This is a genomic window from Vibrio sp. 1562, from assembly GCF_033340155.1.
In the GTDB taxonomy this organism is placed as follows: domain Bacteria; phylum Pseudomonadota; class Gammaproteobacteria; order Enterobacterales; family Vibrionaceae; genus Vibrio; species Vibrio alginolyticus.
This window is the reverse complement of sequence record NZ_JAWOVY010000003.1, coordinates 215,212-272,882: the sequence shown is the minus strand read 5'-3', so window position 1 is coordinate 272,882 and position 57,671 is coordinate 215,212. Positions and strand designations below refer to the sequence as shown.

The 57,671-nt window shown below is 43.5% G+C and carries 53 protein-coding genes (2 of these 53 only partly in view); 37 read left to right on the top strand and 16 right to left on the bottom strand.

The genetic code is table 11. From position 1 onward, the window contains the following. On the bottom strand, positions 1-927 hold the 5' portion of the coding sequence (locus tag R7Z49_RS04715) for an alpha-ketoacid dehydrogenase subunit beta (RefSeq protein ID WP_017634235.1). 57 nt of this gene lie to the left of the window's left edge; the window shows 927 of its 984 coding nt (coding positions 1-927); the start codon lies at positions 925-927; the stop codon falls past the left edge of the window. Next, the gene (pdhA, locus tag R7Z49_RS04710; protein ID WP_025998586.1) at positions 920-2,014 is read right to left on the bottom strand and encodes a pyruvate dehydrogenase (acetyl-transferring) E1 component subunit alpha; all 1,095 of its coding nucleotides are present in this window, start codon (positions 2,012-2,014) and stop codon (positions 920-922) included. The genes R7Z49_RS04715 and pdhA overlap by 8 nt, the downstream gene beginning before the upstream one ends. Before the next feature lie 65 nt (positions 2,015-2,079). Here pdhA and R7Z49_RS04705 point away from each other — a divergent pair, with 65 nt between their 5' ends. The 4 genes from R7Z49_RS04705 to yegD all read left to right on the top strand — a co-directional run bounded on the left by R7Z49_RS04705 (position 2,080) and on the right by yegD (position 5,415). Continuing rightward, on the top strand, positions 2,080-2,274 hold the full coding sequence (locus R7Z49_RS04705; protein ID WP_127891143.1) for a hypothetical protein: 195 nt from the start codon (positions 2,080-2,082) through the stop codon (positions 2,272-2,274). A 396-nt stretch (positions 2,275-2,670) separates the two neighbouring features. After that, positions 2,671-2,991, top strand: a complete 321-nt coding sequence (locus R7Z49_RS04700) for a DOPA 4,5-dioxygenase family protein (RefSeq protein WP_005375836.1) — start codon at positions 2,671-2,673, stop codon at positions 2,989-2,991. Between the two features lie 326 nt (positions 2,992-3,317). Further along, positions 3,318-3,941: a hypothetical protein gene (locus tag R7Z49_RS04695; protein WP_086047331.1), complete on the top strand. Its 624-nt coding sequence runs from the start codon at positions 3,318-3,320 to the stop codon at positions 3,939-3,941. A 121-nt stretch (positions 3,942-4,062) separates the two neighbouring features. Further along, positions 4,063-5,415: a molecular chaperone gene (gene yegD, locus R7Z49_RS04690; RefSeq protein WP_025767684.1), complete on the top strand. Its 1,353-nt coding sequence runs from the start codon at positions 4,063-4,065 to the stop codon at positions 5,413-5,415. 339 nt (positions 5,416-5,754) lie between these two features. Here yegD and R7Z49_RS04685 read toward each other — a convergent pair whose 3' ends face one another. Further along, on the bottom strand, positions 5,755-6,228 hold the full coding sequence (locus R7Z49_RS04685; protein ID WP_186585240.1) for a copper chaperone PCu(A)C: 474 nt from the start codon (positions 6,226-6,228) through the stop codon (positions 5,755-5,757). Between the two features lie 93 nt (positions 6,229-6,321). Continuing rightward, the gene (locus tag R7Z49_RS04680; protein ID WP_005388493.1) at positions 6,322-6,783 is read right to left on the bottom strand and encodes a hypothetical protein; all 462 of its coding nucleotides are present in this window, start codon (positions 6,781-6,783) and stop codon (positions 6,322-6,324) included. Positions 6,784-7,222: 439 nt separating this feature from the next. On the opposite strand from R7Z49_RS04680, the gene R7Z49_RS04675 reads away from it, so the two are divergent. Next, the gene (locus R7Z49_RS04675; RefSeq protein ID WP_171345427.1) at positions 7,223-8,272 is read left to right on the top strand and encodes a Preprotein translocase subunit SecY; all 1,050 of its coding nucleotides are present in this window, start codon (positions 7,223-7,225) and stop codon (positions 8,270-8,272) included. 95 nt (positions 8,273-8,367) lie between these two features. Here the strand turns inward: R7Z49_RS04675 and R7Z49_RS04670 are convergent, their stop codons facing one another. After that, complete coding sequence (locus R7Z49_RS04670; protein WP_053307751.1) at positions 8,368-8,664, bottom strand: hypothetical protein; 297 nt, start codon at positions 8,662-8,664, stop codon at positions 8,368-8,370. 149 nt (positions 8,665-8,813) lie between these two features. Continuing rightward, the gene (locus R7Z49_RS04665; protein WP_318111391.1) at positions 8,814-10,013 is read right to left on the bottom strand and encodes a DUF5666 domain-containing protein; all 1,200 of its coding nucleotides are present in this window, start codon (positions 10,011-10,013) and stop codon (positions 8,814-8,816) included. Positions 10,014-10,102: 89 nt separating this feature from the next. Here R7Z49_RS04665 and R7Z49_RS04660 point away from each other — a divergent pair, with 89 nt between their 5' ends. From R7Z49_RS04660 to R7Z49_RS04650, 3 genes are all read left to right on the top strand, one after another. Further along, a complete protein-coding gene (locus tag R7Z49_RS04660) occupies positions 10,103-10,771 on the top strand; it encodes a response regulator transcription factor (RefSeq protein WP_186585244.1) in 669 nt (222 codons plus the stop codon). Next, positions 10,743-11,984 carry a sensor histidine kinase gene (locus R7Z49_RS04655; protein ID WP_186585245.1) on the top strand — a complete coding sequence of 414 codons (1,242 nt, stop codon included), beginning with the start codon at positions 10,743-10,745 and terminating at the stop codon, positions 11,982-11,984. The genes R7Z49_RS04660 and R7Z49_RS04655 overlap by 29 nt, the downstream gene beginning before the upstream one ends. Before the next feature lie 137 nt (positions 11,985-12,121). Then, on the top strand, positions 12,122-13,051 hold the full coding sequence (locus R7Z49_RS04650) for an SRPBCC family protein (protein WP_186585246.1): 930 nt from the start codon (positions 12,122-12,124) through the stop codon (positions 13,049-13,051). A 146-nt stretch (positions 13,052-13,197) separates the two neighbouring features. Here the strand turns inward: R7Z49_RS04650 and R7Z49_RS04645 are convergent, their stop codons facing one another. The 5 genes from R7Z49_RS04645 to R7Z49_RS04625 all read right to left on the bottom strand — a co-directional run bounded on the left by R7Z49_RS04645 (position 13,198) and on the right by R7Z49_RS04625 (position 19,825). Then, the gene (locus tag R7Z49_RS04645) at positions 13,198-13,653 is read right to left on the bottom strand and encodes a hypothetical protein (protein ID WP_025767689.1); all 456 of its coding nucleotides are present in this window, start codon (positions 13,651-13,653) and stop codon (positions 13,198-13,200) included. Between the two features lie 12 nt (positions 13,654-13,665). After that, positions 13,666-15,444 (bottom strand): S8 family peptidase, encoded by a 1,779-nt coding sequence (locus R7Z49_RS04640; protein ID WP_318111388.1) that lies wholly within the window; start codon positions 15,442-15,444, stop codon positions 13,666-13,668. Positions 15,445-15,692: 248 nt separating this feature from the next. Next, positions 15,693-16,034, bottom strand: a complete 342-nt coding sequence (locus R7Z49_RS04635) for a hypothetical protein (RefSeq protein ID WP_186585248.1) — start codon at positions 16,032-16,034, stop codon at positions 15,693-15,695. Between the two features lie 10 nt (positions 16,035-16,044). Continuing rightward, complete coding sequence (locus R7Z49_RS04630; protein WP_186585249.1) at positions 16,045-17,958, bottom strand: tetratricopeptide repeat-containing diguanylate cyclase; 1,914 nt, start codon at positions 17,956-17,958, stop codon at positions 16,045-16,047. 610 nt (positions 17,959-18,568) lie between these two features. After that, a complete protein-coding gene (locus R7Z49_RS04625) occupies positions 18,569-19,825 on the bottom strand; it encodes an aromatic amino acid transport family protein (protein WP_017820237.1) in 1,257 nt (418 codons plus the stop codon). Between the two features lie 379 nt (positions 19,826-20,204). Between R7Z49_RS04625 and R7Z49_RS04620 the strand changes: the two genes are divergently transcribed. From R7Z49_RS04620 to nirD, 11 genes are all read left to right on the top strand, one after another. After that, complete coding sequence (locus R7Z49_RS04620) at positions 20,205-20,639, top strand: GNAT family N-acetyltransferase (RefSeq protein ID WP_017634213.1); 435 nt, start codon at positions 20,205-20,207, stop codon at positions 20,637-20,639. A gap of 292 nt (positions 20,640-20,931) precedes the next feature. Beyond that, a complete protein-coding gene (locus tag R7Z49_RS04615) occupies positions 20,932-23,595 on the top strand; it encodes a nitrate reductase (RefSeq protein ID WP_186585250.1) in 2,664 nt (887 codons plus the stop codon). Between the two features lie 20 nt (positions 23,596-23,615). Next, on the top strand, positions 23,616-24,521 hold the full coding sequence (gene cobA, locus R7Z49_RS04610; RefSeq protein ID WP_017634211.1) for a uroporphyrinogen-III C-methyltransferase: 906 nt from the start codon (positions 23,616-23,618) through the stop codon (positions 24,519-24,521). Further along, complete coding sequence (locus R7Z49_RS04605) at positions 24,518-25,471, top strand: glycosyl transferase family protein (protein ID WP_130545591.1); 954 nt, start codon at positions 24,518-24,520, stop codon at positions 25,469-25,471. Before cobA ends, R7Z49_RS04605 begins: the two co-directional genes overlap by 4 nt. A 229-nt stretch (positions 25,472-25,700) precedes the next feature. Continuing rightward, on the top strand, positions 25,701-26,618 hold the full coding sequence (locus R7Z49_RS04600) for a dienelactone hydrolase family protein (RefSeq protein ID WP_009704599.1): 918 nt from the start codon (positions 25,701-25,703) through the stop codon (positions 26,616-26,618). Positions 26,619-26,691: 73 nt separating this feature from the next. Beyond that, positions 26,692-27,273, top strand: a complete 582-nt coding sequence (locus R7Z49_RS04595; RefSeq protein ID WP_012842515.1) for an ANTAR domain-containing response regulator — start codon at positions 26,692-26,694, stop codon at positions 27,271-27,273. Between the two features lie 265 nt (positions 27,274-27,538). After that, positions 27,539-28,903: a CmpA/NrtA family ABC transporter substrate-binding protein gene (locus tag R7Z49_RS04590; RefSeq protein ID WP_130545592.1), complete on the top strand. Its 1,365-nt coding sequence runs from the start codon at positions 27,539-27,541 to the stop codon at positions 28,901-28,903. A gap of 72 nt (positions 28,904-28,975) precedes the next feature. Next, on the top strand, positions 28,976-29,941 hold the full coding sequence (locus R7Z49_RS04585; RefSeq protein WP_053303689.1) for an ABC transporter permease: 966 nt from the start codon (positions 28,976-28,978) through the stop codon (positions 29,939-29,941). Positions 29,942-29,952: 11 nt separating this feature from the next. Beyond that, positions 29,953-30,789 (top strand): ABC transporter ATP-binding protein, encoded by an 837-nt coding sequence (locus R7Z49_RS04580; protein WP_005450080.1) that lies wholly within the window; start codon positions 29,953-29,955, stop codon positions 30,787-30,789. A 10-nt stretch (positions 30,790-30,799) separates the two neighbouring features. Then, the gene (gene nirB, locus R7Z49_RS04575) at positions 30,800-33,319 is read left to right on the top strand and encodes a nitrite reductase large subunit NirB (protein WP_318111384.1); all 2,520 of its coding nucleotides are present in this window, start codon (positions 30,800-30,802) and stop codon (positions 33,317-33,319) included. Then, on the top strand, positions 33,320-33,655 hold the full coding sequence (nirD, locus tag R7Z49_RS04570; RefSeq protein ID WP_047123394.1) for a nitrite reductase small subunit NirD: 336 nt from the start codon (positions 33,320-33,322) through the stop codon (positions 33,653-33,655). A 98-nt stretch (positions 33,656-33,753) separates the two neighbouring features. On the opposite strand, the gene R7Z49_RS04565 is transcribed toward nirD, so the two are convergent. Both R7Z49_RS04565 and R7Z49_RS04560 read right to left on the bottom strand, forming a co-directional pair. Beyond that, positions 33,754-34,158, bottom strand: a complete 405-nt coding sequence (locus R7Z49_RS04565; protein ID WP_132936412.1) for a PPC domain-containing DNA-binding protein — start codon at positions 34,156-34,158, stop codon at positions 33,754-33,756. 1 nt (position 34,159) lies between these two features. Further along, positions 34,160-34,735: a TetR/AcrR family transcriptional regulator gene (locus tag R7Z49_RS04560; RefSeq protein ID WP_005375904.1), complete on the bottom strand. Its 576-nt coding sequence runs from the start codon at positions 34,733-34,735 to the stop codon at positions 34,160-34,162. Between the two features lie 284 nt (positions 34,736-35,019). Here R7Z49_RS04560 and R7Z49_RS04555 point away from each other — a divergent pair, with 284 nt between their 5' ends. From R7Z49_RS04555 to R7Z49_RS04540, 4 genes are all read left to right on the top strand, one after another. After that, complete coding sequence (locus tag R7Z49_RS04555; RefSeq protein ID WP_005375905.1) at positions 35,020-35,634, top strand: glutathione S-transferase family protein; 615 nt, start codon at positions 35,020-35,022, stop codon at positions 35,632-35,634. Positions 35,635-35,854: 220 nt separating this feature from the next. Beyond that, entirely contained in the window at positions 35,855-36,115 is a 261-nt protein-coding gene (locus R7Z49_RS04550) for a hypothetical protein (RefSeq protein WP_132936413.1), read from the top strand. 29 nt (positions 36,116-36,144) lie between these two features. Next, positions 36,145-37,374, top strand: a complete 1,230-nt coding sequence (locus R7Z49_RS04545; protein WP_318111383.1) for a PP2C family protein-serine/threonine phosphatase — start codon at positions 36,145-36,147, stop codon at positions 37,372-37,374. Beyond that, on the top strand, positions 37,355-37,816 hold the full coding sequence (locus tag R7Z49_RS04540; protein WP_318111382.1) for an ATP-binding protein: 462 nt from the start codon (positions 37,355-37,357) through the stop codon (positions 37,814-37,816). Before R7Z49_RS04545 ends, R7Z49_RS04540 begins: the two co-directional genes overlap by 20 nt. A gap of 70 nt (positions 37,817-37,886) precedes the next feature. Here the strand turns inward: R7Z49_RS04540 and R7Z49_RS04535 are convergent, their stop codons facing one another. The 3 genes from R7Z49_RS04535 to R7Z49_RS04525 all read right to left on the bottom strand — a co-directional run bounded on the left by R7Z49_RS04535 (position 37,887) and on the right by R7Z49_RS04525 (position 41,045). Continuing rightward, the gene (locus R7Z49_RS04535) at positions 37,887-38,078 is read right to left on the bottom strand and encodes a hypothetical protein (RefSeq protein WP_025767706.1); all 192 of its coding nucleotides are present in this window, start codon (positions 38,076-38,078) and stop codon (positions 37,887-37,889) included. A 34-nt stretch (positions 38,079-38,112) separates the two neighbouring features. Next, positions 38,113-38,448 (bottom strand): Hpt domain-containing protein, encoded by a 336-nt coding sequence (locus R7Z49_RS04530; protein ID WP_031781126.1) that lies wholly within the window; start codon positions 38,446-38,448, stop codon positions 38,113-38,115. A gap of 446 nt (positions 38,449-38,894) precedes the next feature. Further along, entirely contained in the window at positions 38,895-41,045 is a 2,151-nt protein-coding gene (locus R7Z49_RS04525; RefSeq protein ID WP_165935321.1) for a serine/threonine-protein kinase, read from the bottom strand. Positions 41,046-41,357: 312 nt separating this feature from the next. Between R7Z49_RS04525 and tagH the strand changes: the two genes are divergently transcribed. The 14 genes in view from tagH to tssF are tightly spaced (at most 52 nt apart) and all read left to right on the top strand, a layout consistent with a single transcriptional unit that may run on beyond the window. Next, entirely contained in the window at positions 41,358-42,551 is a 1,194-nt protein-coding gene (tagH, locus tag R7Z49_RS04520; protein ID WP_005375931.1) for a type VI secretion system-associated FHA domain protein TagH, read from the top strand. A gap of 11 nt (positions 42,552-42,562) precedes the next feature. Then, positions 42,563-43,018 (top strand): type VI secretion system lipoprotein TssJ, encoded by a 456-nt coding sequence (gene tssJ, locus R7Z49_RS04515; protein WP_005375933.1) that lies wholly within the window; start codon positions 42,563-42,565, stop codon positions 43,016-43,018. A gap of 21 nt (positions 43,019-43,039) precedes the next feature. Next, positions 43,040-44,365, top strand: a complete 1,326-nt coding sequence (gene tssK, locus R7Z49_RS04510; RefSeq protein ID WP_080276943.1) for a type VI secretion system baseplate subunit TssK — start codon at positions 43,040-43,042, stop codon at positions 44,363-44,365. Positions 44,366-44,376: 11 nt separating this feature from the next. Continuing rightward, a complete protein-coding gene (tssL, locus tag R7Z49_RS04505; protein ID WP_005375939.1) occupies positions 44,377-45,669 on the top strand; it encodes a type VI secretion system protein TssL, long form in 1,293 nt (430 codons plus the stop codon). Positions 45,670-45,685: 16 nt separating this feature from the next. Continuing rightward, complete coding sequence (gene tssM / locus R7Z49_RS04500; RefSeq protein WP_186585262.1) at positions 45,686-49,204, top strand: type VI secretion system membrane subunit TssM; 3,519 nt, start codon at positions 45,686-45,688, stop codon at positions 49,202-49,204. Beyond that, on the top strand, positions 49,186-49,881 hold the full coding sequence (gene tagF, locus R7Z49_RS04495; protein WP_005375944.1) for a type VI secretion system-associated protein TagF: 696 nt from the start codon (positions 49,186-49,188) through the stop codon (positions 49,879-49,881). The genes tssM and tagF overlap by 19 nt, the downstream gene beginning before the upstream one ends. Before the next feature lie 9 nt (positions 49,882-49,890). Next, positions 49,891-50,685 carry a PP2C family protein-serine/threonine phosphatase gene (locus tag R7Z49_RS04490; RefSeq protein WP_005375947.1) on the top strand — a complete coding sequence of 265 codons (795 nt, stop codon included), beginning with the start codon at positions 49,891-49,893 and terminating at the stop codon, positions 50,683-50,685. Beyond that, positions 50,678-51,793, top strand: coding sequence for a type VI secretion system protein TssA (tssA, locus tag R7Z49_RS04485; protein WP_186585263.1), 1,116 nt, complete (start codon positions 50,678-50,680; stop codon positions 51,791-51,793). Before R7Z49_RS04490 ends, tssA begins: the two co-directional genes overlap by 8 nt. Before the next feature lie 15 nt (positions 51,794-51,808). Then, on the top strand, positions 51,809-52,339 hold the full coding sequence (tssB, locus tag R7Z49_RS04480) for a type VI secretion system contractile sheath small subunit (RefSeq protein ID WP_005375949.1): 531 nt from the start codon (positions 51,809-51,811) through the stop codon (positions 52,337-52,339). Next, positions 52,339-53,832, top strand: coding sequence for a type VI secretion system contractile sheath large subunit (gene tssC, locus R7Z49_RS04475; protein WP_005375950.1), 1,494 nt, complete (start codon positions 52,339-52,341; stop codon positions 53,830-53,832). The genes tssB and tssC (R7Z49_RS04475) overlap by 1 nt, the downstream gene beginning before the upstream one ends. Positions 53,833-53,884: 52 nt before the next feature. After that, a complete protein-coding gene (tssC, locus tag R7Z49_RS04470; RefSeq protein ID WP_132936420.1) occupies positions 53,885-55,396 on the top strand; it encodes a type VI secretion system contractile sheath large subunit in 1,512 nt (503 codons plus the stop codon). Positions 55,397-55,406: 10 nt separating this feature from the next. Continuing rightward, positions 55,407-56,201, top strand: coding sequence for a type VI secretion system accessory protein TagJ (locus R7Z49_RS04465; RefSeq protein ID WP_017820215.1), 795 nt, complete (start codon positions 55,407-55,409; stop codon positions 56,199-56,201). Between the two features lie 7 nt (positions 56,202-56,208). Further along, on the top strand, positions 56,209-56,673 hold the full coding sequence (tssE, locus tag R7Z49_RS04460; protein ID WP_017635621.1) for a type VI secretion system baseplate subunit TssE: 465 nt from the start codon (positions 56,209-56,211) through the stop codon (positions 56,671-56,673). Then, positions 56,670-57,671, top strand: the 5' portion of a protein-coding gene (tssF, locus tag R7Z49_RS04455) for a type VI secretion system baseplate subunit TssF (RefSeq protein ID WP_017820213.1). 822 nt of this gene lie beyond the right edge of the window; the window shows 1,002 of its 1,824 coding nt (coding positions 1-1,002); its start codon is at positions 56,670-56,672; the stop codon falls past the right edge of the window. The genes tssE and tssF overlap by 4 nt, the downstream gene beginning before the upstream one ends.

Sequence of the window (57,671 nt, the reverse complement as noted above, 5' to 3'; positions counted from 1 at the left end):
CATGAAATAATCTTCGTTACGGTAATAAGGCATAATGGTGTCCATTCCAGTTACTCGTTTAGGTGGGGCTTTAAGTAAGCACATGGCATGTTCAGCGGTTCGAGCTAATAGCTCAGAGCCCACACCACAAGTTTTACTCGCTTCATGAACAACGAGTAAACGTCCAGTTTTTTCTAGTGAGCTGAAAATCGTCGCGGTATCAATTGGCTTAATACTCGCCAAATCAATCACCTCGACTTCAATTCCCTGACTAGACAAGGTTTGCGCGGCCTGAAGTGACTCTACGACGCATGCGCCCCAAGTAACGAGCGTGATATCTCGCCCCTTACGCAAGGTGAAGCAGGTGTCGAGTGGGAGTGCTTCGCCGTTATCAACGACTTCAGATTTAACGGTGCGATATATGCGCTTCGGTTCGAAGAACATGACGGGATCATTGCTTCTAATTGCAGCGAGAAGTAAGCCGTATGCGCGTTGTGGAGAAGAAGGAATCACCACTTTAAATCCAGCAGTGTGAGCAAATAGCGCTTCCACGCTTTCTGAGTGGTGTTCCGGAGCGTGGATACCGCCGCCAAATGGCGCACGAAAAACCGCGGGACAAGTGAGCCGACCGCGAGTTCTGTTACGCATTCGAGCCGCGTGGCACATTAAGTGCTCCATCGCAGGAAAAACGAAACCTTGAAACTGAAATTCGGCGACAGGTCGTAATCCTTGCGTTGCCATACCGACCGCAACCCCGCCGATTAAGGCTTCAGCGAGTGGCGTATCGATGACTCGTTTAAGACCAAACTCTTGCTTGAGTCCAACAGTGGCACGAAATACACCACCATTATCGCCCACGTCTTCACCTAGTACGACAACATTGGGGTCTTGTTGCATTTCGTGGTGCAGGGCAAGGTTTACTGCTTCAACCAACGTTAGCTCAGCCATGTCTGCCTCCCTGCATTCTCATTGCCTTGTTGATGAGTTCATCTCTTTGTGCATGAAGCTCTTGAGGTAGCGATTCATACAAGTAATCGAAACCGGTTTCTGGTGCTTGTGGCGGTAAGCTCAGATAGCGTTCAACAGCTAACTCTACTTGCTCTTTACAGTAATCTAGCCATTGCTGTTCTTGTTCGTCGCTCCAAGCGCCTTGATTAAGGAGATACGTTTTAAGGCGTGCGATAGGTTCGTATTGCCATGCAGTTTGAACATCATCTTCTTTACGATAACGAGTCGCATCATCGGCCGTAGTGTGGTCACTCAGTCGGTAACTCACCGCTTCGATGAGTGTTGCGCCTTTCCCTTTTCTTGCTCTCTCAAGGGCGGTTTTAGTTGCATCATAAACGGCGACGACATCGTTACCATCGACAGTAATACCCGGTATACCTGCACCTTGCGCTTTTTCTGATAAGAAATCGGCGGCACATTGGAGACTACGCGGCACTGAAATTGCCCACTGGTTATTGTTTACGACGAAAACAAGTGGAATATTCCAAGTACCTGCGCAGTTTATTGACTCAAGAAAGTCCCCTTTGGATGTACCACCATCGCCGCACATGACTAGCGCAGCTTCATGGTTACCTTGAATTTTTAGCGCGGAAGCCACCCCGACAGCATGCGTACATTGCGTCGCTATGGGTACACAGTAGGGAAGGTCTCGGCTAGGAACCGGACTGCCCTCAGGAGCAAAATCACTCCCGCGCTCATCGCCACCCCAGTATTGAAGGTTCTTTTCCATGCCAATGCCACGACACCACATCGCAGGCATATCGCGGTAGTAAGGGACAAACACATCATCGGCTTTAAGTGCTCTGCCGACCGCAATGCCTATGGCTTCCGCGCCTAAGTGTGAGGGATAGGTCCCTAGCTTACCGGTGCGTTGCAAGGCAACTGCTTTGTTGTCGTAAGTGCGAGTTAATACCATATCTCGGTAAAACCCGACCAATGTTTCAGTGTCAGCCCAGTTGGGTAGTTGGCCGACTAGGTCCCCACGATGGTCGATAAACCGATGCATGGGTAATGCCTGAACGTTCATCTCAAGCTCCTTTTGACGCTGCGGGTCTTTTGGACTGCAGCTGTTCATACAAAACCAGAGTTTGTATGGGTACTCAAACTCTGATATCAGCGCAAAGGCCATACCTAAGGTTGCGTGTGCTTTCGATAGCGGTAGGCATCTGTTCGTCCCTTAAACTATTTGTCGATAACATCGCTGCGACCATTTCACCGCAAGATACAGAGAAAGGCTTTTCTGTATCTAACCCTCTAACTAAATCGTGGTATAGCCAGATACAATAAGTGTAAACAAATTGTTAAATTATGCTTCATTTTGACTTTCGCTCAGTAGTAAAGTTTTGCTTACACCCTGATTTTGCAGAGTAATATGCTGCTATTTTGTTGGTGGTATTTTTAAACTCGAATTTAATTACTGGTTAATGAAACATATTTGCAACAAAATTTGGCTGTAAAATTTGACAAAGTGAGTCATTATTAATGAATCAACTCAAACAGTTGCTATATGATGAATTGCAAATTTTTGTTGTGCTCGAAGCCTCGACCTTATGAGAATGCATAACTTCTTCCCAACTGAGTGGAATCAAGGTAGGGTGACGGCATTACAAATGTATACCCTCGGCAGTCCTTGAGCTTATCCAAAGTAGGTGGTGCTCAAGCGGAAGTGATTATGGAGAAGTTATGTACCACGCTCATGTTTATTTTCCCCTAAGAGAACAAGATAAAGCGCAAGCCTTGAACGAGATCATCCGTCAAGAGCGTCAAGATGTGCTGCGTGTGTTTCCATTAGTTGGAAGGTTAGTTGGCCCACACAAAATGCCGATGTTTGAAATTCACCTAGAATCATTGAGTGAAGAGTTCTTGGCGTGGCTTGATACGATTCGAGGCGATTTTTCTGTGCTCATTCACCCAGTAAGCGAAGAAGAGTTGCTCGATCACACAGAACGCGCGATTTGGTTGGGCAGAGAGATTGGTGTATTTGAAGAAAAATTAGAGAAATAGTTGCTCCTCTTGCCCATGCATGGCCGCTTTGAATCCTTCTCTTCTCATTGCGGTCACAGCTTCTGCTTAACGCCTCATCTTCATTGATGGGTGCGGAATCCCTCTCTTACGCTTTGCTGTAGTTATTTTTGTGCTAAACCTAAAAGTAGGCTTTCGAACTTCACGCACAAAGCGTGAAAATGTTGCTGTTTAGCATGCCATTAAATGAATTTTGGTGGTAATAAAATAATAAGTCTTTGATAAATCAAATAGGTATAGCAGGGAAGTGCAGTTTACGACCCCAACGCCATTGGCAGTGGCGCCGATAATTTATGAGGGGGAAGGGTATGTTTTCAATACTCTTGGTTATACTTGCACTCTATATATTTTGGCTGTTGTTTCGCAACGGGCCTGCGTTTGCCGGGCGTACCGCTCAAAAAAAACGTGACTGGGTTGGGCCTACCGCCAACAAAGAAGAATGGCGAGGATTTTGTAGGGATGTATTTCAGCCGTTCAGTTCTCAAACGACTTTCTACGCTATTGCTTATTTTGCCAATTACGTAGCAGCAGCGAACGCAATATCTTGGTCAACGATATACGAAGGCGATTATCCGGTCATCATAAGCCGATTTGGTAGCTACTTCATTTTAAGTACGCATGATGCACTGGTCGTAGCTGGGTTTATTGCGCTTGCTTTCTTTATCATTAATTGGCAACTTGCCATGCGCTGCTCTGGTATTCTTAGCCAGTATCTAGTGCGGATTCTTATTATTAATCAAAAGCGCTTTGTCGCGATTAGCTTGGTGTTTTGCAGCTACTTTTCGTACCTACTGACGCTTGGTATATTCTGGCTGTTCCATGATGGGTATTCAATCTGGCATGGATTAATGCTTAGCCCTGTGTTCCTGCTGTTAGCTTTACTGGTAGCGGTTGTTGTGCCATCTGCAAAAAGAGAAAGTAGTGTACCTTAGATAGATTTTCCACGTTAAATTACACTTGATTTTGGGATAGTAATTCTTATGCCATTAAGTTAGCATTGCCAGCTTTTTAACGCTCAAAAGGCCACTAATCAGTGGGACAGTGGGAGAAACAATGTTTATCGGCTTTGACTATGGTACTGCAAACTGTTCAGTGGCTAAAATGGAATCGGGTGATCCAGTACTGCTTAATCTGGAAGGAAACAGCCCTTTTATTCCTTCCACCCTTGCTGCACCGACTCGTGAATCGGTATCCGAGCATTTATTTCGCCATCGAGATATTAAACCATTAGATCAAGTTGGTGAGCAGGTTTTACGCCGGGCAATCAATTTAAACCGAGAAGAAAGTATTGACTTAGAATCCGACGACATCGCGTTTGGTCAGGCTGCACTTAATCTCTATTTGGAAGATCCTCGCGATATCTATTATGTGAAATCGCCGAAGTCTTTTCTTGGTGCATCTGGCTTGCGTGATGTGCAATTGGCTTTCTTCGAAGACCTTGTCTGCGCGATGATGGACAATATTAAGTCTCAAGCCGAAAACGATGCGCAGCAAAGTATTACCGATGCTGTGATCGGCAGACCAATTAACTTTCATGGGCGTGGCGGTGAAACGGCTAACATTCAGGCTGAACGCATTTTGTTGCGGGCAGCGAAACGTGCGGGCTTCCAAAATGTGGAGTTTCAGTTTGAGCCTGTCGCGGCGGGCCTAGAGTATGAAGCGACACTCAGCGAAGATAAAATCATTCTAGTAGTCGATATTGGCGGTGGTACAACGGACTGTTCGTTGATCCAAATGGGACCGTCTTGGCGCGGCAAAGCAGATAGGACCGCAAGCTTGTTAGCTCACAGTGGCCAGCGTGTCGGCGGGAATGATCTTGATATCGCGCTAGCATTTAAGCAGCTCATGTTCCCTTTTGGCATGGGAAGTAAAATGGAGTCAGGTATTGTGATGCCGACTACCCAATTCTGGAACCCGATAGCAATCAATAATGTAGAAGCGCAGAGTGACTTCTATTCGCGAGAGAACCTATCAGCGTTAAAGTTGCTTCAAAAGCAGGCTCAAGAGCCAGAAAAACTTGCTCGTTTGCTAGAGGTGTATCATGAGTCTTTAGGCTACAACATTGTTCGCCGTGCCGAAGAGGCAAAAGTGGCACTTTCAGAACAAGCTTCTTACCGAACTGGCATCAACTTACTATCAGAAACGATTGAAGTTGATGTACAACGTGACGAAATGATCGAAGCGATCCAGTCGCCAAAGAATAAAATGACGGCGTTGGTGACAGAAGCGGTAGAGCAAGCTGGAGTTAACCCCGATGCTATCTTTATGACTGGAGGTTCGGCACGCTCGCCAATCTTGCGCGATGCGGTTCAAACCGTACTGCCAAGTATTCCGGTTGTCAGTGGAAACTATTTTGGCTCAGTAACTGCGGGCTTAGCTCGTTGGGCTGAGGTTTGTTTCAAGTAGAAAGAAAACTAATTGCGCTATGGGCATTGTTACCAAATTTATGACTTCGCTTAGGCTTATCAAATGATGGTTGGAAGATTTCGCTGAGAGATTGAGTTTCATGCGAGTAGGAAACCTATTTGGGATTCTTAAATCTTTTAACGTCATTCTGAACAGTGAGGAACGAGCGTGATTTAGAATCTCTTGCCCGAGCACGCTGTTATGATATATGACCCCGTTTCGCCAAGCGTTATTTATCACCATTGTTCTGAAGATCGAGTTAGGACCTATTGGATAATGATTTTGACTAAGCTGAGATAAAAATGCCCGCTAAATCAGCGGGCACTTTTGTTTGCGTCATTAATGATGCATGTGTTTTTCCATGTGGCCTTGTTTCTCAACCGCCATTTCTACTTCCACTTTACCCGCGTTTTTGAATGTTAACGTCATAGGGAAGCGGTCGCCTTCTTTGAGCGCTTGTGTTGGATTGAAAATCATTAAATGGAAGCTGCCTGGTTTAAACAACACAGACTCATTGGCTGGAACGCGCACTTCGTCAATCTTAATCATTTTCATCACACCATCTTCTTTCTTATGCGTGTGAATTTCGACATGTCCTGCGATTGGGCTTTCTGCTGCGATCAATGTATCTTCACTGTCACCGTGGTTGGTTAATTGAAAAAAACCACCGATAACAGGTGCGTTTGGTGGCGCTTCGCGGCTCCATGGATGGTCGATATGAATTTTTCCTGCTTCATAATCGTGCGCTAAACTCAGTGGGCTAGCGATGACAGCAATAAGCGCGATAGCGGCGGTTTTTAATGATTTAAGCATGTGTTTTTCCTTTTGAATGAATAGCTTCTCTGAATGGACAACAAACAGAGTCATCGTTATTTTTGGATAAAGTTGTTAATGATTAGATGCCTGTTAGGCAGGAAAAACACTCGGCGGAGAGTGCTTAGGCGCGATGTGTTTGTAAACGAGCTTATCGCATTTTGAAAAGTGATAAGTCGTCAGTGCATACTTTACTCGGCGCAGCCAATGGATCGTTGTCAGGTAAAGCCCAATCGCAACTAAAAGAAAGAATTGAACAGCTTGAAGAAGCGGGCATTCAAACTGGAAGCCGTCGTGTAAGTTAAGATCTTGGATGAGCTTAGAAGAAGATTGAGCGTTAGCCTCAATCAACGTATTGATATCCACCCATTTGAAACCATCTGCGGTACACAGTAAAACCTTTTCACTTTGGACTTTGTTGAGCCAAGTTGTGCTGTGAACTTGTGTAGGGTTAAGAGCGGCTGTGGATGCTAAATACAACTGAAACAACACCGCGATAATAACCGCAATAGCGTGCAAGCGATGGTGTTTGTGCTGTATTAGAGTGTTTTCCATACAATTGAGTGCTTATCTTCTTCGGCGCGGGATACTAACAAATTAACCAAACAATGTAATTATCAGTTTACTAAAAGGTGATGCAAGTGTGCATTATTTGTTTTATTGCCTATTTTTAACGCTTTAATGTCTTGATTCGGCTGACATTCACAACCTCCAATTCAACTTGTCAGTCTTGCTTAGTCGCTTCTGAAGATACCGAATTAATCTCTCTTATATGTCACTGAAGCTTCGGTTAGTGGGTGTCGTGGTGGTGTTTTTACGTGCTAGATTTGGCTGATATCGATTCAAAATGCACACCGAATCTTCACTTGTTTTCCATTAACGGAATTATGACAGTAATTTAATAAAGGATACGGTATTCTGCGCTCCTTTGTACATGCCAGAAACGTCCGTCCTACTTAGTCGGAGGGGCGATTAATCTTAAGAAATTTCTCAAATGAAATACGAACAACAGATTGGATATCGATACCCTAAAGGTCGATTTGCCATGGTGAGTGTATATGCATTCACCGGTGCTGCGATTTTAGCATCGACTATTTTTTCTCTATTGCTATTTTTGTCTATCGACGAAAACCCGATGATGCAAACCTTATTTGGTGGTTTAGCGATCATTTTTGAAGCGGGTAAATTTTACGCTTGGTATGAATACGGTGAGCGCCGAGCCCATCGCAACTACACAGGAGCAGCAACCGCTCTCGTGTTTTATTTAGTTTTAGCTGCGATTTCCATTGGCGGTAGTATTGGTGGGATTAATAGTGCAACCAATAGTGCACAAAGTCATATTTCGGTAGAGCAGGCGAAAGTGGAAGCGTTTAATCGTCAGATTGCGGCAATCGATAAGCAGATTGAGCTCAACAATATGGCAGCGCAGAAATACATCGAGATGGAGCGTATCGCGACTGGTGTAACTCGCATTCAGGATCAAAACAAAACCTTACGTGAAGAGCAGCAACGCTTGGCTATGGAGCGTGATAGTTTACCGCCGGTTACGCAAGGCTCAGTGATTGGTTTGATTGATAGCCTAGCCAACGCATTTGGTACCACCTCTCAGCAAGCTCAGCTTGGCTTGGTTGTATTTCTTTCGATTCTTTTGGACTTCTTTGCTGCATTTTTTGTTGGCTTGATTGGTGAAGAGCAACGGTTCCGATATTTCTATCGCAGAAATGAGGGCATGATATTGAAAACAGTTCGCGATATAGACCCAGCGCCTGCGGGTTATCTTCCTCATATAAAAGAGGAAGAAGAGCAAGAAATACCAGCTGCGCCGGAGCCAGAAGAACCAAAGGAACCGAAAACCTTGTTAGAGCAAGTTAGCGATGCACTTAAAACGCATCAAATTACGTGCACCAAAAAAGCCGTTGCTAAACAGTTTAGGCTGTCTGCGGAAGAGGTAGACAAGGTATTTGAAGAATTGACAGAGCTCGGTTTAGTGGGGAAAAAAGCCAACCACCATTATCATTGGATAGGTGAAGCAGAGACCGCATAATTGGTTATCTATTAGAGTTCGGAAAGAGCGTCAATCGGCGCTCTTTTTTTGGGAGGGGGGAGTTTCGCTATTAAAGTTAACTACAAGAAAGCGTATCAATCTTTATTGAGCTTTTTGGTTACGTCTTTCATCGTTTTCTTCTCTTTTTCCGGTGTCATTGCATCAACAGCTTTACCCGCCATCCCTTCATCTGGCAATTTGTCTTTTCCTGCATCAACTGCGGTATCTTTCAGTGCCTCTTTAGGCGTACAGCGACCCCCAACACCAACCACGGCTTTTGTCGCAGCGGCTTTAGCTGCCTTTTCTGCATCGCAGTCAGGATCCATAACGCTAGCTAAGCTCGTGGCTGAACCAAAAAACAAGATTAACAAAATGAGGTTGCGTTTTTTCATAGTCGTCACCAATGTTGTGAAACATAGGTAAAGTGTAACGGAGAGAAAAGGCTTTGACTGAGAATTTGTTGGTTTGAGCTTGGGAAGCAAAGTAAGGTGAAAAGAAAAAGTGCCACCGAAGTGACACTTTTTCTTAAGCGTAGAAGGGATTAGTTGTCGTAAACGTCTAACTCCACTTCACGGGCAATATTTTGGTCGTTAATGATCACACCTTCGACTTCGACACGAGCACCATTTAGGTTAAGTTCTTCAATGCCTTGGAAGCGTGTTTGCGCATCAATCACAACGGTGGTGTTACTTAGTACTTGATCAGCATCATTCTCACAATGCTCGATTTTAAATGCTCTTGAATCAGCATCGTAGTTTGATACATAGCCTTCACATTCAAACTCTTTACCTCGCCATTGGTTGTCATTGTCAAACTCCGACCGCTCAAATTCGATGACGGTAGCGGTGCGTTTGCCATTTTTCATCACAGAGGTCACTTCTACTTCTTGACCTTGTTCTAGATTAGCTTTGCTACCATCCTCAAAGCGTGTTGCGTTATCAATGAAGAAGGCTCCTCGGTAGTTTAGAGAGAACTCACTATAATCCTTGGCAACCCAAGTCACGATACCTTCCACATCGCTGTCATTTTTTAGATCGTCGTAGTCTTCAACTTCTACCTCATTTGCCATGAAGATGCCGTTTTGCATTTCACCTTCTACTTCTACCCATTGGCCGATGCTAAGTTGGCTAATGTTGTCGTAAGATACGGTTATATTTGTACCAAGCTCAAACGTGCCAGCATTTTCATCGGTACTAGTAATGTGACCTTCCAGTTCGTAGTAGCTTCCAAGGGCTGGGTAATCGTTATCTACGTCGATTTCGACCACAGACAACACTCGATAGCCCGCATCCGCAGTCGGTAAGGATGACACCATCACCCAGTCGTTGATCTCTATATCATCACTTAAACCGTCAAACTGCAGCTCTATGCCGTTTACCGTGAATTTTTTCTTCACATGATCAATCGCTGTCACACGTCCAGTAATGGTTGGTTCAAGTGTGACTCGGACGCCATTGCCCGAAGCTTGCCGAATATCTGAACCCACGCGAACCACCATTTTGGGTTTTACATCGGCCAATTGCACTTGTGTGTCGTCATAAACCACCTCAGACACACGATACGTATGTCCATTGACGGTTAACGTGCTTTCTTCAGCGTTGACCGCTTCAACAGAGCCAATCGCTACACTTTGTTTCACTGCTGGTTGAGTTTGTGTGCTATCGCTATTGGTGCCACCACCTGAACCACCACAACCAGACAATGCCAAACCTACTACAGAAATAAGAGCGAGTTTTTTCATTGTATTAGCCTCAATTTACGAGCGAGTTTAGGAAATTGCCTGTATCTTATTGGGCATATCGTGAAGAGATCGTGAAGAAATTTGATTTTATGAAAATTTTAATTGTAGATGACAACCATAACGTCTCGGAGACGATTGCAGACTATCTTGAGCTCGAAGGCATGATTATCGATTGTGCGTTTCATGGAGAGGCTGCGATTAAGTTAATCGAGGAAAATCATTACGATGTAATCATCATGGATATCATGATGCCGAAGCTCGATGGCATCAGTACGGTACAGAAGCTTCGACAAGATAAGTTATGTGGAACGCCAATTCTCTTCCTAACGGCAAAAGATACGCTAGATGACAAAATCGCGGCTTTTAAAGCGGGGGGAGATGATTATTTAATGAAGCCATTTGCGATGGAAGAGCTCAGTTTGCGTGTTCATGCTTTGGCTAATCGTGGTCCAAGACAAGATATCGGAACGCTCAAATTTGCAGATATTTGTTTAGATGCACGTACAGGAAAAGTAACGAGAAAAGACAAAGAAATTAAGCTGAGTCGAATTCAAGCTAAAATTTTAAAATTGCTCCTCCAACGTGCGCCAGCAGCGGTCTCGCGCGCAGAAGTGATCGATAGTGTGTGGGGAGACGAACCACCTGGAAGTGATGCACTTCGTAGCCATATTTACGGTTTAAGAACCGCGTTAGACAAAGGTTTTGAAGAATCACGATTAGAGACTATTCATGGACAAGGTTACCGACTTAAAGCATAACGAATATCCAAGCATTTATCGCAAGATCCGTTGGGGTTTTGGGGTCATGACGTTTGTGATGTTTACTCTTTTTTGGTCGCTGATTTATGTGGCAGAAAACAAACTGGAAGTGCTGAGTTTACATCACTGGCTAGATACTGAAGCTGCGCTTTATAGTGAGAATTTCGAGAAACAGGGCTGGGATGCGCCATTGCCAAACGTATTGGAATTCAACTCATATTGGAGTGAAGCACCGACACCGGATTGGTTGCTCTCTTTTACTTCACCTGGTTTTTACGAATACCTGCTTGGTGAAGAAGACAAACACTTTGTTGTATTGAACCATCCCTCAGGGAAGGGGCTTATGTACATTGTATTTCAAGATGACTCAGATGATTACTTGGACGAATACGAAAGCTCGTTGCATCAGTTTACGCTGCTGCTCGGTGGTTTGTTTTCATTTGTCATGGTTGGGTATGGCATTTACATGGTTCGAATATTGTCTCGGCCATTAGCGCAAATTGAAGACAAAATTAGCCAAATGTCACCGGATCAACCCGCTTTCCAAGTTGAAACTAAGTTCAGCGAAACACGCCAGATAGAGCAGACTTTGCTGGATAATAAGAACGATATCGCGGGCTATTTCAAACGAGAACAAGAATTTAGTCGTTTTGCATCACATGAGTTGAGAACGCCAATTATGGTGATAAAAGGCTCAACAGACATTCTGACGCGTATTCCTGATCAACCTCGAATTGCGCAAAAAGCCATCACGAGGATGCAGTCAGCTTGTGACGAGATGCGTGTACTGACAGAAGCGTTTCTCTTACTTGGTAAAGAGAAAATAGAGCCTCAGCATTACGGAGAGCATCAGCTTCTCACTTGTTTACAAAAACAGTTGGAAGAGCTAGCGCCTTTATTTGCCAAGCAAGATTCGAATTACGCTTTGCACGAACAACATAGTGGTGTAGTGAAGGCACCAGAGAGTTTTGTGGCCATTGTTATCAACAATCTGATTAAAAACGCCTTTAGCTATAGTGTGGGAGATATTGAAATTGAGTTGAAAGGTCATGCGCTTAAGATCCTAAATCGTCACGATGGCAACGAGACGTACAACGCTGGTTATGGTTGTGGGCTTGTTATCGTACAACGAATATGTGAACGGATGGGATGGGCGTTAGTACTGGACGATGATGGTGTTCGATTTAGTGCAAAAGTGGAGTTCTGCTCTTAGCTTTGCGCGTATTGATTCAAGTGAGAATTAACGCTCTGGATTTTTCTTGTCATACGCATCTAACCCGCAGTCAAACAAGAAAAAACTGGAATTTGAATTAGACTGAAGTTAGTGAAGCGGAAACTCGAGGAACCGTTATGCTCTCTTATCAGGTCAGCCGAAGTATTGAAATTAATAAGAATCAAAGTGAAATTATTGGCTATCTCAAGAACTTCAATAACTGGCCCAGCTGGTCACCATGGATCATTCTTGAACCAAGCTGCGAGCTGACATTCAGTGATAATCAGGGCCACGTTGGAGCTGGTTATCAATGGAATGGTCAGCGTATTGGGACTGGCGCGATTGTACTGGAAAGTACTCAAGAGCATCGATTAGATATGGAGCTGCATTTCTTTCGCCCAATCAAGAGCCATGGAAAGGTGACTCTAATCGTGACGCCGTCACAAAATGGCTGTTTAGTCGAATGGCAAATGCAATCTCGCGTCCCTTGGTACCTGTTCTTTCTGAAAAGTATGTTTAAGTCGATGATAGAGATGGATTATCAACGTGGGTTACGCATGCTTAAAAGTAAGCTTGAAACCGGAAGAGTGCATTCAGACTTAGTCGAAATTGGTAACCGAACGTTGCCTCAAATTCATTATATTGGGGTCAAGGGTGTGGCTAGCTTGCAGGAATTAGGTTCGGTAATTGAGAAGCATGTTCAGCAACTAGAACAGTTAATTAGTGACGAAACCCTATCCGTGAATGGTGAATTGTTTTGTTATTACGAGTCGATGGATATGCAGAAAGGAACATTCGAGTTTATCACTTGCTTTCCTCTTCATAACTCAGTACCAGCGCCTCAAGGGGCGGTTACCGGTACCATTCCTGAGAGTGAAACATTTGTCGTTGAACACCGAGGTGAATATCAGTTTTTGGGAAATGCATGGGCGTTAGCGATGAACTTGGTTCGTCAGAGTGGTATGAAAGTCAAAACCAGTCCTTTAGGAATCGAACGCTATCTGAATAGCCCGAAGGAAACCACGGAAGAAGAGCTAAGAACGGAAATTATTTTGTTTAAGAAATGACAGGCGCAGGCGAGTAGGGTGTTTAGGTATCATACTAGTTATGCGAAATGTTACTAAAGAATAATAGCGTATCTGTTCCTACCCATAAAAATGCCTCAGCAATCGCTGAGGCATGGTTTTACAGGCCAACTTCTCTTGTTAGAGAATTATTGTGCACGGTATTTACCGCTGTTTAGTTCAATTTTAGACGCTTTTACCCGGCTGTCTGCGTTTAGGTAGTCGCTAATACTTAGCAGATCTTGATCTTGAGATGCTTTTAACACCGCTGATTCCCCCTCTGCGAAGATAACTTCTAATTTTAACTCTTTGGCGACTGCTTTCGCTTCGTTAGGATTGTTTACGGTGATGTAAACCAGTCCAGTGGCTTTGGATACGTTACTAAACGCATTCTTAAACACCTCATCACCCGCTTGAAGTTTTACGTCTTCAGATAGGGTTCTAACAGTGCCAGTTTGCACTTTTCGATAGTCTTGGCCATTAATCTCAACCGCTTCTGATGGCACAAACAGTTCTGGTGCAGGTTGTTGAGAGAGCTGTTGCTCTGCGTATACACTCGACGTCATGATAACGAGAGCCAGCATAGAAAATGATTTGTATTTCATGTTATTGACTCCTTAGTGTCCAAATATGCGCATCGACCAGTTCTTAATAACACCGGGTTGAGCGTTGTTTGCCATCGGAACGTCATGGATGGTGGAAGAGTTGAAATATGCAATGTAAGAATAGACTTCATCGCCGTTCGTATCTATTGCTCGCAACGTCCATTCGCCTTTTGCATCTTCGCCATAAAATTGGTTAGACAACATTAATTGATCTTTGTAGCCTGTAATCGTTGGATCAAGAGATTGACCAACAAGACCATTGCGCGGTGTTTGCAAAACGGAACGAGTCCCTGATGGCGAAATGAGCTCAATAGCTAAGTCGGGCAGACGAGCGTGGTCCAATGTCAATGTCACTTGAACGGATTCTACTGTCAGCTCATCGGCAATGGCGATACTTGAAGAACCACCAACTAGACTTGCATCGGGTACACTTACTTCTGTAGCGTTATTAACCCATGGCGTAATGACTTGAGCTGGTAAAACACGATTCGTCATGCGAGCACGTTGCATCGCTTCATCTAAATCTACAGCGCCGAAGCCATAAAAAGTATGGAAATCTACGCCTGCTGCGTTTTTCTGCCAAGGGGCAATTGCCTCGTAGCTAACCTGTTCACCTTTATGGTTAGTAAATTCAAGCTGTACGCCTGGATGCGCTTTATCCGTTACTTTTGCTGTCTCCGCTAGTAAAGCACGTACATCACGAGCAGAAAGTGCGTGGTTGGTTGACATGATTGCCGCGATGGCACCCGATGTGTTTGGCGCAGCCGATGAGGTTCCGTTCATCGTACTGGTATAGTTACAGTTCGGATCGAGCTCCGTTCCGCCGTGTAACCCATTAATGCCAAGGCCTTCACTGGTATTTTGCCCTTCTTCACAACCCATTAAATCAGTGGTGACCATAGCAGGGAAATCTTGCCCATATTCACCTGCTGGTGCTGCAACCCACACGTTCGAACCCACCGATGAGTAACTCGCTCGCGTACCATCCGCTCGTAGTGCACTAGTGACTAAATTGAAGTAATTGGCGTTATCATAAGACTGAGCAGAGTTGTGCATCGGTAAGCCTTGATTGTCTCCACCAGCAAAGAAGTTACTTGGCAATACGAAGAATCGCCCTGCATTGAAATAGCGGTAACCATTACCTGCTGACTTTACAAATACAGCACCTCGACCCCAGGCGTTACTCTCGCTGACGTTTTTCATCACGTCCATTTCAAGTTTTAGTTGAGGGTCGCTTTCATCAAAAGTAATCGGGTTTATAGGGCTGAAACCGTAACTTTGGTTAAATACGCGAACATCACGTGTTGCTGGGTCCATGCCATGGGAGATTAACCAACCTTCTAATGTCTGGTTGGCTAACCAGTTAAAACCAATGAGGGAAGAGTGAGAAGCGACACCGCGTCCGCCTTCACCGTTGTTGCCGACGGCGCTAATCAAACCGGCTACAGCAGTGCCATGACCATTAGTATCAACCGGATAACTTAGTGGGAATGAAGAGTCTTCGACGAAGTTTCTGCTACCTATAACTATATTACCTGCAAGGTCGGGGTGATCGATCTGCACTCCAGAATCAATGACGGCAACTTTCACACCAACACCTGCAATCCCCATTGCCTGAGTGAGCTTAGTGTTTAAGTCGTTCCCAGCAACAGCAGGATTAGCCGCAAACGCAGTTTGCCCCGTGTTGTCTAAGTGCCATTGTTCAGAATAGAGTGGATCAAACGCCGAGACGGCAGGTGCAATGCCTACTGCCAACATAGCGGCAAATAGGCGATTAATGCGTATTTCCATTTTTGACCTCATGTCTTTGTTTGGAATTTTTTAGTTCCTGTTTCATATTCCGCTAACAGGAACAAACAAAGCTAACGACAAAGAATAAGGACGAAAACCATTTACAACTTGTTTACATTAAAAGTTCGATGGACAACATAAGTCTTTGTTAATTTACTGAAACTATGAGGTTTTTATATGTCGTATCGAACATGCATGAAAAGTGAAAAGCAGAAAATACGAGTGTACCGTCTGCTTCAAGAGAGGAGTTATTTAGTTGAAGCGGGTTGAATAGTTGCCATTGGTTTCTTAGGTTTGGCTTTTTCCTTAGGCAGCACGTTATCAATCCACTTTTTAATGTACAACTTATCGAATTCTTTATCACACCACTTTTTGTTTAATCCACGTCGATTGAACTCAGCACCAATCGCCACTTTGGTTTGGTTAGTTGCACGGTTGTAGTAGAGAGTTTCACATAGTTGAGTGTTACTCATTTGCTGGGCATATACGTTGACACTGCTGCTGCGCATTCCCAGTTGAGATGCTTGCTGATTACTGCACGCCATAAGAAATAGAGGCGCAAAAGTAATAATGATTAGATTTTTTTTCATGTGTGCTTTTTTATGATGTAGGGTGAATGATGAACTGGTTTCTGCCAGCTTGCTTCGCATCATACAAAGCTTGGTCTGCCAAGAAAAACCACTGATCCCATTCTTGTTTAATTGTTTGTGCCGACAGTTTGTCCACTGCTCCAAGGGAAATTGTCGCGCTTAATGGTTTAGAGTCAACCACCAATGGTGTGTTTTCAACAGTATATCTCAATCGCTCCAAAAACTTAGCGCAATCTTCAACTCGCTGTACTTCGAATAATAGGACAAACTCTTCTCCACCCCAACGAATGAGTAGGTCACCAGAGCGAGTGGATTCATTAAATAGCGTGGCAATATGAGTCAGCATTTTATCGCCAATATCGTGTCCATATTGATCATTAAAGGTTTTAAAATGATCGACATCTAAAACGGCTAAGGCAAATGTTCTATCTGGGCTTCTACGAGCCATTTTGTCCAACCAAATGTGAAGATAGCGACGGTTATGCAGTTGAGTTAATGGATCGGTAGTATTTTCTTGAGTGAGTGCTTTATTAATACGTCTAACGCGCAGTACGTAACGAAAACCAACGACTCCAATTGCCGCAATAGCGATAAAGTAGAACATTTCTCGATAGCGCTGTGAACGCAGTTCAGAGGCTTGTAGCGCATTTTTTGTTTCTAGCAATTTGAGTTCTTTCTGGGCTAACTTAGCTTCGAGGTCAAACTTAATGTTAATCATCTCTTCACCATGAATATGATGAGAAAACTCAGCCTCTAGCTCTCTTAATTGGGTTAAATAATGAAAAGCCGCTTCATAGTCATTAAGAATTTGATGAGCGTTTACCAGTACCGAAAGCATATCAATACGCTGACGCAGCTCTAATTCACTGGTTGATTTAGTTTGTTCTAGAATGTTAAGTGCTGTTGTAATAGCTTTATCGTATTGTTTGTTTGCGAGGTAAGCCTCTGCAAATGCCTCGTAACAAGACGTTTTTAGCATTTCTAGATTTTTTGGAATGGGCAGGTCTACGCAACGTTGTGCGACCATTAATGCATCATCAATTTTTCCTACCGAGCTCAACATTTGTGAAAAGCTGGATAAAGAGTGGTGCTTGACTGTGTCCGACCCCGTTTGCATTGAAAGTCGAATGGCTTCATTGAAATAATATTCCGCTTTTTTGTTATCTCCGAGGCTCGAGTGAACGATGCTAAGGTTTGCGTAGATAACACTCATAAAAAAGCTATTATCGTATTGATATTCGCTCTCTAGGTAAGTGTCGAGGGCTTGCGTTAGGTAACTGTTGGCCCGAGCCCAATCTGATGCGTCGATGTAGACCGTCCCAATGTTGTTCAGTGTCATCGCGACTTGTATTTCAAACACTGTTTTTTCTAATAACTCATAGGCATTGCGATAATATTTTAGGCCACTGCGTAGTTGATTTCGAGATACTTCTAGATTGCCTAACCAGCGGTAAGCACGGCCTTCTAATGCTAGATAACCAAGATCACGGGCTGTAGAAACAACGTCATGGAGTAACAATTCTGCGTTCCAGTTATCGTCTTGCTCAATCATTGTTACAGCCTTATTGAGCTGTGCTTCAGCGACGACCCATTCCAAATGGTGCTTTTTACCGAATTCGATTAAATCGGGCATATCTTTCGGTAATGGAACTCCTTCGTAACGCTTAAGGTACTTTCGTGCAAAGTAATACAGAGCAAGAGACTCCGCTGATGCATTCTGTGGCGCATTTAACTCATCTTTTTGAATTGATCGCGGCTTACCCATCGAGCGAAAGTAGAGTTTTAACATGGGCTTGCTTTCTGCTGAAATGTGTTCTTCCAGATAAGCTTGCTTTTCGGTACTCGCCAGTACGTTGGTGGGATGCAAGAAAAGTCCAAGTGCAGTACAAAGTGCGCAAGCCAGTTTTTTAATTGAGAAGTGCATGAGCGTATTAATAAAATGTGATCTCTTAACCGAATACCAGTTAAGTCTACCATTTCTTGTAGGTTAAGTGCGGATGGATTCCCAGTGGCAAAGTGTTTTGGGAGTGAGATACGAGAAGGATCTCTATAATATTATGATTTATAAAACAAAATCTATTGAAAACTTATGCAATGATTAGGCGATGGTATAGATAAGGTAACGATGACAGGTAGGCGAGCATATTCGGTGGACTCAATCTAATGATTTAAACCGCGGATTCATCGCTCAAAATCAGGGCGAAGTGTAAAAAATTACGTTTCTGTCATAAATATTTAATGTTTGTATGGGTTGTTAAAAAACTGGATATTAGACATAGTGTTATTAAGCCAATAAAAAATGGCTTTTATAATAAATAGGAGATTAACTATGCATAATGAAATGATTCAACCTTCGCACTTCGGCATTATCGGCCGTACCTGCATCGCTTCAGTACTTATGATTGCGGGTGTTTTCGCTCTTATTTAAGAGTCAAGGGTAACGATGATTACCTTTTAAAGAGTAAGAAAATTCAGGGAATCACCTTAACCTTGTGTAAGGTATTCCCCTGAAAATCCAAGCTAGTCTTTAGTTATTAGCTGAAGAAGCTAAAAATCAATGCACTTACCGCCACAATGCCTGCTGCTAGAACAAAGTAAGTAGAGACATTTCCTCGATATTGTTTCATCGCCTCGATTTTATACACCGCTAACATTGGCATAATAAATAAGATCATTGCAATAACAGGCCCTGACAATGCTTCCATCATACCAAGAATACTTGGGTTCATGATCGCGGCCGCCCAGATTGAGAAGAACAGTGCTGCCACGCTGATACGATCAACACGCTTCTCAGATAGGTTAAAATGCTTGTTAATTAAACCATTTAAGCTTTCACGCGCACCTAAAAAATGCCCAAGGAAAGATGAAGTGATAGCAACAAACGCTACTAAAGGACCAAGTGTTGCAATAAATGGATTATCGGTTGCGTTCGCTAAGTAAGACAATACGGATACGTTTTGTTCTTTTGCTTGAGCCAATTGTTCAGGTGACAGTGTTAGTACACAGGAAAATACAAAAATAAGAACAAAGGCAATCAGCATAATGCTAGTGCGACGAAGAATAACTTCGGATTTGGCATCTGCCTGCTTACCGTAATGGCGACGTTGTACATTTGCAAAGCTTGAAATTGCAGCTGCGTGACTAAACGAGAAAATCACTACAGGAACTGCTAACCACATAGTGCTAGCAAAAGCTGACGCTTCTGGCACATCCATGACAGGCATGGTCCAGTTCGGTATTAAGTAAAATGATAGAAAGGCAAGAATGGCAACAAGTGGGAACACCATGATGGCAAAGGCCCGTAGCATTACTTTTTCACCCGCCATCATAATAGCAATTAGTGCAAACACTAGTACGCCAGAAAGCAAAGGTCTAGGTAAAGAAGCCATATCAGCCTGATTTACCATGAAGCTATCTACTGTGTTTGTTATTCCAACCCCATATATCAACAGGATCGGGAAGATCGAAAGAAAATACAGCAGTGAAATAGAACGACCTGCTTTTGCGCCGAAGTGCTCTTCCACTACATCAGTGAAGTCTGCGTTTTTGATCTTAGAAGATAGTACAAAACGAGCTAAGCCACGGTGCGCAAGATAGGTCATTGGAAAAGCAAGTACTGCCATCGCGACTAAAGGCCAAAAACCACCAATCCCAAGGTTAATTGGCAGAAACAGGATGCCTGCGCCAACGGCTGTTCCAAATAGGCTAAGAACCCAATGTGTATCATGTTTTGACCAAGCTGTGGTTGTGTTTATTTCACTAGGATTTAAGGCATTTCGAGATTCTTTCACTTTAAAACTCGCTTTTATAAAAATAATAATGCTGAAAATGGTAAAGGTTTTAGTGTTTATTATCACACGCGAAGCTTGGTGAATAATGCTGTGAATTTGGGGTGGTTGTAAATTATCCAACTATGAATTTTTCAATAAACCAGAATAAAGTTCTTAAATGTAATGCATTTAATGGTTATATGTATTGAAATTTTCATCTTGTGTGGTTTTTGATTTTGCGGTTAAAACTTAATCACGGATGTATGTTCTAAGTGAGTTAGGCCTAATTTTCAGGAAGAATATTACATTTCTTAAGCACTTAATTGAGATGTTTGTGTCCCGTCATTTAGATGAGATTTAGGTATACTGCTGCCATTCATGTTAAAGAAGGAGTCATTGAATGGACATCTTGTCTGCGCAAAAAGAGGACTTATTTGCCATATATAAGCTCGAAAATACTTTATTTGGAGAACACGCCTATCCTCAATTTTTCTTTCGGCAAGCTTTTGATTGTTGGGGAGAGAGTTTACTGGTAGCAAAAGAGGGAGAGCAGGTCGCAGGGTATATATTGCTAACGACTAGCACAAATGCACATCAATATTGGATCATGTCATTGGCCGTCGATATTCAACATAGAGGTAAAGGTATTGCGCGTTCCCTCCTAGAAAACGTTATTGCGTCGTTGACGTTAGGCTCAAGCGTGAAATTGACTGTCGATCCTAAGAACCAACCTGCATTGTCTTTATACCTCTCCCTTGGCTTTAAAACGTTAGAAGAAGAAGCGCATTATTTTGGTGACGAAGAATCCAGGTTAGTTATGGAATTAGTAAAGTAATACTGCACGATAATGACCGAAATTTGCACACAATCAGTGCGTAGCATTACGTTGCTATAATTGGTTTTAAGCTAACCCTTTGTATGGTAAGGGTTTTTAATCTTGGCACCTCACTTGCTTTACATAAACGTTCATCGATAACTCGATGCGCCGCTCTTAATAGCAGGCGAGAGCGGTATAGGGTATTACTTTTTGAAAATGTACTAACAGCGTTAAAGGCATTGCTGCCTCTCTCGATTCGGGAGAGGCTTTTTTTTGCTAGTAAGTTGGGCTGAATCGCACTGGAGGTGTTATGTCGCAAGGATGCAAAAAAACCACTTGTCCCTATTGTGGTGTTGGATGTGGTGTCGAGGTCAATACGAAAGGAATCGTTGGGGATGTGTGTCATCCTGCAAATGCGGGATCACTGTGCGTGAAGGGTGTCGCGCTGGCAGAGAGCTTGAATATGCCTTCGCGCTTGTTGTATCCAAAGCTTGTCACCAAGCAACGACCTCAAGGGCAAGAGGTGCAATGGCAACAAGCCACGGATCTGATTGCTGAAAAGATTCATCAAGCGAAAGCGGAGTTTGGACCGGATTCCATCGCGATGTACGTGTCAGGGCAGTTGTTAACGGAAGACTATTACGTCGCCAACAAACTCATGAAAGGCTATGTTGGCAGCGCAAACATCGATACGAACTCGCGTTTGTGTATGTCTTCGGCGGTTGCGGCTCATGTACGAGCATTTGGTGAAGATGTCGTTCCCGTCAATTACGACGATATTGATAAGACTGAGCTATTGATCATTTGCGGTGCTAATACCGCTTGGACGCACCCTGTTTTATTCCGACGTATTCAACAAGCGAGAGAAAACAATCCTAACCTCAAGCTGGTGGTCATTGACCCGCGTGAAACGGTCACCGCACAGCAAGCGGATTTGCATCTACCGATTAAAAACGATGGTGATGTGTCACTCTTCAATGGGCTGCTCAAGTTTCTTATTGAACAACAATTGATTGATTCTGAATACATAAATTCTTATACCGACGGATTTAATGCACTTAGAGAAGAAGTTTCTGATTTGCGTTACGATGTCACTAATTTGACGTCTTCCATTGGCATTTCAGAAGAAAAACTCACGACATTCTTCCAATGGTTTGCGCAAAGCCCAACCGCAATTACGTTGTTTTGCCAAGGGGTAAACCAAGCCGAAAATGGCGTCGACAAAGGCAATGCAATCATTAATGCACACTTGGCGACGGGTAAAATTGCCAAGTCAGGTTGTGGGCCGTTTTCTATTACAGGTCAGCCCAATGCGATGGGTGGGCGAGAAGTCGGTGGATTGGCAAACCAGTTAGCGGTTCATCGTGCTTTTGACGCAAAGTCTATAAAGCAAGTGCAGGCGTTTTGGGATTCACCAGAAATTGCCACTCAGCCCGGTTTAAAAGCTGTTGAACTGTTTGAGGCGGTAGAACGTGGTGAGATTAAAGTTCTCTGGATCATGGCAACCAATCCTGTTGTCTCTTTGCCAGATAACCAATTGGTAAAACGTGCACTAGAGATTTGTCCGTTTGTGATTGTTTCCGATATCACAGCGGATTCGGATGTAGCGCATTACGCGGACCTATTGCTACCCGCCGCTGGCTGGGGGGAGAAGCAAGGCATGGTGACCAATTCTGAGCGTCGACTTTCAAGGCAGCGCCAGTTTCAAACGCCTCCCGGTGAAGCAAAATCAGATTGGTGGGCGATAAGCCAAGTTGGGCAAGCTCTGTGTGCATTGGAAAAGACACAAAATGGCTTTGCGTTTACTTCTGAGCGGGCGGTATTCAGGGAATATGCCGCGATGACAGGCATGAATGCAGATTCGCCATTGAAGCTAGATCTTTCTCAATACGCCAACTTAACCGAGCAAGAATACGAAGAGTGGGTGCCGACACAATGGGGAGGAGAGCGCCCTTTTGCTGATGGCGTCTATTCACACCCAGATGGAAAAGCGCGTTTTGTCGTGACCAGTGAATCTCCAACGCGCTTAGAAAGAACAAAAGGCTGGTGGCTCAATACGGGCAGGCAACGTGACCAATGGCATACCATGACGCGCACAGGGCATATCGCCCACCTTGCCGCCTCAGAGTTAGAACCAACCGTGTACATGAACACGCTCTCTGCCACTCAAAATCGCTTAAAAGCAGGACAGCTCACCAAGCTGTTTCAGCCTGCTTCAAACACCGGTATTTATGCCAAAGTTGCCATTGATGAAGGTTTGGGTTTTCAGGAGCTGTTTATGTCAATGCACTGGGCGGGTCGATATGGCGGTGAAAGCAGTGTTAATGCGATAGTAAACAGCGCAAAAGACCCTATTTCAGGGCAGCCTGCATTTAAGTCGTCTTATGTTGAAGTGCAAGACGCCGCGGTCAAAACCTACGGTATGTTCATCGGTACACAGTTTGATTCCGGTAAATTTCTCTACAGCGCATTTCAAGCAGAAAGCAATTTGGGCATTTGGCGCTTTGCACATGATAAGCGACCAAAGAAGCAGAGTTTTTGTCGAACGGAAAAGAGCCGCAGAATTACGATAGATATTGTCCAAGGTTGGCTAGCGGTGGACTATGACCTTGTTGGAGACGTGCGTATCATTCGCTCTGTTTTGGTGGTGTCTAGTGAACCGATTCAAACCGACTACACCAACTTTACCGGCTTGATTGGCAAGCCGATGGAGCTATCGCAACTGCTTACCATCACTCAATCGCAAAGCAGTGCCAAACTGGTTTGTAGTTGTTTCCGCGTTACCGATAAACAAATACATGACGCGATGGAGAAACAAGACTGCACGTCAGTGACCCAACTTCAAAACAAACTCAAATGCGGTACTAACTGTGGCTCGTGCGTCTCTCAAATCAAACAAATGGTCGACAGCCATCAGCATCAAAAGGGCAAACAGCAAGCGAACCAGCAAAGTTTGGCTATTCAAATAAAGTAAGTCATAAAGAGGATAAGCACATGGAAGCGCCTTATCAAAAGTCTTGGTTTAAGAAAGGACAAGCGAGTCAGAAACAAGAACGCTCGTCTCGCTTTTCTAAGCATGATCAAGCAAGCAAACTGAACCAACTTTTAGAAGACCATTCACTAGACCTGGACGCGAACCACAAAGGTTTTGTCTCGATTGTCGGAGCAGGGCCGCACGATCCTGACTTGTTAACGGTAAAGGCTGTGAAAGCGATTATGTCGGCAGAGGTACTGTTGTACGACCGTTTGGTTAACAAAGATATTTTGGAGTTGGCTTCGCCACAAGCCGATTGGATTTACGTGGGCAAAAGATGCGGACAACCTAGTATTGGTCAGGAAGAAATTTGTGACTTGATGGTATCGCTCGCTCAACAAGGAAAGCGAGTTGTACGCTTAAAAGGGGGAGATCCTTTTGTATTTGGCCGTGGAGGTGAAGAGGCGTTAGCACTCGTCAAACACTCAATCGCGTACGAAGTCATTCCCGGCATTACCGCTGCGATTGGATGTTCAGCAAACAGCTTGATTCCGCTGACTCATCGTGGCGTTGCTCGTAGCGTTACCTTTGTGACGGGGCAAGTGGTAACAGGCGCATTTGAAGCGTGGAGCCAACTGATGCAAAGCGGACAAACGTTAGTCTTCTATATGGGGTTAGAAAAATCATCGCAAATACAAACGGGTTTAATAGGCTCTGGTTTGAGAGAAGATTTCCCTGTCGCGATCATCACTCATGGTTGCAGCCCTCAACAACAAGTGCACGTTACACAACTCAATCAGCTCAATGATTTATCGATTACACTTAAAGGCGTGAGCCCAGCATTGATTGTGATGGGAGAAGTTGTCAAACTGCGCGAACAACTAATAGAAACCGTACAGTCAGTGACGGAATACGAGGGAATATGAGCAGCATTTTGGAGTGTATTAGAACAGTCGGTCGTGGCGAACGTGGTAGAAAACCACTGAACTTTGACCAAGCGTTTCGAGTTATGGATGAATACCTAAACGGTGAGTGCGATGATGATCAGATGGCGATGTTATTGATGCTGATCCGCGTACAGAACGAGACTCAACAAGAAATCGCTGGCTTTGTGAAAGCATTCCAATCCCGCATGCCTGCTATTGGTGCAGATATTGATTGGCCATGCTATGCGGGCAAACGTGAAGCGGCAGGTCAGCCTTGGCATCTGTTGGCAGCGAAAATCCTTGCCGATAATGGCCACAAAGTGCTGATGCACGGATATCACGACCGTCAATCTGGTCGTTTACACGCTGAAGACTACCTCGACAAATTTGCTATCGAGAAAGCGGAATCAGCAGAAGAAGCAAAGCGTGTCTTAGAAACACAAAACATCGTGTATCTACCGCTCAGCGCATTTGCTCCACAAGCAGAAACCATGATCGGTTGGAAGAATCGTTATGGGCTTAGAACGCCGATTAATACCGTGGTTCGAGCATTGAATCCGGGGCAAGCAACGGTTGGTATTCGTGGTAGCTTCCATCCTGGTTTCCAACAACTTCATGCAGAAGTCGAATACGAGATCGGTCAAACCGCTCACGCTGTTGTGTCATTCAAAGGACAATCGGGTGAGTCAGAATACAACCCGAAAGTAAGCCAAACAGTATGGTTAAGCCAAACAAGCGGCGTGACATCGCACTACTGGACGGAGCAAATGCTGTCTGAGGTGCCAATGCCTGCGAACTGCCCGTTTGGGACGTCAGAAGATGACATGAACCAAATGGCGAATACGGTTCTCGCTACGATGACAGTGATCTTGTTTGCACAAATGCACGACAGGGAAAAAGCATTCGAACGCGCCTTCTCCTACTGGCAAGCCTATTGTGGCCAGCAATAACGCACTATTGTCAATTAATGTAAAACCAACGACGCAAAGTTGTTGAATCTGAATCCATTATCTATTGTTTGAAGAAGGTAAAAGATCCTAGCTCGCCAATGATGTGTTTCACCACCTTGCTCCGTATCAGAGTGGTGAAACCGCAGTTTTAGCCTCAATCGCGTTCGTTTCTCGCTGCGCTTTTGAGAATGAGAAAATCCCATATGGTAAGACACAGAGGACATGGATAATGGTTCTAAAGCATACCACTCCTAGTGAAAAGGCTTCTCACCCGATCCCGCAAGAAGCCTTCGATTGGTACGACGAATACGCCCACGGAAAAATCTCGCGCCGTGAGTTTCTTAATAGGCTGGGTGGTCTTGCTGTGCTTGGCTTTAGCATGACAGCACTGGTCGACGCGCTAACCCCTAATTACGCACTCGCAGAACAAGTTTCATTTAACGATCCTGACATCAAGGCAACGTACGAAACCTTTCCATCTCCAAATGGACATGGAGAAGGTCGCGGCTATTTGGTGATGCCACAGAAGAAGACTTTAAAATCGCCGACTGTGTTGGTGATTCATGAAAACCGAGGTCTGAACCCTTATATCAAAGATGTCGCAAGACGACTTGCAAAAGATGGCTTTATTGCTTTCGCTCCAGACGCACTTTATCCACTCGGCGGCTATCCGGGGAACGACGATGAAGGTCGCGCCATGCAGAAAGAGATGGACAGAGCCAAGATCGAACAAGACTTTATTGCAGCCGCTAACTTCCTCAAACAATACGAGGGTGGCAACGGTAAATTGGGCGCGGTTGGATTCTGCTTCGGTGGATACATTGTCAATATGCTTGCAGCGGTAATGCCTGAAGAGCTCGATGCAGGTGTGCCTTTTTATGGAACACCAGCTGCGCAAGAGATCCAAAAGCAAGTCAAAGGGCCGTTGATGATTCACTTTGCAGGGCTCGATAAGCGTGTTAACGACACATGGCCTGCTTATGAGCAGCAATTGATCGCAACCGACGCACAGTATCAAGCGTTAATGTATGAGAACGTCAACCACGGCTTCCATAACGACTCAACAGCACGCTACGCACCGGAAGAAGCAGCACTCGCTTGGGAGCGCACACTCGGCTTCTTCAAAGAACATCTCGCCTCTAGTTAAAACGCGTCTATTTTAGTTGGCACATTCCTTGTTATGTCTCTCTTAGTGAGTGAGATATAAACAAGGAATGTGCATGACTCAATCAACGTCAAAAACACCCATCATAGTATGTTGTGATAGCCTCCAAGAGCAGGCTCGATTGTCCGGCTTATTGAGCAAAGATTACGACAACATCATCGGTTGCCAATTGGCACAACTAGAAACGTTAATGCAACGAGAACCGTCAGCAAGCGTTGTGGTTGGATGGCAGCAACCAACCGCGGAACTGCGTTTGATCGTCGATTTCTGCCGCAGAAAATCGGCACCACTTCTTATCGTCTTAAAGCAGTTATCATCTAATGATATCAATCGGTTATCAGAAAAAATGGACTATGTGCTCATGCCGCACGATAGTGAGTTTGCGCTTCAGCCTTGGATTGAACATGCGACACTAGTGAGAGCGAAATTCGAAAGTATGCAATCGGAAATTGAATCGCTGACCCATAAGATTGAAGAGCGCAAGCTGGTGGAAAAAGCCAAAGGTCTGCTGATGAAGATGCACAGCGTTGATGAAGAACAGGCTTATAAAGCACTTAGAAATTCAGCCATGCAATCGAGCCAAACGCTCGCACAAGTTGCCAAGAATTTGATAACTACTTTGGAGGTGCTTGATTAGTTGCTCTACCACTTTGGGGTTAGAGTGCGTTTTCTAACGTGGTGCGTGTTGCACTATCAGCAAGCAATAACAGGGAATAACAAACGGCAAGATATACCAACTTATTGTATTTAATGTGAAAAATAAGTTGGCACAGTAATTGGATTAGTAGAATTGGGTTTATTGTTGAATCGCTTATCTCAATTATCAACGGCGGTAATTGTAGACTTAGCAACGGCGCTACTGCTCTTCGGAGTAGTGGCGCTTTTTTTATGGGAGCAAACCAATGAAATGGAGTTCGATGCTGAAAGTGTCAGCAATTTCGTTATCGGTATTCACCACGGTCAGCGTAAAGGCAGAGTTGGGTGAGCCAGAAATTGAAGACCTGAAGTTTGGTTTTATTAAGTTAACCGATATGGCACCGCTGGCGGTTGCTTATGAGAAAGGCTTTTTTGAAGACGAAGGCTTGTACGTCACTTTAGAAGCGCAAGCAAACTGGAAGGTGCTTTTAGACCGAGTCATCGACGGTGAGCTTGCTGGCGCGCACATGCTTGCTGGTCAGCCATTGGGCGCGACGATTGGTGTCGGCACAAAAGCAGAAGTGATTACCGCGTTCAGTATGGATTTGAACGGCAACGCAATCACGGTTTCCAATGATACTTGGGAGCAGATGAAGCAATACATTCCAAAACAACCAGATGGCAAACCTGTTCACCCAATCAAAGCGGATGCACTGAAGCCTGTGGTCGACAGCTATCTGGATAAAGGCAAACCGTTCAACATGGGCATGGTGTTCCCGGTATCGACGCACAACTATGAGTTGCGATATTGGTTAGCGGCAGGCGGGATTCATCCAGGCTTTTACGCACCAGAATCAGGCGATAACAGTGGCCAGTTGGATGCTGACGTTCTTTTGAGTGTTACACCGCCACCACAAATGCCAGCCACAATGGAAGCGGGCACAATCAAAGGCTACTGCGTTGGCGAACCATGGAACCAACAAGCTGTGTTCAAGGGCATTGGTACACCAGTCGTGACCGATTACGAGATCTGGAAGAACAACCCAGAGAAAGTATTTGGTGTTTCTAAAGCTTGGGCTGAGAAGTATCCAAACACGCACATTCGCGTAGTGAAAGCCTTGATTCGAGCGGCACATTGGTTAGATGAAAACGACAATGCCAACCGCCAAGAGGCAGTGAAGATGCTATCAAAAAGCGAATACGTCGGAGCCGATGCCGAAGTTATCGCCAACTCAATGACGGGCACATTTGAATATGAGAAAGGCGACAAACGAGACGTGCCAGACTTCAACGTTTTCTTCCGTCATAACGCCACGTATCCGTATTACAGCGATGCGATTTGGTATCTGACTCAAATGCGCCGTTGGGGACAAATCTCAAGCGAGAAATCCGATGATTGGTACATGGATGTGGCGAAAGAGGTTTACCGTCCAGATATCTACAAACAAGCAGCTCAAGCGCTAATTGAAGATGGTGTGTTGAGCAAAAAAGACTTCCCAGATTTTAGTGCTGAAGATGGTTTCCGTGCGCCACAAACACACTTTATCGACAACATCGTTTATGACGGTCGCGAGCCAAATAAATATCTAGAGAAGTTCTCTATCGGGCTTAAAGGAAAAGACAAGGTTTAACCATAACGATAAACGCCACAGGCGAGGGAATTCGCTTGTGGCAACAAGGATGTAAATTTCTTAGGAGTGAGTATGTCTAGTAATGTCATTTCCCTGTTTCCTGCTAAGCAGGTAGTGAACCGAAGTCGGCTGGTGCTTTTGCCCGTCATTGGCTTGCTGATCTTTTTGGCAATGTGGCACTTAGCAGCGAGAGAAGTGCAAACTTCATTAGGTACGCTACCGGGACCTGTGCAAACTTTTCAGCAGTTCAGCAACCTTGTCGATGACCATTGGCAAGAGCGAGAAAAGGAACAAGCGTTTATCGAGCGTCAGGAAAAGCGCAATGCTGCGAAGTTAGCGAAGAATCCAGACGCGGAAGTGAAGATTCGTCCTTACACAGGTAAACCGACGTTCTTCGACCAAATCGTGACTAGCTTAGTGACTGTGACCGCGGGCTTTCTGCTGGCGACGATTATCGCGATTCCGCTTGGCATCGTGCTTGGTCTTAATCAAGGGCTGTATCAAGCGTTCAACCCAATCATTCAACTGCTCAAGCCCGTATCACCTTTAGCTTGGCTACCCATCGTTACCATGGTTGTAAGTGCCACTTATGTGAGTGATGACCCGATGTTTGCTAAGTCGTTCATTAACTCTCTGATCACAGTAGCGCTATGTAGCTTATGGCCGACGCTGATTAATACCGCTGTGGGTGTAACGAGCGTTGATAAAGACTTAATCAACGTGAGCAAAGTGCTCCAACTTTCGTGGTGGCAGCACATTCGCACTATCGTTTTACCTTCTGCCATTCCAATGATCTTCACAGGTTTACGTCTCTCTTTAGGTATCGCTTGGATGGTGTTGATTGCGGCAGAAATGCTCGCTCAGAACCCGGGGTTAGGCAAGTTCGTTTGGGATGAATTCCAGAACGGCAGCTCGGCATCATTGGGGCGCATCATGGTGGCAGTCATCACCATTGGTTTTATCGGTTTGATGCTCGATAGAGGCATGCTGCAACTTCAAAAGTGGCTGTCTTGGAATAAACAACAAGCGTTGAGATAAGGGAAACGATCATGGAAAAAGCATTATTAGATCTAACGCGTTTAGGGATGCGATTCCCAACGCCAGATGGCGAGTTCATCGCGCTTAAGAACGTCGATTTACAAATCAATAAAGGTGAGTTTGTATCCCTAATTGGTCACTCTGGCTGCGGTAAATCAACGGTATTAAACTTAGTCGCAGGGCTACACATGCCAACAGACGGCGGCGTAATAGTCGATGGACGAGAGGTGGCAGGGCCGGGACCCGACCGCGCAGTGGTATTCCAAAACCATTCATTATTGCCTTGGTTAACCGTGTATCAAAACGTTGAGCTTGCAGTAAAACAAATTGCCGGCAAAAAGGGCAAAGCGTGGATTCAGGAACAAGTGAACCACTATTTGGAGTTGATTCAAATGCAGCATGCTGCGCACAAAAAGCCGGATGAAATCTCGGGCGGTATGAAGCAGCGAGTCGGCATTGCGAGAGCACTGGCACTTCAACCAAAGGTTTTGCTGATGGATGAGCCATTTGGTGCGCTGGATGCGTTGACTCGTGCGCACTTACAGGATGCACTGATGAAGATTCAAGCCGAGCTAAACAATACCGTCATCATGATTACCCATGACGTGGATGAAGCGGTGCTGCTATCTGACAAAATCGTGATGATGACTAATGGACCGGCAGCAACCATTGGAGAAGTGTTAGAAGTAAATCTACCTCGCCCTCGTGAGCGTGTAGCACTGGCGGATGATGCGCAGTATCAGAAGTGTCGACAAGCGGTGTTGAAGTTCCTTTACGAGAAGCAATCCAAAGTCGAGATTCCTGCTTCGAAAGAAGACAAACCCAAAACCGCAGCGCAAACGGCATAAGGAGGCAGCGATGAACAGTCCTTTAACGATTCCAGTAAAGAACGCATTGAGCCACATCGTTGTGGTAGGCAACGGTATGGTCGGGCAACACCTTGTCGAGCAATTAGTACAGAAAAACGCGCATTTGGAGCACCGAATTACCGTGATTGGTGCAGAGCGCTTTATCGCGTATGACCGTGTACAGTTGTCCTCTTTGTTTGCGGGTAAGTCTCATGATGATTTGATGCTGAGTAACCAAGAATGGTACGACATGCATGGCATCCAACTCGTACTTGGCAGCCAAGTAACAGGCATCGACAGAGAGCAAAAGCGCATTCTCCTTGATGGTGAAGATGTGCTGGGTTACGACGAACTTGTGCTCGCGACCGGTTCTTACCCATTTGTGCCGCCAATTGAAGGTAAAGACCGCGACAACGTGTTTGTCTACCGCACGCTTGATGATCTTTCACAGATCAAAAAGGCATGTGAAGGTGCAAGAACAGGCGCAGTGATTGGCGGCGGCTTGTTGGGTTTAGAAGCGGCAAACGCACTCAAACTGTTGGGGCTAGAAACTCACGTCATTGAGTTTGCACCTCGCCTGATGCCCGTACAGTTAGATGATGGTGCTGGCTTAGTGCTAAAAGAGAAGATTGAAGCGCTAGGGTTAACCGTACATACCTCGACGGGTACGGAACGAATCTGCGATGGTGAAACGGCTAAGCATCGTATGGTGTTTAAAGACAAAGATCCTCTCGAAGTGGATGTGATTGTCTTTTCCGCAGGTATTCGCCCTCAAGATGAGCTGGCAAAACTGGCTGAGCTGGAAGTAGGCGAACGAGGCGGTATTGTGATTAACAATCAATGCCAAACCAGCGATGAGAATATTTATGCGATTGGCGAATGTGCTCTTTGGGAGCAAAAGATCTTTGGTTTAGTCGCACCCGGTTACACCATGGCAAGAACCACTGCTGATGTCCTGACTGGAATGCCAAGCGAAGGTTTTAAAGGTGCAGACATGAGCACCAAACTCAAGCTGCTTGGGGTGGATGTGGCGTCTATCGGAGATGCACAAATGCAAACCGAAGGCGCACAAGAAATGGTCTTGCAAGATGCGGTAGCAGGCATCTACAAAAAGCTGGTGGTTGATGCGAGCGGCACCCAATTACTTGGTGCGATTCTCGTCGGTGATAACAGCGATTACGATGCGCTCTTACAGTGTTATTTGAACAAAACAGTCTTGCCAGACCACGCCGCGAACCTGTTGTTTGATACCGGAATGCTTGATGGAGAGATGCCAGACAGCGCCATCATCTGTTCTTGTCACAACGTCACAAAAGGTGACTTAGTTGCCGAGATTCAAGCCGGCACTACCAACCTGACGGACCTTAAAGCCAACACCAAAGCCGGTACTGGCTGTGGTGGGTGTAGCAATATGGTGAAGTCGGTATTGGATACTCAACTGGCAGCCATGGGGGTAGAGGTTAACAACCACCTTTGTGAGCACTTTGAGCTTAGTCGCCAAGAGATGTTCCATATTTGCCAAGTGGAACAAATCAAAGACTTCGACACCTTAATCGCACTGCATGGCAAAGGGCATGGGTGTGATATCTGTAAGCCGACAGCGGCATCTGTGTTCGCTTCTTTGTGGAATGAACACATCATGGAGCCTCAACATCAATCTCTGCAAGATTCTAATGATGCCTTTATGGCGAACCTACAAAAAGATGGCTCTTACTCGATTGTGCCTCGTGTTCCGGGTGGCGAAATCACACCAGACAAACTTATCGTACTAGGTGAAGTCGCTCAGCAGTACGATCTGTACACCAAGATCACTGGTGGTCAGCGCGTGGATTTATTTGGTGCGCAGTTAGAACAGCTTCCTGAAATCTGGCAAACCTTAATTGATGCCGGTTTTGAAACAGGGCACGCCTACGGCAAGTCGGTCCGCACCGTGAAATCTTGCGTCGGTTCTACGTGGTGTCGCTATGGTGTTGATGATTCAGTTGGATTAGCCATCGAGTTAGAGAACCGCTACAAAGGATTGCGAGCGCCCCATAAGCTTAAGTTTGCCGTATCGGGCTGTACTCGTGAGTGTGCAGAAGCGCAAAGTAAAGACATTGGGGTGATCGCCACCGAAAACGGCTGGAATCTATACGTTTGTGGTAATGGTGGCATGAGACCAAGACACGCTGATTTGTTTGCATCCGACTTATCCAAATCAGAGTTGATCACCATGATTGACCGAGTTTTGATGTTCTACGTCAGCACCGCTGATCGCTTACAGCGTACGTCAGTGTGGATGGAGAACATGGAAGGGGGCCTAGACTACCTTAAACAAGTGATTTTGGATGACTCTCTCAACCTATGTGATTCTTTGGATGAACAAATGGCACGAGTCGTAGATACCTATCAATGTGAGTGGAAGAGTACGTTGGATAATCCTCAAAAATTGCAACGCTTCCGTCCTTTCTTGAACAGCACGTCGGGCAGCAAAGTCTTGCCGTACCAACGTGTGCGCGGTCAGCGTATTCCCGTGAAACAGGAGGTGTAAATGGCAGCTTTAACCAAAGTGAAATTGTGTCAGCTTGATGACTTAATGCCGTTTATCGGTGCCACTGTATTGATTGAAGGCGAGCATGTGGCGTTATTCTACATTCCTGATAACGGTGTTTACGCTGTTCAGGATTGGGACCCAATTGGTAAGGCTTATGTGATGAGTCGAGGGATTGTCGGTGATATTGATGGTGAGATGTGTGTTGCATCACCACTGTATAAACAGCACTTCAGTTTAAAGAGTGGGCAGTGTTTAGAAGACGATGCGCACTGTCTAAAAACATGGCAAGTAACAGTCGACGATAATCAGGTTTGTTACTTAGTCGAAGAATGACCCTCGAAACTAGCTTGCTCGAAATGAGTAAATTCTTAGCGTAAGAGACAAGCGAATAAAGCTCCAGAGACAGCACAGTATGGCTCTGGAGCTTTTAATTATTTGGAAGGGTTCACTTGTAGTTCGGTATAGCCAGTCGAGTCGTCCATCGCTCTAGTGAACTCAAGTTCTGAGTAAGAATGGATGATCAATTCCGCGGTGGTATCTATAACCGTGCCTTCCATTAAATGCCCACCCCAAACTCGTCCTTCACGATCAGACACCGAGATATGAACGTGTTGATGTTCAGGCGTTAGAGTTCCCATCACAGAGACGATTTCAAATGGCTCATGTTTGGTTAACGTACTCTCTGCACCTGCCAAACGAAGGTTGAGGTCAGAGACACAGCCAACGCATGAGGCAATCGAGCCAGCTTTGATACCATGCTGCTTGACCAATTTCGCAAGGCTCAGCTTTAAGTCCATGCCTTTGGTAAGACGTACTGCTATCACTTCAATCGACATGTCACTTCCTAATCAAAACCAGCAAGCAGGAAAGCGCGGTATCCAAGTCGGCATAACGTTTAGCTTTGCCAAGTACACGCATACCTTGCATGTTGTTGAGAACAAAACGAGCAAGCTCTTCTGGTTTAAGCGTTTTTGGCACTAAGGTTTCCTTTTGCGCATTGGTCAGCGCATCCGCAATGATGTCGATAAGATGGTCAAACAAAAAATGCCCTTTGCGCAGTACGTCATCGTCTTCGCCAGCGTGCTCAATCAACGCATTTTGAATAAAACACCCACAGTTCCGTTTGCGTTGCAGCTCAGCAAAAGATTTAAGGAACGATTCCAACTCAGGTAAAGACGCGTCGTCTTTTTCCAAATCATTCAGTGACGGTAGCGAGACTTTTTTTAAGTAAGTATCGAGCGCTTCGTAGTAGAGCTGTTGCTTGTCACCATAGGTGTTATAAAGACTGAACCGGTTGATGTTCAACTCGTCGGTGAGATCCGAGATAGACGTGTTCGCAAAGCCCTTGCGCCAAAACACATCCATAGCCACGAGAAGCTTTTCATCTCGGTCGAAGTTGGCTTTTCTTGCCATAAATTACCTGCCTGGGTCTGCTTATCGGGTAATTAAATTGCTTTGGAGGGATGGTACAGAGAACCTCTAGCGTTCGAACTGAACCAATATGATGAATACCCATCTATTCTTGGGTATCAGCCCCCAAATTCATGTGAACTCACAAACGGCATCAAAAATCTCGCTCAGCAAACAGACCCACAACTGTTTGAAAATTTTTGATAGTGAAGTTCTTGACTGATCGTTTATAAACTGACTACAGTATATCCTAACCAATCGGTTAGAAAAAGATAAAAGGATGTGAAATGAAGCTCTATGAAACCGCAATGACTCCAAGTTGTAAGCGAGTTAGCATTTTTCTAAAGGAAATCGGTGGCGAGGTTGAGCGAATTGCGCTGAACGTTCGTGAGGGCGATAACCTATCTGAACCGTTTAAATCGAAAAGCGTGAACGGCAAAGTGCCTCTACTAGAACTGGATGATGGTACGACGATCTGTGAAAGCGTGGCGATTTGTCGCTACCTAGATGAAGCGTTTGAAAATGATCTGGCGCTGTTTGGTGCTAACCAGCTCGAACGTGCTCAGGTGGAAATGTGGCATCGTGTGGTGGAGTTCCAAGGACTAAATGCGGCATTTCAGGCGTTTCGAAACATGACCGGAGTTTATGGAGACAGAGAACGTTGCGTTGAAGCATGGGGCGAAGAATCAAAACAACGCGTCTACGAATTTCTGCCCGTCTTAGACAAGCGTCTTGAACATAATGATTTTATCGCCGTAGACCATTTTACTATCGTCGATATAACAGGCTTTATTTTGATCAGTTTCGCAATTAAAGGCCTAGAAATTGATGTGCTATCGACGTCGCCAAACATTGCTCGATGGTATAACCAAATTTTAGCTAGACCTGCATTTCAGAGTTAATGTATTGCAGCGAGTGGATGATAGCTCGCTGCTACCACCTTACCGATTCTTAACTCAGCAGGATATTCAAATTTTCTCAGATTTTTCTTATTTTTTCTCCTATCGCCTATAATTGGAAAAACAACCTCAATTTGCTTCGTTGCGTTTTAGAGCCTCGAGCTCTTGGTCCGTAGACGCTCTCTTTCATCATGGAAAGTCTAGTAATAGACAAGGAGAGGTCATGAGTATTCAAGTGAAAACTATCAATAATATTCTAATAGCCCTGTTAATGGTTTCGGTTTTTGGTCTATTCGCACTGTACCTCAATTACATACAGCAGGATGAACAGATTGAAAGGCTGCAAAGTCAGTTAATCGAAAAAGAGCATCAGATACTAATTTCTAATGAAGCGTTGTCTTACACTCGATATCAACACCAATTATTAGCCGAAGACTACAGCCGTTTTAGAAATGAGCAGTCAGTGACTAGTGTTTTGCGTTAGCCAGTATAGCAACTGTATTAAGGAGGAAGATGAAACCCATTCTTTTGGTCGATGACAGTAAAACAGTACTGCTTTACATCAGCAGTGCATTGGAAAAGCAAGGCTATGAAGTGGTTGCAGTTGAAGACGGAAGAGCGGCGCTTGAAGTGCTAACCCACCGCCCTGATATTCAGTTTGTGCTGAGCGATTTAATGATGCCTAGAATTAATGGTATTGAATTGTGTCGCCAATTAAAATCTAAAGTTAGCGAACGTTACATTTTCTTTGTTCTACTGTCTTCTAGAAATGACCAAAGTTCGATCGTGAAAGGCATTGATGCTGGCGCAGATGATTTCGTAGATAAGAAGACGTCTGTAGAGGAACTTCAGGCCAGAATCCGTGCGGGGTTTCGTACTTTAGAACTGCACAACAAACTCGTTGAGAGAAATAAAGAGCTAGATGCGGCCTATCAAACAATTCACCAAGACCTACAGTCTGCTAGTCATCTGATGGAGCAACTACTCCCTGCTGAATCAACTATTCAGAATGTAAATTTTAGCTATGTCTACAAACCATGCTCCCAGATTGGTGGTGATATGTTGGGGTATTTGGAGCTCGATGAACGACATGTTGCGTTTTATGTATTTGATGTTTCTGGTCATGGTATTTCTTCAGCTTTGATGGCTTTTTCTATTCAACAGACGCTATCTCAAAGTCAGGGGCCTGATTCGATCACGATGGAGTTGAGAGATGACGGCTATTGCGTAAGTGAGCCTGCATCTGTGATTGAACGGCTAAATCGGCGTTATCAGCAAACTAGAAACAGTCAACTTTACTTTACTATGGCTTACGCCATTCTTAACACAAAATCAGGGCAACTTAGCTATTGCACGGCTGGCCACCCCAGGATCTTAGTTTGGCGAACGAGTACGAAAACGATGGAACAGATAGGTGACGATAACTTTATCGTTGGTGCAATGCAGCCGATGGAATATATCGGTAACCAAATTAGTCTGGATGAGGGCGATGCATTGTGGCTTTATTCGGATGGTTTGATTGAAGCGAGGCAGGGTGAGGAGATGTTTTCACTACAACGATTGGCATCGAGTATAAAAGCTGTTTGCACGCTGACAGTTGAAGACCAAGTGGGAGACGTCTTTAAAAAAGTAAAATCTTGGCATAACGAAGATGAGTTTGATGATGATGCCAGCCTTTTACAGGTAAAATGGCATGGTGAGAGGCTCGATTTTAAGGAAAAGAATGTCAAAGAGCGAATTTAAACGAACTTACGGGAGCTCCCTTACTCACTCACGAAGTGCGAGCAAAGACGTTGTTCGGTTTTTGATGGGTCATCAAATCCCCTTAAATGCAATTCAATCATTGGAGCTTTGTGTCGTTGAACTCATGAATAACGCTTATATTCATTCTTACAGTGAAATAGATGGCCTACCAATTGAAGTGGAGTGTAGGGTTGGGGATGACCAAGTGTCCGGTTTCGTGGAACTGAGAGTCTCTGATTGCGGAGCGCCGATCAATGAAAAGACGTTCATCCAACATAAAAATAAACAGATTGAGGCATCTAACTTAATGGATGACGATAGTTGGTCCTCCTCAGGTCGCGGACTGATGTTAGTCGCTCAATTATCTGACCTGTTTACATTGGAAAAAGGTTTCGAAAACAATACGTTTGTTGTAGTGAAAAGGAATAGGGAGATAAACTAACAACCAAGCAAAGTCGATTTGCTTCACTTGGTCCCTAGCGTTAATCTGACGGTTGCGTTGTATATCATTGTTATTTTGTATTCGTTGTTGGTGCCGGTGATAGTAACGCCTCCAACTCTTCTGGTGTTAGAATATCACTGATGTTTAACATATTACTTTCATCATCTAGCGCCATCTTTGTACGGCTAAGTAAGTACCTTTTTTGAGTTGGTGTTAAGTCTTTGAGAGACTCAATCAACTCCCTGAAATTGCTATTATTCATTGCCATATTTCCCCCAGTTAAGCCTTGAATTTCTTTATTGCATATTCTTCAAGTAAGTGAAGATTTGTTGATTAATTGCAGCTAGCTCTTTAGTAACTATAGCTATATCTGAGCTATCTGGCGCTGTATCGTTTCTGGTTTTTTCTTCTATTCTTTGAAACGCAATGACCGCGGTGTCTTCTCCGAAACTCTCTAGAATGCCCTTTAAACTATGAGCTAATAGATAGAGTTCTGACCAACATTTGCTTGCATATAGCTCATCTATACGCTCTATATCATTCGTGTGATCTTCAAGGTATGTAGAAAAAACAGTGACGATCAGATCTACGTCGTTATCCATGTATGTATTGAGAACATCAAAATTAATCATGTATACCCCTATTAAACGTTGAGGTAGAGGAATGTTTCGGATAATGAAGGCTTAGCCGAAGGTATGAATGGCATAACCAGTATTTGAGCAGAAATAGTTTGCTTGTCGCTTGAGATAAACTTACAAAAAGAAAGTCATTGTTAAAGATATTTTGACTTATATCCAAACGGCAATGGTCGAAATGTAGGGATGAAAAAACTTCAACTCGCGTGTTTTTAACACAAGTAGCAAAGGGGATGTTTCCAAGTAAAACGCCGAGTCGGTAAGTGTCTTGCAGTCCTAGTTTAAGGCTATCGTTACATACGGACGCCAGACGTTCGCCAACTTTGACTATTCCTTCAGTCAAGGCTAACTCTCCTCATTAAGTACAAGTATAAATTAGCAATCTAGTTGCATATTGGCAAGTAATCTACGGCAAAAAAGGGACTCGCGTCCCTTTTGTATTACTAGCTTTGCTTAGAGTCCTGTTCTATTTGCTTCATAAGCTCGTTGGCTTTCTTCATAGCGCGTCTTGCGCTTGAAGTCCTTCGCTTATTAAGCAATATATCGGAGAAGCGTAAGTATTTATCAGCAGTTTTGAATCTTAAATCGTTAACATCCTGAAAACCAATAGGAAAGTTTTTCGAGAACAGATCCACATCCTTCACCAAGTTATCGAGATGAGTTGTCGTCCTTGCCTTTTCTAGGCGAGAATAAAAGTTTTCAAACTCTTCTTGGAACAGGATTCTAGCGGCATCTTCTGGAAACGGTAGAGGGCTGTTGGAATCTAGCGCTGTCTCATATAATTTCATTTCCAGCACTGCATCTTTCATCGCATTACTTATCTGTAAGTTCTCTTGATGCTCTTCTACGTTTGAAAAGAAGGTGTTCCCAACCTTAATAAGAGCAACAAGTGCAGCTGCGTCTTTCTTTTTGAGTGCTTCAGTGAGGTGCTGACCGAAAACATCGCTAGATAACGAACTTGGCGTGAAAGGATAACCTTGATGAATCTGATTTAACTCATCCTTGAGCTCATAGATGGATTTACTGCCGTCTTCTTTACTGTACCGAGACTTTTCAAGTTGACTGTTGATTTGCCTTGCTATCGAAAGTAACGTGGAGTGCTTGCTTGACTGAATATCTAAGGCAAGAACTTCTATTTTATGTGAGTCAGGGTAGTAGGTTTTTGCTTTATCAAGTATGGACTCAATTTCATCATAATTCGGGTAGTTGTTGGCATCAGAATTCAAAACCTGATCAATTTCAGATTCAAACTCGCTGAGAATATAGGTCTTGTGTAAGCGTAATAAGCCAGCCTTAACGACTGGATGTAAGCTTTTTTCACTATCAATCAGTGCCAAACTTTTTTCTGCTGGCGTATCAAGCTGCCACTCTTGTCCGGCAATTTGATCATTTTGCTTGCTAATAACGGTTTCCAAATTGGTGATGGTTTCTTGTTGCTGCTGATAACCAAATACAATGCCGCTAACTAATAATATACTCGCTGCCGCGCCGCTAGCGATAGGCCAATAGCGCATATTCAATTTGCGTTTCAACTGCTCAGGGGTCAGTTCGTTCGGAATAATGCCAGTTGAAAATACGCTTGAAAATATTGGCCACTTAGATGCAGGCATGTTAGTTGGTTTAGAGACCTTGATCTTCTTTTTGAGAGCTTCATTAACTGGAGTTCTTGCGTAAGGGTGTTTGCAACTCAATAGCTCGTAAGCAATACAAAATAGAGCAAACATATCGTCGCTTAAGTTCGGTTCCTTACCGGATAACAGGTTGAGTGATGCATAGTTGGGAGTATAACCAAGCGTTTCAACATTTTCGGATTTACGTTTAGCCGCATATTGATCCTGCTTTAATTGATGTGTTTTAGATACACCAAAATCAAGCAGTTTAACGTTACCCTCAGACGTTAAAATCACATTAGCGGGCTTTAGGTCGGCGTGCACTACACCAAGAGAGTGAGCATATGAGAGTGCATCGAGTACCTGATTTAGGATTGATAAAGTTGCATTAAACTTCAGCCCATGGGGCCTAGAACGCTGTATTAAACTCTCTAATGTTTCTCCGTTAATATACTCCATAACTAAAAAGTATATTTCGCCATCAACACCAAAATCAAAAACCCTAATGATATTAGGGTGGCTTAACCTTTGAGTTTGTTGAGCTTCACGTATTAACATGCGTGCAGTCTCTGGTTGAGAAGCAAACTCTTTCTGTAATATTTTTAACGCAACGTAGGGTGTTTCTGAACCTGAAGATTCAAGAATCCTATCTTTAGCTAAGTAAACATCGCAAAGCCCACCATGCCCAATAACCGACTCAATTTCATACCGATTTTTAACGGACGCTCCTATTAAGCTTTCGTTAATAACATCTTTGTTATTATTTAATGAGTCATCTTTATTGTTTTTTTTCTTATTAACTAACGGAGTGTTTTCTTTTTGAGACAGTTTTGTGTTTGTTTCATTTTTATTTTTAACGGAGGTTTCATTATTAGTGAGTTTGGTTGATTTAATTGCATTGTCTCGTTTTTGAGTCTTTACAATTTTAGTTTTATCTCCGCTTTCTTCGTTATTTATAGAATTGTTTTTATTACTGTCTTCCATCACAAGAACTCCGTATAAATGATGGGGGAATATATACCTTTCTGCTCAATGAAAAGTCATTATGTTAGAATTTCTCGGCCAAACTAACATTCGTTTTTTTATTGATGAAAGTCTAAGTGTCAAAAATTTGAACTTGGTTGGATAATTAAAATTGTTGAACAATACGTGATTGCTTTGATAAAAAAATGATTCATTATTCCGTGCATGATTTTCAATGGCAGTATTAAGATTTTTATTAATCTTACTGTTAATAAGAAAGTAGTTAATAATAAAATTAAAAATAATATCTAGCAGGTCTTTGGCGAGGTTTACATGAAGTTGGTTTTAACCATAACAAGTTTTCACAAATTTACTCCAGAGATTGAGAGTGAGTTCGTGTTTGAATCAAGTGATGAACATGCCAAGGTTACATTTGGTAGGTCTGAACAATGTGATTGGACACTACCAGATCCTGAAAGAGTGGTATCCGGAACCCACGGAGAACTGATTAAGTTTGGTGACAAATACTTGATAAAAGACCTCTCAACTAATGGTACTTTTGTAAATAATGCTGTAACTCCTGTGGGTCAAGGAAATGAAATAGCACTAAGCGATGACGATATGGTTAGCTTAGGGGATTATCAAATTTCAGTTTCTATTCAAACAGATACAGATGTATTCAGTCTTGAGACAAGTAAAAGTCTTTCTAGCGCACCCCCTGAAGTAGTCTCAAGTCCATCGGAAGCAGAATTTGTTGACCTAGGCCTTAGTGCTAGTGAACTCTTAAACGAAAGTGTTCCTTCTGACTTTCAGCTAGATATTGGTTTAGTCGATGATTTTATTGATATCCCAAAGCCCGAAAAACAGAGCACCGTATCTGAAACTTTACCGAAAGTTAACCGACAATCAGAACACCTATCGACTCCCAACTTTGATACCAATGGGGGTGAACTTGCGGCTTTTGTTAGAGGGGTGGGTATAGATCCAATGATGATTCCCAGCGATAACCGAGAGGAATGGTTCGAACAACTGGGGGAGTCATTTTCTTTGATGCTAGTTGGTTTAATGGAAACACTGCATAACAGAGCAGTGTTTAAACAAACAAATCGACTTAGTCATACCGCATTTCGTAAGTCAGAAAATAACCCTTTAAAGTTTTCTGCAAACTTAGAAGATGCGATTCATAACTTATATAACCGTCAAACCGCTAGCTTCTTAAAGCCAAATGCAGCCATTAAAGAAGCATTTAATGACATCGAAAGTCATGAGCAAGCCTTAATGAAAGGTGTTGAAGGTACGGTTTCGAGTGTTATGTCACTTGTTGAACCTACTTCTATATACTCAGATGCTTTAGCGAAAGACACGGTTATTAATAAGGTTATTCCAGCTAGGAAATATGCTCAAAGTTGGAAGAGGTTTGAGGATATTCATGAAAAGCTATCCGATGATATTATCAATAAAGAGTCTCCGTTCTATTTAGAAGACTTCGCTAAGCACTATGAATTAGCATTAAAAAACAAAGGCTAGGAATTAGGGTGATGAAAAAGTTTTACCAATATATTTTGTTATTAATTTCAATAGCTTTATTTGGGTGCTCAGCAGCGAACCTAGTTGTTGATCCATACTCAGATTTAGAAATAGCAGCAAGTCATAACATTAATCCTGATTCAAACGGCAGGCCTTCTCCTGTAGTGGTGTATGTATTTGAATTAACGTCAAATACCATTTTCGAAAGCCAGGACTTTTTTTCTATTTATGAAGAAAGTGAAAAAGTCTTAGGACCTGATTTAGTGAATAAATATGAAGTTTCATTAACTCCAGGTCAGAAAGAAACATATCAAGCAAGTATGTCTCCAAAGACAGAATATTTAGGCATTGTCGTAGCGTTTCGAGATATTGAAAACTCAAATTGGCGACAAGTCATTAAAGTGGATAAGACCGGTTACAACACATATCAAGTATTGTTAGAAGATCTGTCTTTGGTCGTTAAATAACGTTTAGTTGGCTAATTATAAATGACGCAATACTCCAAGACGGCTTGGTGCGAAGGAATGTTTTTACGTCCCCAGCACTTCCAACAACAAGAACGCGCAACCTCTCAAGAATTCAAGGGCTTACATCAGTTAGGTGGGGCTTACAATTGGGGAGTTTGGAAATGTCGAGTAAAAAAACACGCGCTAAAAGATGGTCTTATTGAACTTGAGCATCTTGAAGCTGTTTTGCCAGATATGACGTTGGTTAATACGTTAATATCCAACGATTCAGTTTCGCCTCTACTTATTGATAAAAACACTGAAAATACGTTAGTAAAAATAACTCTCCCTCTTTCAAGTGTTACAGGTAAAAACGTTTCGGATGTAAGCGAATCGATCGTCTCTCGTTATGTACTTCAAGATATCGACGTGATAGATAACCTTACAGGACAAGATGAAGAAACCATCCAAGTTGCAGCCCTTAACCTAGAGTTGAAAGCGAGTAATGACAAATTAGCGGGTTATGTGGAGTTACCTATCTTAAGGATCAAAGAGGTAACTCCTGAAGGGGAAGTTATACTAGACGATGAGTACGTTCCTCCGCTTATCAACCTCCTTAGCGACAAAGTTATGTCAGCTTATCTACGTAACGTTATCGCGATGACAAAGATGCGTGCTGACGTTATTGCACAGCGCTTGATTAAGGGTAAATCTGCATCGGCATCTGCTGTTGATTTCATCATGCTCCAAATGCTGAACCGATATGAGGCGAAGTTAAAGCATTTCAGTGAGTTAGATAGGTTACATCCACTGGAATTAGCGACGACACTTAAAGGTTACATTGGTGAGTTAGCCACTTTTTCTAATAAAACTAAAAGAGTCCCAAGTTTGCTTGCGTATGATCACTTAGATGTATCAAGTGTCTATAGCGAGTTGAATCAGATACTCAGTCAGTACCTCAGTGTTGTCCTAGACCAAACTGCGACCAAACTTCCGTTGGAGCCTCGCCAATACGGTATTCAAGTGACGCCGCTTCCAGATAAACGCTTGCTTGAGTCATGCCAATTTGTGCTAGCAATTAAAGCAGACACCACAACAGATGAAATAAGACGCCTGGTCCCAGCGCAACTCAAGTTTGGCCCGGCAGAACAGATTCGCGATCTAATTAATAATCAGATCAACGGTATAAACGTAGTGCCGTTGAGTGTCGTCCCGAGACAGATTCCTTACCAAACGGGCTATGTTTATTTCGAAGTTGTCAAGAAAGGGCCATTTTGGATGAGGCTAAAAGATAGTGGCGGTATTGCGCTTCACCTATCAGGGCATTTTCCGAACGCTGAACTTGAGCTTTGGAGTATTAATCAATAGGCGCGCTCTGTATGGAACAAACGATAGTAAAACCAACACCGGGTGGAAGAGCACCCGCATCGAAACCACAATCAGAAAAGTCTGTGGATAATACCGTAGTTATCTCAAAAAGTCCTGAATTGGTGAACAATGATTCAGTGGTCGCTTATGGGAATAACTCTCTACTAGCAGAGGCGAATGGCCTGTTATCTATTATCGGTCAAATTCGCTCGACAGCGACTCATTCCGATCCGTTGTTTCTAAAAGAGACATTGGCACAAAAGCTTAGAGATTATGAGAACCGATTACGTCAGCATGACGTTGATTTGGATACCATTGATACAGCTCGTTATTGTTTATGCTGTTCACTAGATGAAGTTGTCCTTAACACCAATTGGGGTGGGAATTCATTCTGGAGTCACGATTCATTACTTAGCTCCTTCTATGCTAGCAGTCAAGGTGGGGAAGCGTTCTTTAAGCATCTTGATAAGTGCATGGCGAAACCAGATGTGAACTTAGATTTGCTTGAACTAATGTATGTGTGCTTATCTCTCGGGTTTCTGGGTCAATACCGTTTAGAAAAAAATGGACTGGAATCGCACCGGAAATTGAGAAGACAGGTTATTGCTACTCTTAAGACTTATGGGAGAGGAGTCCCTCAGGAACTAAGCAATAGTATCGACCAACACATTTTGAATGGCTCAAAGGCTTCTGATAGAGCTCCTCTTTGGGTTGTATGTTCTGTAACGGCGGCACTATTGGTCTGCATATATATGTATTTTAGTTATGAGCTAAATAAGGCATCCAATCGCACCTTTTCTCAATTAGTCAATTTGATTCAACCGCAACAACTTAACCAAGATGCAACGTCAGAATCAAAATCAGCGCCAATTGCAGAAAAGATTTCAATGTATCTAGCAACTGAGATCGGTAAGGGGCTAATCAATGTTGAGCCGCTGCAAGACAGGGTAAGAATTTCGTTAAAGTCTCAAGATCTATTTGAATCAGGTAGTGCTGATGTTGTCGCTTACATCCAACCCGTTATTTCTAAGCTTGCGAGAACATTGGAGTCGACCCAAGGCAAGATCATTGTTACTGGTCACACCGACGATAGGCCTATTTTCACGAGTAAATATCCCTCGAACTGGCACCTATCATTAGCTCGAGCCACTGCTATGTCTGAACAACTGATCTCGAATAGTGCATTAGAAGGGCGAGTGATACCCGAGGGATTGGGGGATGCAAGACCATTAGTTGAAAACAGTAGTGATGAAAACCGAGCTATTAACCGCCGGATTGAAATCGACCTTCTTGTCGCGAATTAATAATAGGTAGATAGAGATGCGTATTAAAGAAATTGGCAGAATATTTACTCAAAGATGGTTTCTCGGTCTTATAGGTGTCGCTGCTTGTTCTATTTTCATTTGGGTTGTTGGTCCACTTATTGCGATAGCGGGATATGAGCCCCTAAAGAGTGACTTTCAACGGCTAGTCACTATTCTAGTGTTGGTGTTGCTTTGGGCGATATTTAACGTTACCAAGCAGCATAAGCAAAAGGTGAGAGAAGACGAAAGTATTCAAACGTTGCTTGAGGTTGATAGCCTATCAGATAAAGAAGCGGCAAGTGAAATTGACTTAATGCGCGAGCGTATTGAGCAAGCTGTCAAAGTAGTGACGAAAACACACAAAGGCAAGAGAAGCTTGTATGACTTACCGTGGTATGTGTTGATTGGCCCTCCTGGAACGGGGAAAACAACTGTATTAAAGCAGTCGGGGTTAGAGTTTCCATTAGGAGACAGCCTTGGCTCTGACTCTATTGCCGGTGTAGGTGGCACTCGCCACTGTGATTGGTGGTTTGCAAATAAAGCAGTTCTTATAGATACGGCTGGCCGGTATACGACACAAGACAGTCAAGAAAAGGTCGACTCTAAAGCGTGGCATGGTTTCTTAGGATTGTTGAAAAAGTATAGAACGCAAAGACCAATTAATGGTGCGATTGTTACGATAAGTTTAGCCAGCGTGATGTCTCAGACTCGAACCGAGCGAAGTCTTCATGCTCGAGCAATTAAGTCGAGACTTCAAGAACTGAAAAACCAGTTAGGCATGCAGTTTCCGATTTACGTATTGCTCACCAAAATGGATTTAGTTGCCGGTTTCAATGAGTTTTTTGCCGATTTAAGTAAGGAAGAGCGAGAGGAATTATTTGGTTTCATGTTCCCTCGTGAAGTGGATGATGAAAGAGGCGTTATTTCTCTATTCAACAAAGAATTTCATGGCATGTTGGAGCGCCTTGATGCCCGTATGCTTAGAATACTTGAAACAGAGGACGATTTAGATAAACGCGCGCTTATCTTTGAATTTCCAAAGCAATTAAGAGTGCTACAAGCTAATCTTGACGAGTTTTTAGCTGAAATTTTTGCACAAAACAGTTTTGAAGAGCCTGCCTTGATTCGTGGTGTGTTTATGTTGAGTTCGGTTCAAGAAGGCTTACCAGTCGATAAGCTGATGAATGAATCAACCAATGGACTTGGGTTAAATCGTTTAGCTCTAGCAAAGAGTCAGACTGGTTCTCATAGTTATTTCGTAAAGAATCTTTTTGACAAGGTTATTTTCAAAGAGCAACTGTTAGGAACAGTTAATCGTCACTATCAAAAGCAGTCAGGTTGGATGCGTCGAGGTGTTTACATTGGATGTACAACGCTACTGCTAGGAGCTTCTGCGCTTTGGTTTATGAGTTATAAGTGGAACTCACAGTTAATTGTCGATACCAATGAACAAGCGAGCCATATTGATGCAATGATTGGCGCTCAAAGTTTAGATTTTGAAACGGATATTGTTTCAGCTGTAGAAACATTAGATAGGTTGATGACGCTTCCTCTCGGAAAGCAAAGCGACTACGGTGATGCCGACTCTGTAAAGAGGTTTGGTCTCTATCAAGGAGACAAAGTGTCTCAGGCGGCAAACAATGCATATTCTGATGCTTTGACCCAATATTACGCCCCTCTGCTTCTTGATAGCTTGGTGTCAGAAATGGAGAGCAATCAACAGCATCGTGAGTATTTGTACGAAACGTTAAAAACGTATTTGATGTTATTCAATCCAGACAAATATCAACAAGATGAAGTGTTGGCTTGGTTTAACTTTTATTTCGAACGTCAATATCCGGGTGAGCTAAACGCAGACTTAAGAAGACGTTTGCTACAGCACACTCAATATTTATTAGGCAACGATGGACAAGGCTTTACTTACAACACTGCTGCCGTGACGAGTGCTCGAGAAGTGTTGACTCAAATGTCTCTACCTGAACGTGCTTATCAGCGAATGAAAATACAATTTTCTAAGAGTCATGTACCTTCATTTCGCTTGACTGATGTATTGGGACCTAAAGGGCTTGAGCAGTTCGAGCGAGCTAGTGGAAAACCGCTATCACAAGGCATTTCGGGTTTCTACACGTACAATGGTTTTCATAGCATTTTTCAGATTCAGATCAACCGTACAGTAAAAAGCCTAATGGAAGAGAACTGGGTTTATGGTGACGATCTTAAGGCTCATGAAATTGATCAAGATAGTGCCATCCAAGGCGTTCAGTCTCGATACTATCAAGATTATGTTAATGAATGGAAAACGTTGATCGAAGATATTCAATTGAAGCAGGCTCCGAGCCTAGAACTTGCGACAGAGCAAGCGAGGGTTTTATCTGGAGTTGAAAGACCAATCGAATCTTTGTTGAGAGCAATCCAAAAAGAGGTTGCTCTATCAAAAGTATCATTGTCAGAAAATCAAAAAGCCGCTTCTGAAGTTGCTGGTAAAGTTGCCAAAGTTAAGTTTTCAAATACGGCAGATAGACTAGACATGTATTTACCTGAAGAAAACGGCTTCAATGTTGCTCTGCCAGGTAAAGAAGTCGAATCGCATTTTTCAGAGATCTTACGCCTTGGTGAGCAAGACTTTGATGATATTCAACAAGCAATGGTTAACTTGCGTTCGTATTTAAGTGACTTATCAAGCTCTGGTAACAATCAGAAAATTGCCTACAAAAGTATTTTAGATGGAACCGTTACACAAGATGTCGCAGCTTCCTTCGCTCGTGCTAAAGAACTTTTGCCGAGACCATTTAATCAATGGCTAGGTGAGCTTTCTCAAGAGTCGGTTAAGTTTGCGGAGAGCGGTTCGAAGGATCATCTAAATCAACTTTGGGTAACACAGGTGGTCCGCCCTTATCAGCGGACTATTGCTGGCAGATATCCATTCGAGCCCAACGCGAGCAGAGAAGTTAGATTGAAAGACTTTAAGCGATTCTTTGGTTATGGAGGTACGCTTGACGCATTCTTCCAAGAATACCTCGAACCGTTTGTGGATACTTCGAAAAGTCGTTGGCGATTAGAAAAGGAAATTGGAGTTCGTCCAGAAACACTAATGGTCTTTCAAAGAGCGCAACGTATCAGGCAGTCTTTCTTTGAATCTGATAATTCATTACGCGTAGAGTTTGGGATGAAGCCTGTTTATCTAGACCAGCACATTACTCGATTTGTCTTAGAGTTGGGTGGACAAGATTTGGTTTATAAGCATGGACCAGCAAGAGCTAAATCGTTGAGTTGGCCTGCCGGTCAAGATCAGACTCGAATTGTGTTCACACCACCTGAATCTAAACGCGAAATTGCGCATACCTATGAAGGTGAGTGGGGCATATTCAAGCTTTTGGATCAATCACTTAAAGCAAGGCCAGAATCGCGTAAAGACAATATAGTTATGATTGATTTAAAGGGAAATAAGGTGCAGCTAGAGCTTATTCCTTCTAGTGCCATTAATCCGTTTTGGTCAAATGAAATGGAGAGGTTCAGATGTCCACGAACCTTATAACATCAGGCTGGGGCTATATCGGTAAAATGCCTGCAAAAGGGGACTTTGTGAAAGATGGTTTATCACAAGATTTCTCGGAGCGTTGGCATGATTGGCAACAGGCGGTTATTGCAGTCAGCAGGGAACAACTGGGTGAAAGCTGGAATGAGCACTTTTTAACGGCTCCTGTGTGGCACTTTGCTTTGGATATTAGCTATTTAGAAGACTCAACCTACATTGGTAGCATGATTCCTAGTGTTGATGCATGCGGTAGATACTTTTTCTTTACTATAGCTCGTGCCGTAAAAGGTGAAGCTGCGCAATATTGGGGTGACAGAGCTTGGACCGAGGACAGTGCCGCTCTTGCTCTTTCAGTACTTGAGGACGACTTTGTCTTTGATGTTTGGCATAAGAGTACTCAAGAAAAAAATGACCTCGTTGCGAATGTAACAAGTGAAGTGAAGCCTCTAGAGTTTCTTTATCAAAGCCAAATATCTACAGTTTTTCATGATCACGGCAATACTGATCAAAACACGCTTTTGAATTACCTCATTAAAGAAAAATTGAGTAAACCATGTTTTTGGTGGACTGAAGGTTCAACGAAGGTTGAACCATGCATGTTCATTACTAGTGGATTTCCTTCAATTGGTCAGTTTTCAGCCATGCTTGATGGCGGCTGGAAAAAGTGGAATTGGTAGGATAGAAGAATGAATTGGAACTATTTTACCTTTGCTAAATCGCACGCAGGAAAAGTACGCCCTTATAACGAGGATGCTCTGTTGGATATGACAGAACAGCATATTTGGGTGGTTGCCGATGGAATGGGTGGACACAGTGCTGGCGATATAGCAAGCCAGATGCTAGTGGATAGAGTCGCGCGCCACATGCAGGATGTCTCCAATACTAATATCGATGATATCCGAAGAGTGGTTCAAGAAGCGAACTTAGAAATTTACCAATACGCACAAAATCACTTAGACGGTAAAACGATGGGAACAACACTTGTTTTGTTGTTTATTCAGGATGGGTATTACCACTGTCTTTGGGTGGGTGATAGCCGAATTTACCAGCTTAGAAGTGGTAATTTTGTCCAAAAAACACGTGATCATAGTCAAGTCATGGACTTAGTGGATCAGGGCTTATTGGCATTTGAAGATGCCGAATCGCACCCTCTTGCAAATGTTATTACCAGAGCTGTTGGGGTCGACGAAAGTGTCACTATTGATCAAGTTTCAGGGCAGTTGGCTGACGGCGATCAGTTTCTACTCTGTAGCGATGGACTCTCTAAGGAACTTACGAGTGATGAAATTCATCGGACATTGTATGCAGACTCAGTCAACCAAGCTGGATTAGCTCTCATGCATTCGGCTTTGGTTCGGGGCGCAAGTGATAACGTAACTTGTGCTTTGATCAAAGTTCGCCAAGCGCAAACGGAGTGCGAAACAGTAACTAGAGAAGACGCGACGATACCTGTCTTTCTAAGAGGGAGAGCTTATGAGTAATGAAATGTTTGATTGGTATGAACAAGCGTTGGCTCCTATATCTCAAGAAAATCCTACAGGTATTGATCCTAGAGAGGATGTATCACCACAGTCTTCTTACTATCGGTTGAAAGATCAGCGTATGGCCGCCCGCAACGCTGAACGTAATGCTCTTATAGAAGAAGAAAGTATCTATACCCACAGTAATTTATGGCGAGTATTTATTGAAGATGTCCCAGAAATACTCACGAATCAGTCTAAAGATTTGGAATTTGTTGCCTGGCTTATAGAAGCCCTAACTCGATTGTATGGTTTTCGTGGTATGGGCGTTGGCTACAAACTCGCAACCAGTTTAATTGAGAACTTTTGGGATGATCTGTACCCAATGCCTGATGAAGATGGTATTGAGACAAGAATATCGGCGATTATTGGCCTCAATGGTATCGATAGTGAAGGAACACTTATTTTTCCAATTGCTTGTATACCATTGACTGACTTAGGCGTGGAGCAAGCTTATGCCTATTGGGAATATCAGCAAGCTATAGAGCTTGAGCGCTTAGACGAAGATAAGCGCCGAAATCGAGTCGAGCTTGGGGCTGTTGAGCTACCTGAAATTATAACTACGGTTAAGTCGACTTCTGATACGTTTTATCAAGAATTAATCACGGATTTGGAGTTCGCTACAGAATCATTTAATGAATTCAGTCAGCGATTAGACGAAGCGGTCGGTGATGTGACTCCTAGCTCTTATATATCAAAAAGACTCGAATCAATACACTCGGCATTAAAGCACCTTCTAGGAGATCGTTTCAATCAACCACAAGCCGTGTTTGAAGAGCTAGAGGATCTTGATGAATCTTCTTCTGAACAACCGTTAAGTTCACAAAGTTGTGATGCATTATTAGCGACAAACATGAAATCACGAGAGCAGGCAATTAGACAATTGCAGCAAGTAGCTGATTTCTTCCGAGAGAGTGAACCTCACTCACCAGTTTCTTACTCCATCGAACAGATTATTCGTTGGTGTGGGATGCCTCTGCCGGAGTTACTGGCGGAACTTATCTCCGACGGGGATGCAAAGAAAAGCTACTTCCGTTTGGTTGGCATAGCAGAACAAAATGAAAATTAATAAAGGGAGAATGGTATGACGAGTATCCACTCGAAACTATCACGAGTACGGAAGCCTCGTGTCCACATTACCTATGATGTTGAAACTGAAGGTACGACTCTTAAGAAAGAACTGCCTTTTGTTGTAGGTGTAATGGGTGACTTCGCTGGTCAAAACACAGAAGCGTTGAAGCCATTAAAAGACCGCCGTTTTATTCAGATCGATCGAGATAACTTTGACGATGTACTCAAAAAAATGAATCCATCGGTGAAGTTTAAAGTTGCGAATAAGCTTGCGAATGACGATTCACAGTTTGAGGTCGATTTAAACTTTAAATCAATGCAAGACTTTGAGCCTGCTGCGATCGTAAATCAAGTTGATCCACTACGCCAATTGATGGAAACGCGTAATAAACTGCGTGATTTGATGACAAAAGTTGACCGCTCAGAAGAGCTTGAAAATATCCTAGAGGATGTTTTGAACAATACAGACAATCTGGCAAGACTTGCAGGCGAGTTAGATCTTGGCAAGAAAGCGAAGTCAGACAGTACTGAAGGAGCGGAATAATGACGACTGAAGCTGAAAAACAGTTAGATCCAACTGTTAATGAACAGACAACTTCATTCTTAGATCAAGCTATTGGTGCGACTAAGCAGACCGAAGCTTCTCGTGCTGAGGAGCTGATTAAAACGCTCGCTGAAGAAGCAATGAAAGGGACAGTTACTTGGAACAAAAACCTAACAGTAACTTTTCGTGAAGCGATTAATTTGCTCGATAGGCAGATTTCTGATCAGTTGTCTGAAGTAATGCATCACCCAGAATTACAGAAACTCGAAGGTTCTTGGCGCGGCTTAAATTATCTAGTGATGAATTCAGAGACCAGCTCTACTCTGAAAGTTCGCATGATGAGCATGACCAAGAAAGAGCTACATAAAGACTTGAGCAAAGCTGTTGAGTTTGATCAAAGCCAGATCTTTAAAAAGGTTTACGAGTCTGAGTTTGGTAGTGCTGGTGGTGAACCGTATGGTGCATTGATTGGAGACTATGAGTTTACCAACCACCCAGAAGATATTGAGTCGTTACGCCTAATGTCAAATGTAGCGGCTTCTGGCTTCTCTCCATTCTTGTCCGCGGCTTCACCAGCACTATTCGGCTTTGATGAGTGGACTGAGTTGTCAAAACCACGCGACCTAGATAAGGTATTTGAATCACTAGAATACGCCCAATGGCGTTCGTTCCGCGAGAGTGCCGATTCGCGCTTCGTTAGTCTGACGATGCCAAAAGTCCTTGCTCGTTTGCCATACGGACAAGCTACCGCTCCAGTCGAAGAGTTTGGGTTTGAAGAGTTCGAAGTAGATCCTGTTTCAGGTATTGCTGTTAACGCTGAACATAACGACTACTGTTGGATGAACTCTTCGTATGTTCTTGGTGTTAAGTTAACCGACGCATTTTCAAAATATGGATTTTGTACTGCCATCCGTGGTGCAGAAGGCGGCGGTCGAGTGGATAACTTGCCAACGCATTTCTTCATGAGTGATGATGGCGACCCTGATATGAAGTGCCCAACAGAGATTGGTATTACCGACAGACGTGAGGCGGAGCTTGGTAAGCTTGGTTTCTTACCGCTTTGTCACTACAAAAACACCAACTATGCAGTGTTCTTTGGTGCGCAAACCTGTCAAAAACCAGCGAACCATGAATCCCCTGAAGCAACGGCCAATGCGGCCATTTCTGCCCGCCTACCTTATATGATGGCAACATCTCGTTTTGCGCATTATTTGAAAGTAATGGCTCGAGATAAAATTGGTAGCTTTATGGAAGCAGAAGACGTTGAGTCTTGGCTGAACCGCTGGATCCTAGGTTACGTCAATGCTTCTGAAGGCGGTGGTCAAGAGATCAGAGCGAAATACCCTCTAGCAGACGCTCGTGTTCAGGTTAAGGAAATTCCTGGCGCACCTGGTTCTTACAATGCCGTAGCATGGCTGAAGCCTTGGTTACAAATGGAAGAACTGACCACATCTTTGCGACTTGTGGCAAAGATCCCTCAGTCAGGTGGATAAGAAATGAATTGGCTGGTCGAAAGGCCAGCCATGACCAATCTTTATGTTCTAGATGGAATTAGCAGTGTCACTTAACTTTCGCGACCCTAGCAAGCTAAAACATGAGTTCAGTACCGGAGGCTATGCTGAACTTGATAGCCCGTGGTTGACTCGATTCAATGAATCTTCTGATCTTGTATCGTCAGCTCGAATTTGGCTAGAAGGTACACGTTCAAGAGATTTGGACAGCTTTCGTCATAGTGTGATGAACACAATTAACCGCATTGATGAGCTATTAGAATCTCAACTAAATGAAATATTACATCATCCTGAGTTTCAACAGCTCGAAAGGGGGTGGGTTGGAGTTAGGTATTTATGTGAACAGGTTGATTCTCGTTCATCGGACTCTGTAAAAGTTAAGGTTTTAACGGCGACATGGAATGAAATCAGTAAAGATGCTTTAAAAGCCATCGAGTTTGACCAATCAGCACTATTTAAGTTGCTCTATCAAAATGAATATGGCATGGCAGGGGGAGAACCCTTTGGTGTGGTGGTTGGAGATTATCAGCTTCGCTGTGATCCTAGTAAAAATTATTTTGATAGAGATCTGTCTGTGTTGAGTAAGATCTCTCAGTCTGCAGCTGCAGCATTCAGCCCATTTATCATGTCTGCATCGCCAGAGATGTTTGGTGTTGATAGTTTCGCTCAACTCTCTGCGATAAGAGATATAGCAGCCCAATTTGAACAGGAAGATTATGCAAAGTGGCGTAGTTTGAGAGATAACGATGACGCTAAATTTATTGGTTTGACTGCACCTAACGTCTTGTTCCGTCAGCCATACAAAAGTGATGGCTCGCGGAATGATAAATTCAATTTTCAAGAACACATCTACGACTCCAACCGAGATTTGCTATGGGGGAGTAGTGCGTACTGTTTTGCTGCTGTATCAATTAGAGCATTTCAGGAACATGGTTGGTTCACGCATATGCGAGGGATTAAACAAGGCGATTACAGTCAGGGTATTATCGTCGCTCCTACAAGGAGCACGATGCGTGTTAATGGCAAGAATGATCGTGAAAGATGTCCGTTAAACTTGAAAATCACTGAGAGAAAAGAACAAGAATTGTCTGAGTGCGGTTTTATTTCTATTTCTCCAATACCTGAGACTGATATGGTAGGGATGACCTCGAATGTATCTCTCTACAAGCCCAAACAATACGCAGAAAAGCATATTTCAACGAATGCAAAACTGACATCGATGTTGCAATACACATTGTGTGTATCGCGAGTCGCACATTATCTCAAGGTTATGGGGCGTGACAAAATTGGTGGGTATCAAGACGCAGAAAGCCTAGAGCGTGACTTTCAACGCTGGTTACACCAGTACACTACCGCATCAGATGAAGCGTCTGATGAGCTTCGAGCTAAATACCCCCTAAATGAAGCGAAAATTACAGTTCGAGAGAAAAGAGAAACTCCTGGACATTATTACTCAGTTATCCATTTGCGACCGCATTTTCAACTCGATCAAATGGTATCTAGCATTAAATTAATTACCGAATTATCACCAGAGCACATGGTGTAAGGAAATAACAATGACTCAATGGAAAAATGCTTTGTCCCAAGGCCTATTGCAACACGCTCTAGAGCAATTAATTGATGAAATTAAAGCCACCCCTAAAGATGCGAGCTTGAGAAGTTCCTTCATTGAGCTTCTTTGCATTGATGGGGACTTCGAGCGTGCGGACGCTCAGCTCATGCAATCGATTAAATTGTTTCCTGAGTATCTGCCTGGTGCAAGTCAGCTACGACATTTAGTGAAAGCAGCTCAAGCTAGAAAGGATTTTATCAATGGTGCGGCTAGTGCCAAAGTATTAGGTGATGAGGAATTAACTAAAGAGCTTGTTCGATTTAATCTTGCTCTCGGAAATCAAGAGTACGAAGAAGCGTCACGTCTATCGCATCGCATTGAAGAGCGTCGTACTATTAAAGGGTTTAACGTAAACGGCACAAACTACGAAGATGCTAGAGATATTGATGATCGTTTAGGTGGTTACATTGAACTGTTTTCTACAGCAGGTAACTATTTTCTTGTACCCATATCGAGCATCCATACGCTAGAAGTTAAAGCACCTACTTCTTTGTTAGAAAGTATTTGGCGACCTGTCGAGTTTGATATCGATGGACTTGGTGAAGGCGAAGGCCATATGCCTTTGACGTATGTCGACTCAGAGACCGATGCACAAAAGTTAGGCCGAGAAACGGATTGGAAGCAGATTGGTGAGCAAGAATCTTTTGTTGGCTTGGGTCAAAAATGTTGGTTAGTCGGTGACTCAGCGCTTCCAATCTGTGATTTGACTACATTATTAGAACAGAAACAAATAGCGTAGAAATATCATGTCGTTAACCGTTTCTCTGCTCGACAAATTGATAGATAGTGATCCTCTCACTCGAGATGAGAAAGACTTCCCTGCAAGCCAGCAACAGATGTTGAGCAGCTTACTTAGAGATCTAGAGTCGATGCTGAATAGTCGTATTGGATGGAAAAATATTCCTGATGATCTTCTAGAGGTTCGTTATTCAATATTGAACTATGGGCTGCCAGATTTTTCCTCAATGCCCTATAGCAGCCAAGAAGGGCAGAATCAGCTTTGCGACATCGTTCATGATGCAATTAAAGAGTTTGAGCCGAGGTTAAGGAACCCTCATGTCCAGATTTCGGACGAGAAAAACGCTATTGATAGGGTATTGAGGTTACAGATAAATGCCACTTGCTTAATTGATAACAGTATTCATGAAGTGCGATTCAATTCTGAAGTAGAGCCGGTAAATTTAGGTATGAAACTGAGTAGAGCAAAATGAGTGAAGAGTTTCTCAAGTACTATAATCGCGAGTTAGCTTATTTGCGTCACAAAGGGCAAGAGTTTGGTGAGCAGTATCCCAAGATTGCCGCGAGACTTCGTATTAGTGAGGAACAGGTTGACGATCCACACGTAGAAAGATTGTTAGAAGGCTGCGCATTTCTAACAGCAAGGATTAGACAAAGCTTAGACAATAGTTACCCTCAGTTTACAGAGTCTTTGATGGGACAGTTATATCCGGATTTTCACGCCCCAATCCCGTCAATGTCAGTCATTAAAATGAGCTGTTCTAACTCCACTTCCTCTTATTTTGATGTAGAAGAAGGCGAGCGAGTTGTTATCGGTGCTACTGGATATCATGAATGCGAGTTTAGAACTTGTTATCCGGTCAGAATGTATCCTGTTGATGTGACCTCTGGCGTTTTTAAAAATGCGCCTTTCAAGCCAGTTGGCTCACGATGGGAAAGCAATGCTCATTCAGTTTTGAAAGTACAGCTCACGGCTCAAGATGAAGAGACTCCTCTTGGTGAAATGGGGATAGAACGGCTGCGCTTCTATTTAAACGGTCAATCTCAATTGACTTTTAAGCTCTACCAAATGCTGTTTCAAAACCTAATTGGTTTATCTGTTGTTGTGGATGGCAAAGAAGTTCGTCCTTTAACCAAAAGACATCTTTCTGAAGTAGGATTTTCAGAAGATGAGAAAGTTGTGCCATACAGTAAAAGAAGCTTTTCAGGAGCAAGATTACTTGTTGAGTATTTGCACTTTCCTGAGAAGTTTATGTTCTTTGATATCACCGAACTTGGATTATCTGAGCTAGATCTTGGAGAGCAAGTCGAACTGTATTTTTACTTTGATACCAACGATGACTGGCTTCCAAAGCAAGTGGACGAAGAAAGCTTAATGGTAGGTTGTGTGCCTGTAATCAACTTATTTAAAAGTATTATGGAGCCTAAGCGTATTCTACCAACTGAATACGATTACCACTTGTCTCCACAA

Bases quoted from the DNA above. Each gene is read 5' to 3' on its own strand.
- R7Z49_RS04695 (WP_086047331.1), top strand. From the start codon at position 3,318: ATGTTTTCAATACTCTTGGTTATACTTGCACTCTATATATTTTGGCTG.
- R7Z49_RS04660 (WP_186585244.1), top strand. From the start codon at position 10,103: ATGAAAATTTTAATTGTAGATGACAACCATAACGTCTCGGAGACGATT.
- R7Z49_RS04705 (WP_127891143.1), top strand. From the start codon at position 2,080: ATGGGTACTCAAACTCTGATATCAGCGCAAAGGCCATACCTAAGGTTG.
- R7Z49_RS04685 (WP_186585240.1), bottom strand. From the start codon at position 6,228: ATGCTTAAATCATTAAAAACCGCCGCTATCGCGCTTATTGCTGTCATC.
- tssC (WP_005375950.1), top strand. From the start codon at position 52,339: ATGACGACTGAAGCTGAAAAACAGTTAGATCCAACTGTTAATGAACAG.
- R7Z49_RS04560 (WP_005375904.1), bottom strand. From the start codon at position 34,735: ATGGCAAGAAAAGCCAACTTCGACCGAGATGAAAAGCTTCTCGTGGCT.
- cobA (WP_017634211.1), top strand. From the start codon at position 23,616: ATGGAAGCGCCTTATCAAAAGTCTTGGTTTAAGAAAGGACAAGCGAGT.
- R7Z49_RS04535 (WP_025767706.1), bottom strand. From the start codon at position 38,078: ATGAATAATAGCAATTTCAGGGAGTTGATTGAGTCTCTCAAAGACTTA.
- tssL (WP_005375939.1), top strand. From the start codon at position 44,377: ATGGAACAAACGATAGTAAAACCAACACCGGGTGGAAGAGCACCCGCA.
- R7Z49_RS04565 (WP_132936412.1), bottom strand. From the start codon at position 34,158: ATGTCGATTGAAGTGATAGCAGTACGTCTTACCAAAGGCATGGACTTA.
- tssE (WP_017635621.1), top strand. From the start codon at position 56,209: ATGTCGTTAACCGTTTCTCTGCTCGACAAATTGATAGATAGTGATCCT.
- pdhA (WP_025998586.1), bottom strand. From the start codon at position 2,014: ATGAACGTTCAGGCATTACCCATGCATCGGTTTATCGACCATCGTGGG.
- R7Z49_RS04555 (WP_005375905.1), top strand. From the start codon at position 35,020: ATGAAGCTCTATGAAACCGCAATGACTCCAAGTTGTAAGCGAGTTAGC.
- R7Z49_RS04530 (WP_031781126.1), bottom strand. From the start codon at position 38,448: ATGATTAATTTTGATGTTCTCAATACATACATGGATAACGACGTAGAT.
- tssA (WP_186585263.1), top strand. From the start codon at position 50,678: ATGAGTAATGAAATGTTTGATTGGTATGAACAAGCGTTGGCTCCTATA.
- nirD (WP_047123394.1), top strand. From the start codon at position 33,320: ATGGCAGCTTTAACCAAAGTGAAATTGTGTCAGCTTGATGACTTAATG.
- R7Z49_RS04635 (WP_186585248.1), bottom strand. From the start codon at position 16,034: ATGAAAAAAAATCTAATCATTATTACTTTTGCGCCTCTATTTCTTATG.
- tagF (WP_005375944.1), top strand. From the start codon at position 49,186: ATGTCCACGAACCTTATAACATCAGGCTGGGGCTATATCGGTAAAATG.
- tagH (WP_005375931.1), top strand. From the start codon at position 41,358: ATGAAGTTGGTTTTAACCATAACAAGTTTTCACAAATTTACTCCAGAG.
- R7Z49_RS04700 (WP_005375836.1), top strand. From the start codon at position 2,671: ATGTACCACGCTCATGTTTATTTTCCCCTAAGAGAACAAGATAAAGCG.
- R7Z49_RS04645 (WP_025767689.1), bottom strand. From the start codon at position 13,653: ATGAAATACAAATCATTTTCTATGCTGGCTCTCGTTATCATGACGTCG.
- R7Z49_RS04580 (WP_005450080.1), top strand. From the start codon at position 29,953: ATGGAAAAAGCATTATTAGATCTAACGCGTTTAGGGATGCGATTCCCA.
- R7Z49_RS04675 (WP_171345427.1), top strand. From the start codon at position 7,223: ATGAAATACGAACAACAGATTGGATATCGATACCCTAAAGGTCGATTT.
- R7Z49_RS04490 (WP_005375947.1), top strand. From the start codon at position 49,891: ATGAATTGGAACTATTTTACCTTTGCTAAATCGCACGCAGGAAAAGTA.
- R7Z49_RS04600 (WP_009704599.1), top strand. From the start codon at position 25,701: ATGGTTCTAAAGCATACCACTCCTAGTGAAAAGGCTTCTCACCCGATC.
- R7Z49_RS04585 (WP_053303689.1), top strand. From the start codon at position 28,976: ATGTCTAGTAATGTCATTTCCCTGTTTCCTGCTAAGCAGGTAGTGAAC.
- R7Z49_RS04465 (WP_017820215.1), top strand. From the start codon at position 55,407: ATGACTCAATGGAAAAATGCTTTGTCCCAAGGCCTATTGCAACACGCT.
- R7Z49_RS04650 (WP_186585246.1), top strand. From the start codon at position 12,122: ATGCTCTCTTATCAGGTCAGCCGAAGTATTGAAATTAATAAGAATCAA.
- tssB (WP_005375949.1), top strand. From the start codon at position 51,809: ATGACGAGTATCCACTCGAAACTATCACGAGTACGGAAGCCTCGTGTC.
- R7Z49_RS04540 (WP_318111382.1), top strand. From the start codon at position 37,355: ATGTCAAAGAGCGAATTTAAACGAACTTACGGGAGCTCCCTTACTCAC.
- tssC (WP_132936420.1), top strand. From the start codon at position 53,885: ATGGAATTAGCAGTGTCACTTAACTTTCGCGACCCTAGCAAGCTAAAA.
- R7Z49_RS04620 (WP_017634213.1), top strand. From the start codon at position 20,205: ATGGACATCTTGTCTGCGCAAAAAGAGGACTTATTTGCCATATATAAG.
- R7Z49_RS04550 (WP_132936413.1), top strand. From the start codon at position 35,855: ATGAGTATTCAAGTGAAAACTATCAATAATATTCTAATAGCCCTGTTA.
- R7Z49_RS04655 (WP_186585245.1), top strand. From the start codon at position 10,743: ATGGACAAGGTTACCGACTTAAAGCATAACGAATATCCAAGCATTTAT.
- yegD (WP_025767684.1), top strand. From the start codon at position 4,063: ATGTTTATCGGCTTTGACTATGGTACTGCAAACTGTTCAGTGGCTAAA.
- R7Z49_RS04590 (WP_130545592.1), top strand. From the start codon at position 27,539: ATGAAATGGAGTTCGATGCTGAAAGTGTCAGCAATTTCGTTATCGGTA.
- R7Z49_RS04615 (WP_186585250.1), top strand. From the start codon at position 20,932: ATGTCGCAAGGATGCAAAAAAACCACTTGTCCCTATTGTGGTGTTGGA.
- R7Z49_RS04605 (WP_130545591.1), top strand. From the start codon at position 24,518: ATGAGCAGCATTTTGGAGTGTATTAGAACAGTCGGTCGTGGCGAACGT.
- R7Z49_RS04525 (WP_165935321.1), bottom strand. From the start codon at position 41,045: ATGGAAGACAGTAATAAAAACAATTCTATAAATAACGAAGAAAGCGGA.
- tssK (WP_080276943.1), top strand. From the start codon at position 43,040: ATGACGCAATACTCCAAGACGGCTTGGTGCGAAGGAATGTTTTTACGT.
- R7Z49_RS04670 (WP_053307751.1), bottom strand. From the start codon at position 8,664: ATGAAAAAACGCAACCTCATTTTGTTAATCTTGTTTTTTGGTTCAGCC.
- nirB (WP_318111384.1), top strand. From the start codon at position 30,800: ATGAACAGTCCTTTAACGATTCCAGTAAAGAACGCATTGAGCCACATC.
- R7Z49_RS04680 (WP_005388493.1), bottom strand. From the start codon at position 6,783: ATGGAAAACACTCTAATACAGCACAAACACCATCGCTTGCACGCTATT.
- R7Z49_RS04630 (WP_186585249.1), bottom strand. From the start codon at position 17,958: ATGCACTTCTCAATTAAAAAACTGGCTTGCGCACTTTGTACTGCACTT.
- R7Z49_RS04640 (WP_318111388.1), bottom strand. From the start codon at position 15,444: ATGGAAATACGCATTAATCGCCTATTTGCCGCTATGTTGGCAGTAGGC.
- R7Z49_RS04595 (WP_012842515.1), top strand. From the start codon at position 26,692: ATGACTCAATCAACGTCAAAAACACCCATCATAGTATGTTGTGATAGC.
- R7Z49_RS04665 (WP_318111391.1), bottom strand. From the start codon at position 10,013: ATGAAAAAACTCGCTCTTATTTCTGTAGTAGGTTTGGCATTGTCTGGT.
- R7Z49_RS04545 (WP_318111383.1), top strand. From the start codon at position 36,145: ATGAAACCCATTCTTTTGGTCGATGACAGTAAAACAGTACTGCTTTAC.
- tssJ (WP_005375933.1), top strand. From the start codon at position 42,563: ATGAAAAAGTTTTACCAATATATTTTGTTATTAATTTCAATAGCTTTA.
- tssM (WP_186585262.1), top strand. From the start codon at position 45,686: ATGCGTATTAAAGAAATTGGCAGAATATTTACTCAAAGATGGTTTCTC.